The sequence below is a fragment of the Pseudomonas sp. IPO3747 genome (genome assembly GCF_013385245.1).
GTDB lineage: Bacteria > Pseudomonadota > Gammaproteobacteria > Pseudomonadales > Pseudomonadaceae > Aquipseudomonas > Aquipseudomonas edaphica.
Map to the genome: position 1 here is coordinate 30,331 of NZ_JACAQL010000008.1, position 57,671 is coordinate 88,001.

General features: G+C 56.3%; 54 protein-coding genes and 1 tRNA gene (1 of these 55 running past the window's edge). 39 read left to right on the forward strand and 16 right to left on the reverse strand.

Features of this window, described 5'->3' with window-relative positions:
* Nucleotides 1-48: 48 nt before the first annotated feature.
* The 3 genes from HX790_RS11750 to HX790_RS11760 are packed head-to-tail and all read right to left on the reverse strand — an operon-like array spanning nucleotide 49 to nucleotide 2,514.
* A complete protein-coding gene (locus tag HX790_RS11750; RefSeq protein WP_176991565.1) occupies nucleotides 49-816 on the reverse strand; it encodes a TerB family tellurite resistance protein in 768 nt (255 codons plus the stop codon).
* A gap of 1 nt (nucleotide 817) precedes the next feature.
* Complete coding sequence (murU, locus tag HX790_RS11755; protein WP_017138067.1) at nucleotides 818-1,492, reverse strand: N-acetylmuramate alpha-1-phosphate uridylyltransferase MurU; 675 nt, start codon at nucleotides 1,490-1,492, stop codon at nucleotides 818-820.
* Nucleotides 1,489-2,514, reverse strand: a complete 1,026-nt coding sequence (locus tag HX790_RS11760) for an aminoglycoside phosphotransferase family protein (protein ID WP_176991566.1) — start codon at nucleotides 2,512-2,514, stop codon at nucleotides 1,489-1,491. Before HX790_RS11760 ends, murU begins: the two co-directional genes overlap by 4 nt.
* A gap of 130 nt (nucleotides 2,515-2,644) precedes the next feature.
* Here HX790_RS11760 and HX790_RS11765 point away from each other — a divergent pair, with 130 nt between their 5' ends.
* The 11 genes from HX790_RS11765 (at nucleotide 2,645) to HX790_RS11815 (ending at nucleotide 16,839) form a co-directional block, all read left to right on the forward strand.
* Nucleotides 2,645-5,482: an LPS-assembly protein LptD gene (locus tag HX790_RS11765; protein WP_017138065.1), complete on the forward strand. Its 2,838-nt coding sequence runs from the start codon at nucleotides 2,645-2,647 to the stop codon at nucleotides 5,480-5,482.
* Nucleotides 5,457-6,797 carry a peptidylprolyl isomerase gene (locus tag HX790_RS11770; protein WP_017138064.1) on the forward strand — a complete coding sequence of 447 codons (1,341 nt, stop codon included), beginning with the start codon at nucleotides 5,457-5,459 and terminating at the stop codon, nucleotides 6,795-6,797. Before HX790_RS11765 ends, HX790_RS11770 begins: the two co-directional genes overlap by 26 nt.
* Nucleotides 6,794-7,783: a 4-hydroxythreonine-4-phosphate dehydrogenase PdxA gene (pdxA, locus tag HX790_RS11775; protein WP_017138063.1), complete on the forward strand. Its 990-nt coding sequence runs from the start codon at nucleotides 6,794-6,796 to the stop codon at nucleotides 7,781-7,783. The genes HX790_RS11770 and pdxA overlap by 4 nt, the downstream gene beginning before the upstream one ends.
* The gene (rsmA, locus tag HX790_RS11780) at nucleotides 7,780-8,592 is read left to right on the forward strand and encodes a 16S rRNA (adenine(1518)-N(6)/adenine(1519)-N(6))-dimethyltransferase RsmA (RefSeq protein ID WP_056857851.1); all 813 of its coding nucleotides are present in this window, start codon (nucleotides 7,780-7,782) and stop codon (nucleotides 8,590-8,592) included. Before pdxA ends, rsmA begins: the two co-directional genes overlap by 4 nt.
* A 231-nt stretch (nucleotides 8,593-8,823) precedes the next feature.
* Nucleotides 8,824-9,204: a Co2+/Mg2+ efflux protein ApaG gene (gene apaG, locus HX790_RS11785; protein ID WP_017138061.1), complete on the forward strand. Its 381-nt coding sequence runs from the start codon at nucleotides 8,824-8,826 to the stop codon at nucleotides 9,202-9,204.
* Nucleotides 9,204-10,052 (forward strand): symmetrical bis(5'-nucleosyl)-tetraphosphatase, encoded by an 849-nt coding sequence (locus tag HX790_RS11790; protein ID WP_099550419.1) that lies wholly within the window; start codon nucleotides 9,204-9,206, stop codon nucleotides 10,050-10,052. The genes apaG and HX790_RS11790 overlap by 1 nt, the downstream gene beginning before the upstream one ends.
* 9 nt (nucleotides 10,053-10,061) lie before the next feature.
* The gene (gene glpE, locus HX790_RS11795; RefSeq protein ID WP_017138059.1) at nucleotides 10,062-10,391 is read left to right on the forward strand and encodes a thiosulfate sulfurtransferase GlpE; all 330 of its coding nucleotides are present in this window, start codon (nucleotides 10,062-10,064) and stop codon (nucleotides 10,389-10,391) included.
* A 285-nt stretch (nucleotides 10,392-10,676) separates the two neighbouring features.
* Complete coding sequence (locus HX790_RS11800) at nucleotides 10,677-12,599, forward strand: PrkA family serine protein kinase (protein WP_026013778.1); 1,923 nt, start codon at nucleotides 10,677-10,679, stop codon at nucleotides 12,597-12,599.
* Nucleotides 12,600-12,712: 113 nt separating this feature from the next.
* Complete coding sequence (locus HX790_RS11805) at nucleotides 12,713-13,984, forward strand: YeaH/YhbH family protein (protein ID WP_017138057.1); 1,272 nt, start codon at nucleotides 12,713-12,715, stop codon at nucleotides 13,982-13,984.
* Nucleotides 13,981-15,546 (forward strand): SpoVR family protein, encoded by a 1,566-nt coding sequence (locus tag HX790_RS11810; protein ID WP_017138056.1) that lies wholly within the window; start codon nucleotides 13,981-13,983, stop codon nucleotides 15,544-15,546. Before HX790_RS11805 ends, HX790_RS11810 begins: the two co-directional genes overlap by 4 nt.
* 63 nt (nucleotides 15,547-15,609) lie before the next feature.
* Nucleotides 15,610-16,839, forward strand: coding sequence for a multifunctional CCA addition/repair protein (locus tag HX790_RS11815; protein ID WP_017138055.1), 1,230 nt, complete (start codon nucleotides 15,610-15,612; stop codon nucleotides 16,837-16,839).
* A gap of 180 nt (nucleotides 16,840-17,019) precedes the next feature.
* Here the strand turns inward: HX790_RS11815 and folK are convergent, their stop codons facing one another.
* Nucleotides 17,020-17,538 carry a 2-amino-4-hydroxy-6-hydroxymethyldihydropteridine diphosphokinase gene (gene folK / locus HX790_RS11820; RefSeq protein ID WP_138449758.1) on the reverse strand — a complete coding sequence of 173 codons (519 nt, stop codon included), beginning with the start codon at nucleotides 17,536-17,538 and terminating at the stop codon, nucleotides 17,020-17,022.
* On the reverse strand, nucleotides 17,529-17,882 hold the full coding sequence (folB, locus tag HX790_RS11825) for a dihydroneopterin aldolase (protein WP_017138053.1): 354 nt from the start codon (nucleotides 17,880-17,882) through the stop codon (nucleotides 17,529-17,531). Before folB ends, folK begins: the two co-directional genes overlap by 10 nt.
* A 73-nt stretch (nucleotides 17,883-17,955) precedes the next feature.
* Here folB and plsY point away from each other — a divergent pair, with 73 nt between their 5' ends.
* A complete protein-coding gene (plsY, locus tag HX790_RS11830) occupies nucleotides 17,956-18,525 on the forward strand; it encodes a glycerol-3-phosphate 1-O-acyltransferase PlsY (protein WP_176991567.1) in 570 nt (189 codons plus the stop codon).
* 34 nt (nucleotides 18,526-18,559) lie between these two features.
* Here plsY and tsaD read toward each other — a convergent pair whose 3' ends face one another.
* On the reverse strand, nucleotides 18,560-19,585 hold the full coding sequence (gene tsaD, locus HX790_RS11835) for a tRNA (adenosine(37)-N6)-threonylcarbamoyltransferase complex transferase subunit TsaD (RefSeq protein WP_017138051.1): 1,026 nt from the start codon (nucleotides 19,583-19,585) through the stop codon (nucleotides 18,560-18,562).
* Between the two features lie 203 nt (nucleotides 19,586-19,788).
* Between tsaD and rpsU the strand changes: the two genes are divergently transcribed.
* From rpsU to HX790_RS11910, 15 genes are all read left to right on the forward strand, one after another.
* The gene (gene rpsU, locus HX790_RS11840) at nucleotides 19,789-20,004 is read left to right on the forward strand and encodes a 30S ribosomal protein S21 (RefSeq protein WP_002551877.1); all 216 of its coding nucleotides are present in this window, start codon (nucleotides 19,789-19,791) and stop codon (nucleotides 20,002-20,004) included.
* A 452-nt stretch (nucleotides 20,005-20,456) separates the two neighbouring features.
* On the forward strand, nucleotides 20,457-22,427 hold the full coding sequence (gene dnaG / locus HX790_RS11845) for a DNA primase (protein ID WP_017138050.1): 1,971 nt from the start codon (nucleotides 20,457-20,459) through the stop codon (nucleotides 22,425-22,427).
* A 67-nt stretch (nucleotides 22,428-22,494) separates the two neighbouring features.
* Nucleotides 22,495-24,345 carry an RNA polymerase sigma factor RpoD gene (gene rpoD, locus HX790_RS11850; protein WP_017138049.1) on the forward strand — a complete coding sequence of 617 codons (1,851 nt, stop codon included), beginning with the start codon at nucleotides 22,495-22,497 and terminating at the stop codon, nucleotides 24,343-24,345.
* 137 nt (nucleotides 24,346-24,482) lie between these two features.
* A complete protein-coding gene (locus HX790_RS11855; RefSeq protein ID WP_176991568.1) occupies nucleotides 24,483-28,226 on the forward strand; it encodes an EAL domain-containing protein in 3,744 nt (1,247 codons plus the stop codon).
* 15 nt (nucleotides 28,227-28,241) lie between these two features.
* Nucleotides 28,242-28,318: transfer RNA gene (locus HX790_RS11860), tRNA-Ile, on the forward strand.
* Nucleotides 28,319-28,444: 126 nt separating this feature from the next.
* Nucleotides 28,445-29,500 carry a site-specific integrase gene (locus HX790_RS11865; protein WP_176991569.1) on the forward strand — a complete coding sequence of 352 codons (1,056 nt, stop codon included), beginning with the start codon at nucleotides 28,445-28,447 and terminating at the stop codon, nucleotides 29,498-29,500.
* A gap of 502 nt (nucleotides 29,501-30,002) precedes the next feature.
* Nucleotides 30,003-30,716 carry a hypothetical protein gene (locus HX790_RS11870; RefSeq protein WP_176991570.1) on the forward strand — a complete coding sequence of 238 codons (714 nt, stop codon included), beginning with the start codon at nucleotides 30,003-30,005 and terminating at the stop codon, nucleotides 30,714-30,716.
* Between the two features lie 37 nt (nucleotides 30,717-30,753).
* Nucleotides 30,754-31,008 carry a hypothetical protein gene (locus tag HX790_RS11875; protein WP_176991571.1) on the forward strand — a complete coding sequence of 85 codons (255 nt, stop codon included), beginning with the start codon at nucleotides 30,754-30,756 and terminating at the stop codon, nucleotides 31,006-31,008.
* Between the two features lie 422 nt (nucleotides 31,009-31,430).
* Complete coding sequence (locus HX790_RS11880; RefSeq protein ID WP_256349234.1) at nucleotides 31,431-31,814, forward strand: hypothetical protein; 384 nt, start codon at nucleotides 31,431-31,433, stop codon at nucleotides 31,812-31,814.
* Nucleotides 31,811-32,074 (forward strand): EexN family lipoprotein, encoded by a 264-nt coding sequence (locus HX790_RS11885; protein WP_176991573.1) that lies wholly within the window; start codon nucleotides 31,811-31,813, stop codon nucleotides 32,072-32,074. Before HX790_RS11880 ends, HX790_RS11885 begins: the two co-directional genes overlap by 4 nt.
* A 1-nt stretch (nucleotide 32,075) precedes the next feature.
* Nucleotides 32,076-33,152 (forward strand): type IV secretion system protein, encoded by a 1,077-nt coding sequence (locus HX790_RS11890; protein ID WP_176991574.1) that lies wholly within the window; start codon nucleotides 32,076-32,078, stop codon nucleotides 33,150-33,152.
* Between the two features lie 811 nt (nucleotides 33,153-33,963).
* Complete coding sequence (locus HX790_RS11895; RefSeq protein ID WP_176991575.1) at nucleotides 33,964-34,236, forward strand: antitoxin VbhA family protein; 273 nt, start codon at nucleotides 33,964-33,966, stop codon at nucleotides 34,234-34,236.
* A 191-nt stretch (nucleotides 34,237-34,427) separates the two neighbouring features.
* Nucleotides 34,428-34,988: a hypothetical protein gene (locus HX790_RS11900; RefSeq protein WP_176991576.1), complete on the forward strand. Its 561-nt coding sequence runs from the start codon at nucleotides 34,428-34,430 to the stop codon at nucleotides 34,986-34,988.
* A gap of 408 nt (nucleotides 34,989-35,396) precedes the next feature.
* Nucleotides 35,397-35,921, forward strand: a complete 525-nt coding sequence (locus tag HX790_RS11905) for a plasmid mobilization relaxosome protein MobC (RefSeq protein ID WP_102370308.1) — start codon at nucleotides 35,397-35,399, stop codon at nucleotides 35,919-35,921.
* 314 nt (nucleotides 35,922-36,235) lie between these two features.
* A complete protein-coding gene (locus HX790_RS11910) occupies nucleotides 36,236-37,090 on the forward strand; it encodes a hypothetical protein (protein ID WP_176991577.1) in 855 nt (284 codons plus the stop codon).
* Nucleotides 37,091-37,464: 374 nt separating this feature from the next.
* Here HX790_RS11910 and HX790_RS11915 read toward each other — a convergent pair whose 3' ends face one another.
* The 3 genes from HX790_RS11915 to HX790_RS11925 are packed head-to-tail and all read right to left on the reverse strand — an operon-like array spanning nucleotide 37,465 to nucleotide 40,338.
* Nucleotides 37,465-38,493, reverse strand: a complete 1,029-nt coding sequence (locus HX790_RS11915; protein WP_176991578.1) for an RES family NAD+ phosphorylase — start codon at nucleotides 38,491-38,493, stop codon at nucleotides 37,465-37,467.
* Nucleotides 38,490-39,431, reverse strand: a complete 942-nt coding sequence (locus HX790_RS11920) for a sce7725 family protein (protein ID WP_176991579.1) — start codon at nucleotides 39,429-39,431, stop codon at nucleotides 38,490-38,492. The genes HX790_RS11915 and HX790_RS11920 overlap by 4 nt, the downstream gene beginning before the upstream one ends.
* Before the next feature lie 7 nt (nucleotides 39,432-39,438).
* On the reverse strand, nucleotides 39,439-40,338 hold the full coding sequence (locus tag HX790_RS11925; protein WP_176991580.1) for a sce7726 family protein: 900 nt from the start codon (nucleotides 40,336-40,338) through the stop codon (nucleotides 39,439-39,441).
* Between the two features lie 389 nt (nucleotides 40,339-40,727).
* Here HX790_RS11925 and HX790_RS11930 point away from each other — a divergent pair, with 389 nt between their 5' ends.
* The 3 genes from HX790_RS11930 to HX790_RS11940 all read left to right on the forward strand — a co-directional run bounded on the left by HX790_RS11930 (nucleotide 40,728) and on the right by HX790_RS11940 (nucleotide 43,637).
* A complete protein-coding gene (locus tag HX790_RS11930) occupies nucleotides 40,728-41,351 on the forward strand; it encodes a hypothetical protein (RefSeq protein WP_176991581.1) in 624 nt (207 codons plus the stop codon).
* A gap of 62 nt (nucleotides 41,352-41,413) precedes the next feature.
* Nucleotides 41,414-42,553 carry a hypothetical protein gene (locus tag HX790_RS11935; protein WP_176991582.1) on the forward strand — a complete coding sequence of 380 codons (1,140 nt, stop codon included), beginning with the start codon at nucleotides 41,414-41,416 and terminating at the stop codon, nucleotides 42,551-42,553.
* Nucleotides 42,554-42,749: 196 nt separating this feature from the next.
* Nucleotides 42,750-43,637: a TIR domain-containing protein gene (locus tag HX790_RS11940; RefSeq protein WP_176991583.1), complete on the forward strand. Its 888-nt coding sequence runs from the start codon at nucleotides 42,750-42,752 to the stop codon at nucleotides 43,635-43,637.
* A 120-nt stretch (nucleotides 43,638-43,757) separates the two neighbouring features.
* Here the strand turns inward: HX790_RS11940 and HX790_RS11945 are convergent, their stop codons facing one another.
* From HX790_RS11945 to HX790_RS11955, 3 genes are read right to left on the reverse strand one after another with little or no spacing between them, the layout of a single operon-like run.
* Nucleotides 43,758-44,201 (reverse strand): TIR domain-containing protein, encoded by a 444-nt coding sequence (locus HX790_RS11945; protein ID WP_176991584.1) that lies wholly within the window; start codon nucleotides 44,199-44,201, stop codon nucleotides 43,758-43,760.
* A gap of 12 nt (nucleotides 44,202-44,213) precedes the next feature.
* Nucleotides 44,214-45,644, reverse strand: a complete 1,431-nt coding sequence (locus HX790_RS11950) for an SIR2 family protein (RefSeq protein WP_176991585.1) — start codon at nucleotides 45,642-45,644, stop codon at nucleotides 44,214-44,216.
* Between the two features lie 31 nt (nucleotides 45,645-45,675).
* Nucleotides 45,676-46,170, reverse strand: a complete 495-nt coding sequence (locus HX790_RS11955) for a toll/interleukin-1 receptor domain-containing protein (protein WP_176991586.1) — start codon at nucleotides 46,168-46,170, stop codon at nucleotides 45,676-45,678.
* Between the two features lie 588 nt (nucleotides 46,171-46,758).
* Here HX790_RS11955 and HX790_RS11960 point away from each other — a divergent pair.
* The 9 genes from HX790_RS11960 (at nucleotide 46,759) to pqqE (ending at nucleotide 55,641) form a co-directional block, all read left to right on the forward strand.
* A complete protein-coding gene (locus HX790_RS11960) occupies nucleotides 46,759-47,205 on the forward strand; it encodes an Lrp/AsnC family transcriptional regulator (protein ID WP_017138047.1) in 447 nt (148 codons plus the stop codon).
* 167 nt (nucleotides 47,206-47,372) lie between these two features.
* Entirely contained in the window at nucleotides 47,373-49,055 is a 1,683-nt protein-coding gene (locus HX790_RS11965; RefSeq protein ID WP_065929487.1) for an NAD(P)/FAD-dependent oxidoreductase, read from the forward strand.
* A gap of 10 nt (nucleotides 49,056-49,065) precedes the next feature.
* Nucleotides 49,066-49,860 (forward strand): carbon-nitrogen hydrolase family protein, encoded by a 795-nt coding sequence (locus tag HX790_RS11970; protein WP_017138045.1) that lies wholly within the window; start codon nucleotides 49,066-49,068, stop codon nucleotides 49,858-49,860.
* Nucleotides 49,861-49,908: 48 nt separating this feature from the next.
* Nucleotides 49,909-52,266, forward strand: a complete 2,358-nt coding sequence (pqqF, locus tag HX790_RS11975) for a pyrroloquinoline quinone biosynthesis protein PqqF (protein ID WP_176991587.1) — start codon at nucleotides 49,909-49,911, stop codon at nucleotides 52,264-52,266.
* A 158-nt stretch (nucleotides 52,267-52,424) separates the two neighbouring features.
* The gene (gene pqqA, locus HX790_RS11980; protein WP_003194766.1) at nucleotides 52,425-52,499 is read left to right on the forward strand and encodes a pyrroloquinoline quinone precursor peptide PqqA; all 75 of its coding nucleotides are present in this window, start codon (nucleotides 52,425-52,427) and stop codon (nucleotides 52,497-52,499) included.
* 71 nt (nucleotides 52,500-52,570) lie between these two features.
* Nucleotides 52,571-53,482 carry a pyrroloquinoline quinone biosynthesis protein PqqB gene (gene pqqB / locus HX790_RS11985; RefSeq protein WP_176991588.1) on the forward strand — a complete coding sequence of 304 codons (912 nt, stop codon included), beginning with the start codon at nucleotides 52,571-52,573 and terminating at the stop codon, nucleotides 53,480-53,482.
* 11 nt (nucleotides 53,483-53,493) lie between these two features.
* Nucleotides 53,494-54,246, forward strand: a complete 753-nt coding sequence (gene pqqC, locus HX790_RS11990) for a pyrroloquinoline-quinone synthase PqqC (protein ID WP_176991589.1) — start codon at nucleotides 53,494-53,496, stop codon at nucleotides 54,244-54,246.
* The gene (gene pqqD / locus HX790_RS11995; protein ID WP_138453885.1) at nucleotides 54,243-54,518 is read left to right on the forward strand and encodes a pyrroloquinoline quinone biosynthesis peptide chaperone PqqD; all 276 of its coding nucleotides are present in this window, start codon (nucleotides 54,243-54,245) and stop codon (nucleotides 54,516-54,518) included. Before pqqC ends, pqqD begins: the two co-directional genes overlap by 4 nt.
* Nucleotides 54,511-55,641 (forward strand): pyrroloquinoline quinone biosynthesis protein PqqE, encoded by a 1,131-nt coding sequence (gene pqqE, locus HX790_RS12000; protein ID WP_370589395.1) that lies wholly within the window; start codon nucleotides 54,511-54,513, stop codon nucleotides 55,639-55,641. Before pqqD ends, pqqE begins: the two co-directional genes overlap by 8 nt.
* Before the next feature lie 5 nt (nucleotides 55,642-55,646).
* On the opposite strand, the gene HX790_RS12005 is transcribed toward pqqE, so the two are convergent.
* From HX790_RS12005 to HX790_RS12020, 4 genes are all read right to left on the reverse strand, one after another.
* Nucleotides 55,647-55,805, reverse strand: a complete 159-nt coding sequence (locus tag HX790_RS12005) for a YqaE/Pmp3 family membrane protein (RefSeq protein WP_003194776.1) — start codon at nucleotides 55,803-55,805, stop codon at nucleotides 55,647-55,649.
* Between the two features lie 94 nt (nucleotides 55,806-55,899).
* Nucleotides 55,900-56,220 carry a DNA-binding transcriptional regulator gene (locus tag HX790_RS12010; protein ID WP_017138039.1) on the reverse strand — a complete coding sequence of 107 codons (321 nt, stop codon included), beginning with the start codon at nucleotides 56,218-56,220 and terminating at the stop codon, nucleotides 55,900-55,902.
* On the reverse strand, nucleotides 56,204-56,359 hold the full coding sequence (locus HX790_RS12015; protein ID WP_157786506.1) for a hypothetical protein: 156 nt from the start codon (nucleotides 56,357-56,359) through the stop codon (nucleotides 56,204-56,206). The genes HX790_RS12010 and HX790_RS12015 overlap by 17 nt, the downstream gene beginning before the upstream one ends.
* Nucleotides 56,360-56,464: 105 nt before the next feature.
* Nucleotides 56,465-57,671, reverse strand: the 3' portion of a protein-coding gene (locus tag HX790_RS12020) for an aminotransferase class III-fold pyridoxal phosphate-dependent enzyme (RefSeq protein ID WP_176991591.1). Its footprint extends 53 nt past the window's final position; 1,207 of the gene's 1,260 nt are visible here — the last part of the coding sequence; its start codon lies beyond the right edge, outside the window — the gene reads right to left on this strand; its stop codon occupies nucleotides 56,465-56,467.

Genomic DNA, 57,671 nt, shown 5'->3' on the forward strand with positions numbered 1-57,671 from the left:
CAAGCCAGCTCCCACACTGATTGGGTTGTCACTTCCAAATGGTGGTGGCTACCTGAAATCCCGCCGCTCACGAATCAACGCATAGGCATTGTGCAACTCGCGGGTACGCTCGGTGGCCTCACGCACTTGCGCCAGGCTCGCGCCACTGCCGGCGATCTTGTCCGGGTGATGGCGGCTGAGCAGGCGGCGATAGGCACGTTTGATCGCCGCCGGTTCGCTGGTGGACGTCACCCCCAGAATCCGCAACGCCTCCTGATACGCCCCGCCACGACTGGCCAATGGCTTGCGTTCGGGGGCGTAATCAGACGCCAGCGCCTGCAGCTGTTGCGGCGTCCACCCCAGCCACTTGCCCCATAGGTCAATCAGGTCGCGCTCGGCGTCATCGGCCCTGCCGTCCGCCCAGGCCATGCGCCAGCATGCACGCAATACACCTTCTGCCGCATGGGGTTGGGCTTTGAGTACGCGCAGGTAATTGCGCACTCGGTCGGATCCCGACTTGCCACGATTGAACGCGGTAATCGCCCGGCGCTGGGCCGGCTCGCTCATGTCCAGCGAGCGCATCTCCTGGCGCGCCTGCTGAATATGCCCAGCCACCACCCGGCCATTACTCTTGGCCAGGCGCCCCAACAACACAAACAGCAATTCGTCATTGCGCAACGCCGGGCGCCCGCCCAGGCGCTCGCGCAGTTGTGCCCAACTTTGCAACTGAAGGCGGCGATCCAGCGCCTGCCCCAGCAATGCGCCCAACAAGCCCCCCGGAATACTGGCAATGGCAAAGCCAGCCCCGGCACCGATCAGTGTCCCTGGCCACAACATCTTATTGCCCCGCAGTCAGCAAGGTTTCAACCTGCGCCAGACGCTCCAGCGTGCCGACATCAATCCAGCGTCCTGTCATGTGCTCTCCCGTTACCAGACCTTTGGCCATGGCCTCCCGCAACAGCGGCGCCAGTTTGAAGGCACCGGCGCTGCAACCCGCGAACAACTTCGGGTCGAGAACTGAAATGCCACTGAAGGTCAGGTTATCGGCACCGGGCGCGGCATCATGAAGCAGACCTTCGTCCAGGTAGAAATCGCCGCCAGAAGGGTGATGCGCCGGGTTATCGACCATCACCAGGTGAGCCAGGCCCTTGAGCGGTTGCTTGAGGAGATTGAAGTCGTAGTCGGTCCAGATATCACCATTGACCACCAGAAAAGGCTCCTCGCCCAACAACGGCAGCGCCTGGAAAATTCCGCCACCGGTTTCCAGCGGCTCGCCCTCGGGCGAGTACTGAATGCGCAAGCCAAACTGCGCACCATCACCCAGATAGCTTTCAATCTGCTGGCCGAGCCAGGCATGGTTGATCACGATATCGGTGAAGCCGGCCTTGGCCAGCGCTTCAAGGTGATACTCGATCAAACGCTTGCCGCCCGCCTGCACCAGTGGTTTGGGCGTGTGCAACGTGAGCGGGCGCATCCGCTCACCTTTGCCTGCTGCCAGGATCATCGCCTTCATACGCGCGCCTCGGTTGGTTCACGCAGGCTGGCGAGCAGCTCGCCCAACTCGTCCAGCTCCGGCCGGTCGGCCAGTACCGCTTCTATATAAGCAAAGAAACGCGGCACATCGGCCAGGTAGCGTGGCTTGCCATCGCGATGGCAGATGCGTGCAAAAATGCCGATGACCTTGAGGTGACGCTGCACGCCCATCAGGTCACTGGCCCGCAGGAACTCGTTGAAATCCGCCTGCACCGGGATGCCCAAAGCGCCAGCACGTTCCCAGTAGCGGCGTTGCCACGCCCGCACACGCGCCTTGGGCCAGCTGAGAAACGCATCCTTGAACAGGCAGGTGATGTCATAGGTGACCGGGCCGTAGACCGCGTCCTGGAAGTCCAGCACGCCGGGGTTCGGCGCGCTGATCATCAGGTTGCGCGGCATATAGTCGCGATGCACCAGCACTTTGGGCTGGGCCAGGGCGCTGTCGATCAGGTGATCGCTGACGCGTTGCCATAAGGCCTGCTGCCGGGTGTCGAATTCGATACCCAAATGCCGGCGCACGTACCACTCCGGAAACAATTCCAGCTCACGGCGCAACAAGGCCACGTCATAGCTGGGCAGCGGCGCGTCCATCGGCAATTGCTGAAAAGCCAGCAACGCGTCGATGGCATCGGCAAACAATTGATCGGCGTTTTGCGCGTCAATCACGTCCAGATAGGTTTTTCTGCCCAGGTCATTGAGCAAAAGAAACCCGCGCGGCAAATCTTCTGCATAAATTTTTGGCACATTTATTCCCGATTTCGCGAGTAAATCAGCGATATCGACGAAAGGTTTGCAGTTTTCCTGGGGCGGTGGAGCGTCCATGACGACGAACGTGCGACCGCCGCCCTCCCACCGGAAATAACGCCTGAAACTCGCGTCGCTGCTGGCCGCGGTCAATGTGGCCGGAGGTACGACACCCCAGTCCTGAGCGTTGAAAAGGATCGGCAACTGCTCATCCAGCCAAACTTTCAGCTGTTGTAAACGTAGATCTTGCTCGGGCATTACAAGGGTCTCCGACGGCGCTAGCCGTCAAGCGGGTCATGCTTTATTATCACGCATCTTTTTCAGACCATCGAGAGGCGTGCGGCCCAAACCGCGGGCAGATGGCACGCAGGAAGCCCGGACTAATAAGATGGCATTGAAATCCCCCGCGTTTCGTAGAAAATTTCCGTTGCTGGTAACCGGCAGTCTGCTGGCCATGCAACCTTTCGCCACCTCATTCGTGGTCGCCGCGGAACAGTATGACTGCTCAGTCTCTGCTTCGGGTGCCTGGGATTGCGCGCCAAAAACCGCCGCAGCCCCGTTACCACCGCGCCCGGTGCACGACGGTGCAGCCGTCAGCGCCGCTGGCAGCACGGCGCAAGCCGATGCTGGCGGCACCGCTGCGGCCGAGCCGAAGACCACCCTGGTCACCGAGTCCAAGGGCCGTGGCCTGCGTTCGCGCAGTGCCGACTACAGCCACCTGGACTGGGTGCCTCGCGACAAGCTGACCGCAGCCCAACTGGCTGAGACCGGCCCGTATTGCTCCGGCGCGTACATCGAGCCGACCCGTCCTGGCATGAACGACAAGACGGACAAAAGCGATTCGCCGACCTTCATCGGTGCCAAGGTGTCTCGTTACGAGCAGGAACAGCAGGTTGCGACCCTGGCCGGTGACGTCGTCATGCGCCAGGGCAGCATGCAGATGGAGGCTCAGGAAGCCAGCCTGTACCAGGCCGAGAACCGTGGCGAGCTGAACGGCGATGTGCGTCTGCGCGACAACGGCGCCCTGATCGTCGGCGACCACGCCGAGGTCCAGCTCGATACCGGCGCGGCCCAGATCGACAATGCCGAATACGTGCTGCACAAGTCGCGCATTCGCGGTAACGCCCTGTACGCCAAGCGTGCCGAAAACGCGATCATCCGTCTCAAGGACGGTACGTACACCACCTGCGAGCCGGACAGCAACGCCTGGCAGCTCAAGGGCAACAACATCACGTTGAACCCGGCCACCGGTTTCGGTACGGCCACCAACGCGACGTTGCGGATCAAGAACATCCCGATCCTCTACACCCCGTACATCTACTTCCCGATCGACGACCGTCGTCAATCCGGCTTCCTGCCGCCAAGCTTCAGCACCGGCAGCGAAACCGGCTTCACACTGGTCACGCCGTACTACTTCAACCTGGCGCCAAACTACGACGCCACGTTGTACCCGCAATACATGACCAAGCGCGGTTTGTTGATGGAAGGCGAATTCCGCTACCTCACCAAATCCAGCGAGGGCCAGTTCGGTGGCGCGTACTTGAATGACGACAGCGACGAGCGGAAAAAGCAGACCGATTACGAAAAAACTCGGTATATGCTCAATTGGCAGCATAAGGGCGGGCTGGACTCACGCCTGTCGACCCAGGTTGACTACACCAAGATCAGCGATCCGTTCTACTACCAAGACCTGAAATCCTATCAGGAAGGTATCCAGACTCAGGACTACGTTAACCAGCAAGGCTCCGTAACCTATCGCGGTGACAGCTATCAGGCTCGCCTGAACCTGCAGGCCTACCAGTTGGCAACGATTTCACAAATCACCCCGTATAACCGGCTGCCGCAGATCACCTTCAACGGCACGCTGCCGTTCCATCCAGGCGGTGTGAACTTTACTTATGAGACTGAGGCTGTTCGGTTTGACCGGGATCTCCGGAGCGGCAACGTTCTTGATGAGAATGGCGGCCCAATTAATGCAGACGGCACTTTAGGTGAGAAACGCCTTGACGAATACGTAACCGGCTTAACCCGCGCCAACGGCACTCGCCTGAACGTCGCTCCGGCCGTCGAATACCCGATGAACTGGACCTACGGCTTCATTACACCGAAGCTCAAGTACGTATACACCAAGTACGATCTTGATCTTGATGCCAAGGGCAAGAACGACATCGTCGCGCAACAGGCGGCAGCGGCAGCAGCGGGCACTCAATACGCCGGTGGCAATTTCAAAAGTTCCCAGGACCGCGCGATTCCAATCGCCAGCATCGACAGCGGCCTGTACTTCGACCGCAATACCAACTGGTTCGGCAAAGACTATCGCCAAACCCTGGAACCGCGCGCCTATTACCTTTATGTCCCGAATAAGGACCAGAGCGATATTCCGGTATTCGACACCAGCGAATACTCGTTCAGCTATGCCTCTCTATTCCGCGACAACCGCTTCAGCGGCACCGACAGGATCGGCGACGAGAACAAACTGTCCCTGGGCTTGACCAGTCGCTGGATCGAGGAGAATGGCTTCGAACGTCAGCGCGCGTCCATCGGCCAGGCGGTGTACTTCAAGGATCGTGAAGTTCAGTTGCCGGGCATCCTGGCTGCCGACCGTGCCGACGCACAGTCTGACGTGTCGCCTGTTGCCTTGGAATACGAGTTCCGCTTCAACCGCGACTGGCGAGCCACCGCTGACTACAACTGGGACACCGAGGAGCACACCCCTCGCTCCGGCAGCGCGATGCTCCACTACCAGCCGGAAGACAACCCAAACAAAATCATCAACGTTGGCTATCGCTATCGTAACGACCAGGTGGTCTACAACCAACTGACTGGCAAATGGCAGTTTGGTGGTGACTACGGTACCGAAGGCCAACCTAACTTCATCAAGGATTACTACAAAATCCAGCAACACGACTTCTCGATGATGTGGCCGATCATTCCGCAGTGGAACCTGATCACCCGCTGGCAGTATGACTATGCCCGCAACCGTACCCTGGAAGCCTTCGGTGGTTTCGAGTACGACAACTGCTGCTGGAAACTGCGCGTCATCAACCGTTACTGGGTTTCCAACGACGAATACAGCCAGATCGCCCCGCTTAACGAAAAGGGTGACCACGGGCTCTTCTTCCAGATCGTCCTCAAAGGACTCGGCGGCCTGACCGGCGCCAAGGTAGAGAGCTTCCTCGACAAAGGCATTGAAGGTTATCGTGAACGTGAAGACCAAGCTTTCTGATTGCTTGCGCCCGCTAGTGCTGGGCGCGCTGTTCCTGGGGGCCGCATCGGCACACGCTGCGGTTCAACAGCTGGACAAGGTAGTGGCCATCGTCGATAACGACGTGATCATGCAGAGCCAACTCGACCAACGGGTCAAGGAAGTTCAGCAAACCATCGCCAAGCGTGGCGGCGGCGTACCGCCTACCAGCGTGCTGGACCCACAGGTACTTGAGCGCCTGATCGTCGAAAACCTGCAACTGCAGATCGGCGAGCGCTCCGGCATCCGTATTTCGGACGAAGAACTGAACCAGGCCGTCGGCACCATCGCTCAGCGCAATAACATGAGCATTGACCAGTTCAAGGCTGCCCTGGCCCACGATGGTTTGTCTTATGAAGACGCCCGTGACCAGATCAAGCGTGAAATGATCATCAGCCGTGTGCGTCAGCGCCGTGTAGCGGAGCGCGTTCAGGTGTCTGAGCAGGAAGTGAAGAACTTCCTGGCCTCGGACCTCGGCAAGATGCAGCTCTCCGAAGAACTGCACCTGGCCAATATCCTGGTTCCAACCCCAGACAGCGCCAGCTCCGAGCAGCTCAATGCCGCTGCGGCGAAAACCCAGGCTATCTATGATCGCCTGAAAGCCGGTGCTGACTTTGCCCAAACGGCCATTGCCATGTCCGGCAGCGACAACGCCCTGGACGGCGGTGACATGGGCTGGCGTAAAGCCGCGCAACTGCCACCTCCGTTCGACCGTGAGCTGAGCGCCATGAATGTGGGTGAAATCACCCAGCCAGCGCGTACGCCAGGCGGCTTCATCATCCTCAAGTTGCTCGGCAAACGCGGCGGCGAGACCTCGCTGAAAGACGAAGTGCATGTTCGTCACATCCTGGTCAAACCAAGCGAAATCCGCACCGAGGCGCAAACCAAGGAGCTGGCCCAGAAGATCTATGACCGCATCGAAGGCGGTGAAGACTTCGCCACCCTGGCCAAGAGCTTCTCGGAAGACCCGGGTTCCGCCCTCAACGGTGGCGACCTGAACTGGATCGATCCGAAAGCGCTGGTGCCGGAGTTCCAGGACGTCATGGCCAAGACCCCGCAAGGCGTTCTGTCCAAGCCGTTCAAGACCCAATATGGCTGGCACGTCCTGGAAGTCCTTGGCCGCCGCGCCACCGACAACACCACCCAGGCCCGCGAGCAACAAGCCCTGACCGTGCTGCGTAACCGCAAGTACGACGAAGAGCTGCAAACCTGGTTGCGTCAGATCCGTGACGAAGCCTACGTAGAGAACAAGCTGCCAGGCGCCGAGCAAACAGGCACCGACCAGGCAGCACAGTGAAACCCCAGCGTTTCGCGGTAACACCCGGCGAGCCGGCCGGCATTGGTCCAGACCTGTGCCTGCTGCTCGCCTCGCACCCTCAGCCACACCCCCTGATTGCCATTACCAGTCGCGACCTGCTCCTTGAGCGGGCCGCGCAGCTGGGTGTGGCTGTCACCTTGCTGGACGTGGCGCCGGGCAACTGGCCCGACCTGCCCGCCCCGGCCGGTAGCCTGTATGTGTGGGACACCCCGCTGGCAGCCAAGGTGGTTGCCGGGCGACTGAACAAGGCCAATGCCGCGTTTGTGCTGGAAACCCTGACACGCGCAGGCCAAGGCTGCATCGACGGCGACTTCGCCGGTATGATCACCGCCCCGGTGCACAAGGGCGTGATCAACGAGTCCGGCATTGCCTTTTCAGGCCATACCGAATTCCTCGCCGAACTGACCCATACCGGACAAGTGGTGATGATGCTGGCCACTCGCGGCCTTCGGGTAGCGCTGGTGACCACGCACTTGCCGTTGCGCGATATCGCCGACGCCATCACTGCCGAGCGCGTGGAGCGCGTTACACGCATCCTGCACGCCGACCTGCAACAGAAATTCGGCATTGCCCAACCACGCATCCTGGTTTGTGGGCTCAACCCGCATGCCGGTGAAGGCGGTCATTTGGGCCATGAAGAAATCGACATCATTGAACCGACATTAGAGCGTCTGCGCCAAGAAGGCATGGACCTGCGCGGCCCATTGCCTGCAGACACTCTGTTTACCCCCAAATATCTGGAGCACTGCGACGCAGTGCTGGCGATGTACCACGACCAAGGGCTGCCCGTGCTGAAGTACAAAGGCTTCGGCGCCGCAGTCAACGTGACACTGGGCCTGCCGATCATCCGCACCTCCGTCGACCATGGCACTGCCCTGGACCTGGCGGGCAGCGGCAAGATCGATACCGGCAGCCTGCACGTGGCCCTGGAAACCGCCTATCAGATGGCCGAGACCCGTATATGACTGAGCATTACCAACACCGGGCGCGCAAGCGCTTCGGGCAAAACTTCCTGCACGACGCTGGCGTGATCGACCGTATTCTGCGTTCCATCCATGCCAAGCCAGAAGACCGCTTGCTGGAAATCGGCCCGGGCCAGGGCGCATTGACCCAAGGCCTGCTCAACAGTGGCGGCCAGTTGGACGTGGTGGAGTTGGACAAGGACCTGATCCCGATCCTCAACCAGCAGTTCGCCGGTATGCCCAACTTCAACCTGCACCAGGGCGATGCGCTGAAGTTTGACTTCAACAGCCTCAACGCCGCGCCCAACAGCCTGCGGGTGGTCGGCAACCTGCCGTACAACATCTCTACGCCGCTGATTTTTCACCTGCTGAACAATGCCGGGATCATCCGCGACATGCACTTCATGCTGCAAAAAGAAGTGGTTGAGCGTTTGGCCGCAGGCCCAGGCGGTGGTGATTGGGGCCGTCTGTCGATCATGGTTCAGTACCATTGCCGCGTAGAGCACCTGTTCAACGTCGGCCCTGGCGCCTTCAACCCGCCGCCGAAGGTCGACTCGGCCATCGTGCGCCTGGTGCCGCACGCGGTGCTGCCGCATCCGGCCAAGGACCACAAGTTGCTGGAGCGCGTGGTACGCGAAGCGTTCAACCAACGCCGCAAGACCCTGCGCAACACGCTCAAGGCGCTGCTGAGCAACGCCGAGATCGAAGCCGCCGGTGTCGACGGTGGCCTGCGCCCCGAGCAACTGGACCTGGCCGCGTTTGTGCGTCTGGCTGATCAGCTTGCGATCCAGCCTGCGCCGACCGTGGAATAAGCTGTAACTCGATACAACTGTGGGAGCGGGCTTGCCCGCGAATGCAGTGCATCAGTGACACATTCAGTGGCTGACACACTGCATTCGCGAGTAAGCCCGCCCCCACAGTTGCTCCGCGTTATACCGATAGCGCTTGCCGCCTGCCCGACACATGTCTGGCCTAGTGCCCCGCTCATGGCCTAGACTGATCCGCATCTGCTGTCCTCCGCTTTTGCTCTTAAGGCCTCTTGCATGTCCGATCCTCGCTACCAGATCGACGTCAGCGTCGTCACCCGCTTCCTCGCGGACCAATCGCAACCTGAACACGACCGTTATGCCTTCGCCTACACCATCACGGTGAAGAACAACGGGCAGGTGCCGGCCAAACTGCTGTCGCGCCACTGGGTAATTACCGATGGCGACGGCCAGGTCGAGGAAGTGCGTGGTGCCGGCGTGGTTGGTCAGCAGCCGTTGATCGACATCGGCGCCAGCCATACTTACAGCAGCGGCACGGTGATGACCTCCAAAGTCGGCACCATGCAGGGCTCGTATCAGATGAAAGCCACCGACGGAAAACTGTTCGACGCCATCATCGCGCCGTTTCGCCTCGCGGTGCCCGGAGCCCTGCACTGATGACGACGTACGCAGTCGGTGACCTGCAAGGCTGCCTGGAACCCCTCAAATGCCTGCTGGAGCGCGTAGCCTTCAACCCGGCGAGCGACCGCTTGTGGCTGGTCGGCGACCTGGTCAATCGCGGCCCCGAGTCCCTGGAGACACTGCGCTTTCTTTATAAGATGCGCGATTCATTGGTGTGCGTGCTGGGCAACCATGACCTGCACCTGCTGGCGGCCGGCAATAACATCGAACGCCTGAAAAAAGGCGACACCCTGCGCGAGATCCTGGAAGCTCCGGACAGGACTGAATTACTGGACTGGCTGCGCCGCCAAAAGCTCATGCATTACGACGAAGGCCGCAACATGGCCTTGGTGCATGCCGGCATCCCGCCCCAATGGACGCTGAAGAAAGCCCTCAAGGGCGCCGCCGAAGTCGAAAGCGCCCTGGCCGATGACAACCTGTACACCGCCTACCTCGACGGCATGTACGGCAACGAGCCGGTCAAGTGGGACAATGACCTCACCGGCGTGGCCCGCCTGCGCGTGATCACCAACTACTTCACACGCATGCGCTTCTGCACCGCCGAAGGCAAGCTGGACCTCAAGAGCAAGGAAGGCGCCGACACTGCGCTGCCCGGTTATAAGCCATGGTTTGCCCACAAGGAACGCAAGACCCGTGACATGAAGATCATCTTCGGTCACTGGGCGGCCCTGGAAGGCAAATGCGAAGAACCTGGCGTGTTCGCCCTCGACACCGGTTGCGTGTGGGGCGGCGCCATGACCCTGATGAACATCGACACCGGCGAGCGCCTGAGCTGCCAGTGTGAACCTCCCCCTTCTGTAACACTGCCGGGCGCCAAGCCCTAGGAGCCCGCCATGAGCGAATTCAAACGTATCCCTCCCGAACAAGCCCAGGCCCTGCGCGAGCAAGGCGCCGTGGTGGTCGACATCCGCGACCAGCCGACCTATGCAGCAGGCCACATCAGCGGCGCGCAGCATCTGGACAACCACAACATCCAAGACTTCATCCGTGCCGCCGACCTCGATGCACCGGTGATCGTGGCCTGCTACCACGGCAATTCCAGCCAGAGCGCAGCGGCCTATCTGATCAGCCAGGGCTTCTCCGACGTCTATAGCCTGGACGGTGGCTTCGAGCTGTGGCGTACGACCTATCCTGCAGAAATTGCCTCCGACAATTCGCAATAATTTTTTTCACACCCCGCCACCCCGCGTGACGCTTGGGCTTGCGCCGTTTCTGACGAACGGCGCAGCCAAACTAATTGCGCATCGCGCCTTGACCTCCCGGATTCCGAACTATCCTTAAGCGCAGGCCATCCGAATCAGGGGAGAGCCGGTACACCGGCGTGCGGGTCATCGGTAGCGTTTCAGGGTGTTCTGGGGGGAAAACAGCCAGTGGCGATCGCCAATGGCTGCCAGCATCGACTGATTGATCCGGCGTCGGCTCCACGTATCGAGCGAGGTGACGACGTCATGAGTATCTTTAGCCACTTCCAACAACGCTTCGAGTCCACCCAGCAGGAAGAACTCACCCTGCAGGAGTATCTCGAGCTGTGCAAAAAGGACCGCAGCACCTACGCATCTGCCGCCGAACGCCTGCTGCTGGCGATTGGTGAGCCGGAGCTGGTAGACACCTCGAACAATTCGCGCCTGTCGCGAATATTCTCCAACAAGGTGATCCGGCGCTACCCGGCCTTTGAAGACTTCCACGGCATGGAAGAATGCATCGACCAGATCGTCTCCTACTTCCGCCACGCCGCCCAAGGCCTGGAAGAGAAGAAACAGATCCTCTACCTGCTCGGCCCGGTCGGCGGCGGTAAGTCGTCCCTGGCGGAAAAGCTCAAACAACTGATCGAGAAGGTGCCCTTCTACGCCATCAAGGGCTCGCCGGTGTTCGAGTCGCCTTTGGGGTTGTTCAACGCCACGGAAGATGGCGCGATCCTCGAAGAAGACTTCGGCATCCCACGCCGCTACCTCAATACCATCATGTCGCCGTGGGCCACCAAACGGCTGTCGGAGTTTGGCGGCGACATCAGCCAGTTCCGCGTGGTGAAACTCTACCCGTCGATCCTCAACCAGATCGGCGTGGCCAAGACCGAGCCAGGTGACGAGAACAACCAGGACATCTCGGCGCTGGTGGGCAAGGTCGATATCCGCAAACTCGAGGAATTCCCACAGAACGACGCCGACGCCTACAGCTACTCGGGCGCACTGTGCCGGGCCAACCAGGGCCTGATGGAGTTCGTGGAAATGTTCAAAGCGCCGATCAAGGTGCTGCACCCACTGCTTACCGCCACCCAGGAAGGCAACTACAACAGTACCGAAGGCCTGGGCGCGATTCCGTTCACCGGGATCCTGCTGGCTCACTCCAACGAATCGGAATGGCATACCTTCCGCAACAACAAGAACAACGAAGCCTTCATCGACCGGATCTACATCGTCAAGGTGCCGTACTGCCTGCGGGTCAGTGATGAAATCAAGATTTACGACAAGCTGCTGTTCAACAGCTCCCTGGCCAAGGCGCATTGCGCGCCTGACACCCTGAAGATGCTTGCGCAATTCACCGTGCTCTCGCGCCTCAAGGAGCCGGAAAACTCGAACATCTACTCGAAAATGCGCGTGTACGACGGCGAAAACCTCAAGGACACCGACCCCAAAGCCAAGTCGATCCAGGAATATCGCGACACGGCGGGCGTGGATGAGGGCATGAACGGCCTTTCCACCCGTTTCGCGTTCAAGATCCTCTCCAAGGTCTTTAACTTCGACCCGCACGAGATCGCCGCCAACCCGGTGCATCTGCTCTATGTGCTGGAACAGCAGATCGAACAGGAGCAATTCCAGGCCGAAACCCGCGAACGCTACCTGCGCTTCCTCAAGGAATACCTGGCGCCGCGCTACATCGAGTTCATCGGCAAGGAAATCCAGACTGCATACCTGGAGTCCTACAGCGAGTACGGCCAGAACATCTTTGACCGCTACGTGCTGTACGCCGACTTCTGGATTCAGGACCAGGAATACCGCGACCCGGAAACCGGCGAGATCCTCAACCGCGTGGCCCTCAACGAGGAACTGGAGAAGATCGAAAAACCGGCCGGCATCAGCAATCCGAAGGATTTCCGCAACGAAATCGTCAACTTCGTGCTGCGCGCCCGTGCCAACAACAACGGCAAGAACCCTACCTGGCTCAGCTACGAGAAGCTGCGGGTGGTCATCGAGAAAAAAATGTTCTCCAACACCGAGGACCTGCTGCCGGTTATCAGCTTCAACGCCAAGGCCAGCAAGGAGGACCAGCAAAAACACAACGACTTTGTTACGCGCATGGTCGAACGCGGCTACACCGACAAACAGGTACGCCTGCTTTCCGAGTGGTACCTGCGGGTGCGTAAATCACAGTAAGGCAGCGACAGGCGCGTGCTGCCGGGCTTCTGGCCCGGCAGCCGACCGCTTGTCTCTAAGCTTCCAGCTCGCGGCTTGAAGCTTGTAACGTGAAGCTGCCCGGAGGGCTCCCCATGAGCTATGTGATCGACCGACGCCTCAATGGCAAGAACAAGAGCACGGTAAACCGTCAGCGTTTCCTGCGGCGTTACCGTGACCACATCAAAAAGGCCGTTGAAGAGGCCGTCAGCCGCCGCTCCATTACTGACATGGAGCATGGCGAGCAAATCAGCATTCCCGGACGCGACATCGACGAACCGGTGCTGCACCACGGCCGGGGCGGCAAACAGACCGTCGTGCACCCCGGCAACAAGGAATTCACCACCGGCGAGCATATCCAGCGCCCCCAAGGCGGTGGTGGCGGTAAAGGCCCCGGCAAAGCCGGCAATTCCGGCGAGGGCATGGACGAGTTCGTGTTCCAGATCACCCAGGAAGAATTCCTGGAATTCATGTTTGAAGACCTGGAATTGCCCAACCTGGTCAAACGCAACCTGACCGGCACCGACACCTTCAAGACCGTGCGCGCAGGGATCAGTAACGAGGGCAACCCGTCCCGCATCAATATCATTCGCACTCTGCGCTCGGCCCATGCACGCCGTATCGCACTGTCCGGTAGCAGCCGCGCCAAACTGAAGGAAGCCAAGGAAGAACTGGCGCGCTTAAAGCGCGAAGAGCCGGATAACTTCGGCGATATCCAGCAAATCGAGGCGGAAATCGAGAAACTCAGCGCGCGCATTCACCGCGTGCCGTTCCTCGACACCTTCGACCTCAAATACAACTTGCTGGTGAAACAACCCAACCCCAGCTCCAAGGCGGTGATGTTCTGCCTGATGGACGTGTCCGGCTCCATGACCCAGGCCACCAAGGACATTGCCAAACGCTTTTTCATCCTGCTGTACCTGTTCCTGAAGCGTAACTACGACAAGATCGACGTGGTGTTCATCCGCCATCACACCAGCGCCCGGGAAGTGGACGAAGAAGAGTTCTTCTACTCGCGGGAAACCGGCGGCACCATCGTGTCCAGCGCCTTGAAGCTGATGCAGGAGATCATGGCCGAGCGCTACCCTGCCAATGAGTGGAACATCTACGCCGCGCAAGCCTCCGACGGCGATAACTGGAACGATGACTCGCCGATCTGCCGCGATATCCTGATCAACCAGATCATGCCGTTCGTGCAGTACTACACCTACGTTGAAATTACCCCTCGTGAGCACCAGGCACTGTGGTTCGAATACGAGCGCATCGGCGAAGCCTTTGCCGATACGTTCGCCCAGCAGCAACTGGTCTCGGCCGGCGATATCTACCCGGTCTTCCGTGAACTCTTCCAGCGCAGGTTAGTGACATGACCGCCAAAAAAGAGCATAAGCGCCAACCCATTTCCACCGGCTCCGAGTGGACCTTTGAACTGATCCAGGCCTATGACCGGGAAATCAGCCGCATCGCGGCGGGTTATGCCCTGGACACTTACCCCAACCAGATCGAAGTGATCACCGCCGAGCAGATGATGGATGCCTACGCCTCGGTCGGCATGCCCTTGGGCTACCACCATTGGTCCTATGGCAAACACTTCCTCAGCACCGAGAAGTCCTACACCCGTGGGCAGATGGGCCTGGCCTACGAGATCGTGATCAACTCCGACCCGTGCATCGCCTACCTGATGGAAGAAAACACCATCTGCATGCAGGCGCTGGTGGTGGCCCACGCGTGCTACGGGCATAACAGTTTTTTCAAGGGCAACTACCTGTTCCGCACCTGGACCGATGCCAGCTCGATCATCGATTACCTGGTGTTCGCCAAGCAGTACATCATGCAATGCGAGGAACGCCATGGCATCGATGCGGTAGAGGACTTGCTCGACTCTTGCCACGCGCTGATGAACTACGGCGTCGACCGTTACAAACGCCCGTATCCGATTTCCGCCGAGGAAGAACGCCTGCGCCAGAAGGAGCGTGAGGAGCACCTGCAAAAGCAGATCAACGACCTGTGGCGCACGATTCCTAAAAAGGCCGGCAAAAACAGCGACAAGGACAATGCACGCTTCCCCGCCGAACCTCAGGAAAACATCTTGTACTTCCTGGAAAAACACGCGCCGTTGCTGGAGCCGTGGCAGCGAGAAATCGTGCGCATTGTGCGCAAGATCGCCCAGTATTTTTATCCACAGCGCCAAACCCAGGTGATGAACGAAGGCTGGGCAACGTTCTGGCACTACACCTTGATGAATGACCTGTACGACGAAGGCCTGGTCACCGACGGTTTCATGATGGAGTTCCTCACCTCCCATACCAGCGTGGTGTTCCAGCCCGGTTTTGACAGCCCGTATTACAGCGGCATCAACCCCTACGCGCTGGGCTTTGCCATGTACCGCGACATCCGGCGCATGTGTGAACACCCCACCGAAGAAGACCGCCGCTGGTTCCCGGAAATCGCCGGCAGCGACTGGTTGTCGACCATCAAGTTCGCCATGAGCAGCTTCAAGGATGAGAGTTTCATCCTGCAGTACCTGTCACCCCAGGTGATTCGCGACCTCAAGCTGTTCAGCATTCTCGATGACGACCTCAAGGATGATCTGGTGGTGCCTGCCATCCACGATGAGCCCGGCTACCGCACCATCCGTGAAACCCTGGCAGCGCAGTACAACCTGGGCAACCGTGAGCCAAACGTGCAGATCTACAGCATTGATGTGCGCGGCGACCGTTCGTTGACCTTGCGTCACCAGCAGCACGACCGCAAACCTTTGGGCGAGTCCACCGAGGAAGTGCTCAAACACCTGCACCGGCTGTGGGGCTTCGACATTCATCTGGAAACCCTGCAGGGCGATCAGGTGATGAAAACCCACCACGTGCCGCCACGCACCGACCACAACGATAACGACTACGGCCGCCTGGACCTGGCCGTCGTACATCTCTGAAACAGCAAAGCCTCCATTGGTCCGGCTCAGGCGGTATCCTGTGCCGCTAATGGAGGCTTTTTCATGAAAATCTACACAGTCGGCGGTGCGGTGCGTGATCGCCTGCTCGGCCTCACGGTCACCGATATCGACCGCGTCGTGGTCGGTGCGACCACTGAAGAAATGCTCGCTAAAGGCTACAAGCCAGTCGGTGCTGACTTCCCGGTATTCCTGGACCCAAAGAACGGCGACGAATACGCCCTCGCCCGCACCGAACGCAAGAGTGGCCGGGGTTATGGCGGCTTTGTGTTTCACGCAAGCCCCGAGGTCACGCTGGAAGAAGACCTGATTCGCCGTGACCTGACCATCAACGCCATGGCCGAGGATGATGACGGCAACCTGACCGATCCCTATGGCGGCCAGAGCGACCTAGAAGCACGGATTCTGCGTCACGTTTCTCCCGCGTTCGCCGAAGATCCCCTGCGAGTGCTGCGTGTTGCACGCTTTGCTGCGCGTTACGCTCACTTGAGTTTTACCGTCGCCCCGCAAACCCTGGAACTGATGCGCCAACTCAGCGAGTCCGGCGAACTGCAAGCCTTGACCCCGGAGCGCAGCTGGAAAGAAATTTCCAGGGCGCTGATGGAGGATCAGCCGCAGGTGTTTATTCAGGTACTGCGCGACTGCAACGCGCTGAAAACCCTGATGCCCGAAGTGAATGCACTGTTTGGCGTGCCACAACCCGAGGCCCATCACCCGGAAATCGACACCGGCATCCATACCCTTAGCGTGCTCGAGCAAGCCGCCTTGCATCAGCAGCCGCTGACCGTGCGCTGGGCCTGCCTGCTGCACGACCTGGGCAAAGGCCTGACGCCTGTGGATAAGTTGCCGCAGCATATTGCCCACGAACACACGGGCTTGAAGCTGATCAAGGCGGTCAATGAACGCTTCAAGGTGCCGAAGGATTGCCAGGAACTGGCCCTGCTGGTCGGCCAATACCACACCCACGGCCACCGTGCGCTGGAGCTGAAAGCCTCGACGCTGCTGGAGTTGCTGCAAAGTTTTGACGTGTATCGCCGGCCGCAGCGCTTTGAAGAGTTTGTAGTGAGTTGCGAAATGGACGCCCGGGGCCGCAAGGGCCTGGAGCAGAGAAGTTATCCACAGGCGGATTATTTACGCGGCGCAGTCAAGGCCGCTCGCGAAGTACCGGTGGCGCCCTTGCTGGAGAAAGGTTTCAAAGGCCCGAAGCTGGGCGAGGCGCTCAAGCGTGAGCGACTCAAGGTGCTCAAAGCCTACAAAGAGCAATACAACCTGTAGTCGTTACTCTTTGTGGCAGACGGGTTTGCATCAATGCCGTTCAGTTAAGCGCAAAACGTGTGGGAGCGGGCTTGCCCGCGAAGACGTCGGCACAGTAAACAATGATGCTGACTGAACCACCGCTTTCGCGGGCAAGCCCGCTCCCACAGTTGAATCCGGTCAAGCCAGGCGCATCGGCGGCTACAGTAGATCCGCCGGGGTCAACTGCTGGCCCCGCCATTCAAACGCAACTGGCGCCAGCACCTGGTCGATCTGGGCATCGCGCCATAACTCGGCCATGGTCTTATCGACTTCAGGGTGCACGCGATCCGGCGCCATCAACGACAACGGCCACAGCACAAAAGCATTCTTCAGGATCTCTGCGCGGGGCAGGATCAAACCATCGAAATTCCCCACCAGGTCACCGTACAGCAGCACGTCGATATCCAACGGCAGCCCTTTGCGGTCCGGGGCATAACGACCATTGTCAGCCTCGATGAATTTCAACCGACGATCCAGCTCCATCAACGGCAGGTCGGTATACGCCGACACAACAAGGTTGAAGAATGGCCCGCTCTTGATGCCCACCGGCTGGCTTTCAAACACCGCGGAGCAGCGTACATCGGTCAAGAAACTCGCCAACGCGTCCAAGCCGGCACACAGGTGCGGCTCGCGCTCGATATTGCTGCCAAGGCCAAGGTAAACCTGAGTTAGCGACATCCGCGCTCGATCTCCACGCCCACGCCTTTGGCAGCCGGTACGGCGCCGGGCTTGGTCAATTTGAGGTGCAGCCAGGGAATCTGGAATTCGTTCATCAGCACTTCGGCCAACCGCTCGGCAAAGGTTTCCACCAACTGGTATTGGGATTGCTCGGCAAAGGCCTGGATACGCGTGGACACACTGGCGTAATCCAGCGCCAGGGTCAGGTCGTCACCGGCAGCCGCCGGGCGATTGTCCCAGGCGAAGCTAAGGTCCAGGCGCAGGCATTGCTTGATGCCGCGCTCCCAGTCGTAGGCCCCGATTACGGTGTCGACTTCCAGGCCTTCGATAAACACTCTGTCCAAGCTCTTCTCCGCAGCACGACAAGGGCGCATTGCCCCGGTTAGAATCAGGGCGTCCTCGCCCGGAATAGTTAGCATGTTTTGGTTACTGGCGATTCTCGCCTACCTGCTCGGCTCGCTGTCCTTCGCCATTTTGCTCAGCCGCCTGACGGGAAATCCCGACCCGCGAATGAGTGGCTCAGGCAATGCCGGCGCCACCAATATGTTGCGCCTGGCCGGCAAGAAACTCGCCGTACTGACGCTGCTGGGCGACCTCTGCAAGGGCTTGTTGCCCGTACTGATCGCCAGCTTCGCCGGTCTTACCTTGCAACAGCAGGTCTGGGTGGGCGTGTGCGCCGTCCTGGGCCATCTGTTTCCGCTGTACTTCCGTTTTCGCGGCGGCAAAGGCGTCGCGACCGCGGCCGGCATGCTGCTGGGGGTTTACCCTCCGGCAGCGCTGCTGGCCGTGCTGGCCTGGCTGCTGACGTTCTACCTGACCCGCACCAGCTCGCTGGCCGCACTGATCGCCACGCCACTCACCCTGCCGCTGCTCGCCTGGCAGGCACCGGCGGCGTTGCTGCCGATGAGCGTACTGACACTGCTGATCGTGTGGCGCCACCGCGGCAATTTACGCGACCTGTTTGCCGGGCGCGAACGGCATTTTTAAATACCGTTGATGAGCCCCGCGCAAGCCAAGCCACTTAAAGCGGTGAAAGCTGCTCCATCGGCCAGCGTGCCTGCACGCTGATCGCCAGGCTTTCGTGCTGCCCGGCCTGCAAGCGCTGGCAACCGGCGTAGGCAATCATTGCGCCGTTGTCGGTGCAAAACTCAGGGCGCGCATAGAACACGTCACCCTTCATGTCGCCGAGCATTTTTTCCAGCGAGGTACGCAGCGCCTTGTTGGCGCTGACGCCGCCTGCGATCACCAGACGCTGCATGCCTGCCTGTTTCAGGGCGCGCTTGCACTTGATGGTCAAAGTCTCCACCACGGCCTGCTGGAACGCCAGCGCGATGTCGCAACGGGCTTGTTCACTGTCGTCCCCGGCGCTGACGCTTTGCTGCCAGGTGTTCAGTGCGGAGGTTTTCAAGCCGCTGAAACTGAACATCAGGCCTGGGCGGTCGCACATCGGGCGCGGGAAGGTGTAGCGGCCCGGCACACCTTTTTCGGCCAGCCGCGCGATTTCCGGGCCACCGGGATAATTGAGGCCCATCATCTTCGCAGTTTTGTCGAAAGCTTCGCCGGCGGCGTCGTCCAGCGACTCACCCAAAAGCGTGTATTGGCCGATTCCATCCACCTGAACCAACTGCGTGTGACCACCGGAAACCAACAAAGCGACGAACGGGAACTGCGGCGGTGTTTTTTCCAGCATCGGTGCCAGTAAATGGCCTTCCATATGGTGCACGCCGAGGGCTGGAATACCCCAGGCAAATGCCAGCGCCTGGGCGCAAGAGGCCCCAACCAGAAGGGCCCCAACCAATCCGGGGCCTGCGGTATAGGCGATCGCGTCGATCTCGGTCGGCACGCAGCCGGCCTCGTCCAATACCTGGCGAATCAAGGGCAGCATGCGCTTGACGTGATCTCGGCTGGCCAGCTCCGGCACCACCCCGCCATAGGCGCGGTGCAGGTCGATCTGACTGAACAGTGCATCGGCCAAAAGCCCGCGTTCACTGTCGTAAAGTGCGACACCGGTTTCGTCGCAGGAGGTTTCAAGTCCCAGTACTAGCATGGGTTTGCGCCTTGTAGAGGCTGAATTCGAAGGCGCGCATAATAGTCGCCACTCCCCCTCCCGACTAGCGGTTTTCGATCAGAGGCTTTGCATTCCGGTCAATGAGGGGTTAACATCCGCAACCCTTAAAAACCGACGACCTCAGCCGCGAATTTTTTGCGACGAGAACGTTGATTCCCGGTAATGAAAGAAGGTAGCTCTGGATGCCAGCCGTCAAAGTAAAAGAGAACGAACCCTTCGACGTAGCTCTGCGTCGTTTCAAGCGCTCCTGCGAAAAAGCCGGTGTTCTGGCTGAAGTTCGTAGCCGCGAATTTTATGAGAAGCCAACTTCTGAGCGTAAGCGTAAAGCAGCAGCCGCTGTTAAGCGTCACGCCAAGAAAGTTCAGCGCGAACAGCGCCGCGCCGTTCGTCTGTACTAATACACAGACTTACGTAGCAAGCTTCTGCCAAGCCCGGCCCTCAGCCGGGCTGTTGGCATTTGCGGATATCGCTTGATGCTTCACCGTCGACGCCGCACACGCGACCGAGACACTGCTTCACACGTCAGGACTGGCTCTTCTGCCAGCGGTGCGCGTCTCTTCTGACGAGCCTAACAAGGCTACTGACGAGCACACCCCTTTTTCTTGCAACACAGATTCTACAAACAGACGATCAACTGTGTCGGCTGTGCCCATCAAGGCTTTTCCGAGGCTGCTATTGGCCAACACCGGACGCCAGGGCAACATTTCCAAGCCGAAGACTGATACAAACTAACGTCAGTGAATGCTCGGCAGATACACTCCCCATGCAAACGATAGATGTTCGAGCACTCGATACGTGCGCTTGATCACTTCACGGGCCCTCATTTACACGCAGTGATGACGAGAACGCCATGGCCGGGCTGATTCCCCAGAGTTTTATTGACGACCTTCTTAACCGCACCGACATCGTCGATGTTGTCAGCTCGCGCGTGCAAATGAAGAAGGCCGGCAAGAACTACACCGCCTGCTGCCCGTTCCACAAAGAAAAAACCCCGTCATTCAGCGTCAGCCCCGACAAGCAGTTCTACTACTGCTTCGGTTGCGGCGCGGGCGGCAATGCCCTCGGCTTTATCATGGACCACGACAACCTGGACTTCCCCCAGGCTGTCGAGGAACTGGCCAAAGCCGCCGGCATGGAAATCCCCCGCGAAGAAAGTGGCCGCTCGCACAAACCGCGTCAACCCACTGATTCGCCGCTGTACCCGCTGCTGACGGCCGCTGCCGACTTCTACCGTCAGGCGCTTAAAAGCCATCCGCAGCGCAAGGCCGCCGTCGAGTACCTCAAGGGTCGCGGCCTCACCGGTGAGATCGCCCGGGATTTTGGCCTGGGCTTCGCCCCGCCGGGCTGGGACAACCTGTACAAGCATCTGAGCAGCGATACGCTGCAGCAGAAGGCCATGATCGATGCCGGTCTACTCGTGGAAAACGCCGAGACCGGCAAGCGCTATGACCGCTTCCGCGACCGCGTGATGTTTCCGATCCGCGACAGCCGTGGCCGCATCATCGCTTTTGGTGGCCGGGTGCTCGGGGACGACAAGCCTAAATACCTGAACTCCCCGGAAACGCCGGTATTTCACAAGGGCCAGGAACTCTACGGGCTGTTTGAAGCGCGCAAAAACAATCGCAACCTCGATGAAATCATCGTGGTGGAAGGCTACATGGACGTCATTGCCCTGGCGCAGCAAGGCCTGCGCAATGCCGTCGCTACCCTGGGCACCGCCACCAGCGAAGAGCACATGAAGCGCCTCTTTCGCGTGGTGCCCAGCGTGCTGTTCTGTTTTGACGGCGACCAGGCCGGCCGTAACGCCGCCTGGCGTGCGCTCGAAGCCACGCTGTCGAGCCTGCAGGACGGGCGCCGCGCGCGCTTTCTGTTCCTGCCCGAAGGCGAAGACCCGGACACCCTGGTGCGCTCCGAAGGCACCGACGCCTTCCGCGCCCGCATCAATCAACACGCACAGCCGCTGGCGGACTATTTCTTCCAGCAGTTAACCGAAGAAGCCGACCCGCGCTCCCTCGAAGGCAAGGCCCACATGGCCACCCTCGCAGCGCCGCTGATCGACAAAGTGCCAGGCGCCAACCTGAAGTCACTGATGCGCATGCGCCTGCTGGAAATCACCGGCCTGAGTGGCGAGGCCGTCAGCCAGCTGGTGCATAGCGCACCGCAGGAAGCCCCACCGGCCTACGACCCAGGCATGGATTACGACGCCATGCCGGACTATTCCGACTTCCACCAACCGCAGGAGGCCTATGCGCCCCAGCAGGAGTGGACACCGAAGAAACCCGGCGCCGGCGGTAAAAAATGGGACAAGAAACCCTGGAACAAGAACGGCAAACGCGGTGACCGCGACGAGGCATACGCGCCGCGAACTCCTGTCGCCGTCGAAGCTCCAACGCTCATTGCGCTGCGAACACTTATTCACCACCCGCAATTGGCAAAAAAAGTTGAGAGCGCCGATCACTTTGCCAACGAGAGCAACACGTATGCTCAGGTACTGATCGCCTTGATTGAGGCGGTACAGAAAAATCCTAAGCTAAACTCAATTCAATTGATGGCTCGTTGGCACGGCACCGAACAAGGACGCTTGCTTAAAGCACTGGCGGAAAAGGAGTGGCTAATTGACGGCGACAACCTTGAACAACAGTTTTTAGACACCATTACTAGGTTATCCGCAGGTCAGCACACGCAGACCCTGGATGAGCTGATCAAGCGTGCAAGGCAGCCGGGATTGTCGGCTGAAGAGCAAATTCAGATAGCAAAACAGATGCGCGACCTCTTAAAACAGAATGTTTGTACATCTAACCCGACCTCAGCTGGCGTGTGAGGTCATAGCTCGGGTATAATCCTCGGCTTGTTTTTTGCCCGCCAAGACCTTCAGTGGATAGGGTGTTATGTCCGGAAAAGCGCAACAACAGTCTCGTATTAAAGAGTTGATCACCCTTGGTCGTGAGCAGAAATATCTGACTTACGCAGAGGTCAACGATCACCTGCCTGAGGATATTTCAGATCCTGAGCAGGTGGAAGACATCATCCGCATGATTAATGACATGGGGATCCCCGTACACGAGAGTGCTCCGGATGCGGACGCCCTTATGTTGGCCGACTCCGATACCGACGAGGCAGCTGCTGAAGAAGCGGCTGCTGCGCTGGCAGCGGTGGAGACCGACATCGGTCGTACGACTGACCCTGTGCGCATGTATATGCGTGAAATGGGTACCGTCGAGCTGCTGACACGTGAAGGCGAAATCGAAATCGCCAAACGTATTGAAGAGGGTATCCGTGAAGTGATGGGCGCAATCGCGCACTTCCCTGGCACGGTTGACCACATTCTCTCCGAGTACACTCGCGTCACCACCGAAGGTGGCCGCCTGTCTGACGTTCTGAGCGGCTACATCGACCCGGACGACGGCATTGCGCCGCCTGCCGCCGAAGTACCGCCGCCCGTCGATGCGAAAGCCGCGAAGGCTGACGACGACACCGAAGACGACGATGCTGAAGCCAGCAGCGACGACGAAGATGAAGTTGAAAGCGGCCCGGACCCGATCATCGCAGCCCAGCGTTTCGGTGCGGTTTCCGATCAAATGGAAATCACCCGCAAGGCCCTGAAAAAGCACGGTCGCTCCAACAAGCTGGCGATTGCCGAGCTGGTGGCCCTGGCTGAGCTGTTCATGCCGATCAAGCTGGTACCGAAGCAATTCGAAGGCTTGGTTGAGCGTGTTCGCAGTGCCCTTGAACGTCTGCGTGCGCAAGAACGCGCAATCATGCAGCTGTGTGTACGTGATGCACGTATGCCGCGGGCTGACTTCCTGCGCCAGTTCCCGGGCAACGAAGTAGACGAAAGCTGGACCGACGCACTGGCCAAAGGCAAGGCGAAATACGCCGAAGCCATTGGTCGCCTGCAGCCGGACATCATCCGTTGCCAGCAGAAGCTGACCGCGCTTGAGACCGAAACCGGTCTGACGATTGCTGAAATCAAAGACATCAACCGTCGCATGTCGATCGGTGAGGCCAAGGCCCGCCGCGCGAAGAAAGAGATGGTTGAAGCGAACTTGCGTCTGGTGATCTCGATCGCCAAGAAGTACACCAACCGTGGTCTGCAATTCCTCGATCTGATCCAGGAAGGCAACATCGGCTTGATGAAAGCGGTGGACAAGTTCGAATACCGTCGCGGCTACAAGTTCTCGACTTATGCCACCTGGTGGATCCGTCAGGCGATCACTCGCTCGATCGCCGACCAGGCTCGCACCATCCGTATTCCGGTGCACATGATCGAGACGATCAACAAGCTCAACCGTATTTCCCGGCAGATGTTGCAGGAAATGGGTCGCGAACCGACCCCGGAAGAGCTGGGCGAACGCATGGAAATGCCTGAGGATAAAATCCGCAAGGTATTGAAGATCGCTAAAGAGCCGATCTCCATGGAAACGCCGATTGGTGATGACGAAGACTCCCACCTGGGTGACTTCATCGAAGACTCGACCATGCAGTCGCCAATCGATGTCGCCACTGTTGAGAGCCTTAAAGAAGCGACTCGCGACGTACTGTCCGGCCTCACTGCCCGTGAAGCCAAGGTACTGCGCATGCGTTTCGGCATCGACATGAATACCGACCACACCCTTGAGGAAGTCGGTAAGCAGTTTGACGTGACCCGCGAGCGGATCCGTCAGATCGAAGCCAAGGCGCTGCGCAAGTTGCGCCACCCGACGCGAAGCGAGCATCTGCGCTCCTTCCTCGACGAGTGATACCAGAACCCCCGGCCCAGGCCGGGGGTTTTGTTTTCCATAGATTACTTTCTATGGATTAACTTCCCCCGCAACACCCCCTCCCCCGCAATGCCCGTCTACACTCGAAACATTCCCCGTGCCATAACGAGACCGTTATGCCCAGACTGCCGACCGTGATACTGCTGTCGCTGCTCGCCTGGACCGCAACGGCTGGCGCGTTGACTCTTACTGATGATGAGCGTGGCTGGCTGGCGGACCATCAGGAGCTGCGCCTGGGGGTGGACGCTTCTTGGCCGCCCTTCGAATACCGTGATGAAAATGGCCGTTATCAAGGCCTCGCAGCCGACTATGTACGCCTGATCCAGGACCGCCTGGGCGTGCGGATCAAGCTGATCGAGCCGGAAAACTGGACCGCCGTGCTCGAACAGGCGAAAAACAACCAGCTCGACCTGTTGCCCGGCATCATGTCGACGCCCGAACGCCAGAATTACCTGGCCTTTACACGTCCGTACCTGGATTTCCCGATCGTCATCCTCGCCCATGAAGGCGGCGCGAAACCGCGCAACCTTAAAGACCTGTACGGCCTGAAGATCGCCGTGGTGGAAAACTACGCGCCGCACGAATTACTGCGCACCCACCATCCCGACCTAAACCTGGTGGCCATGCCGAACGTCAGCTCGACGCTGCAAGCCCTGGCCACCGATGAAGTGGATGCGGTTGTCGGCGACCTCGCCTCCAGCGTCTGGAGCCTGCGCCAGCTCAAGCTGGATGGTTTATACGTCAGCGGCGAAACGCCCTATCGATACCAGTTGGCGATGGGCGTACCGCGCGACCAGAAAACACTGGTGGGCATCCTGGACAAAGTCCTCGCTGACCTCAGCTCCGACGAAACCGACGCGATCCAGCAACACTGGGTCGGCAGCTTCACCGATCACCGCACCTTCTGGGCCGACTTGCTGATGTACGGCCTGCCGGCGGTGCTGCTGCTGAGCACCGTGTTGGCCATCGTGATTCGCATCAACCGCCGGCTCAGCTCGGAAATTGCCCGGCGAGTCGCCCTTGAGCAAGAGTTGCGCAGCAGCGAATACCACTATCGCGGCCTGGTCGAGAGCCTGTCCGCGATTGCCTGGGAAGCCAGCATCACCGACTTCACCTACAGCTACGTTTCGCCCCACGCCGAAGACCTGCTGGGCTATCCCCGCGCCCATTGGCTGATTCCAGGCTTCTGGCGCAACATCATCCACCCTGCCGACCTGACCCGAGCGGAGGCATTCTGCTTCCAGGAAACCCGCGCCAACCGCGATCACAGCCTCGATTATCGAGTGATTACCGCCGACGGCCGTTGCTTGTGGGTGCGCGATATCGTCAGCCTGATCGAGCACGGCCATGAGCCGGTGTTGCGCGGTTTGATGATCGATATCAGCGAAGCCAAGCGCACAGAGGAGGCTTTGCAGCTTTCCGAAGAGAAGTTTGCCTCGGTGTTTCAGCAATGCCCGGACATCCTGGTCATCGCCCGCCTCTCTGATGGCTGCCTGCTGGAGGTGAACAAGGCATTCGAGGACCAGATTGGGCTAAGCGCCGAACAAGTCGTGGGCAAAACCGCCACCGAGCTGAACATCTGGGGCATTCAAGGCGTCGGCCCCGACCTGCTGCAACGTGTGCAGACCACCAGCATCCGCAACCTGGAAATGCCATTTCTGCGCAGCAATGGCCAGGCGTTTACCGGGCTGATCTCCGCCGAACCGTTCCAACTCGACACCACAGAAGCCTTGGTGGTGGTGGTGCGTGACATCACCCAACTCAAGGAAACCCAGCAACTGCTGCAAACCTCCGAAGAGAAATTCGCCAAGGCCTTCCACGCCTCACCCGACGGTTTGCTGCTCAGCCGCCAACGCGATGGGCTTTTGATTGAAGTGAACGAAGGCTTCACCCGCCTGACGGGCTTTAGCAGTGCGAACTCGCTCGACCAGTCGACCCTGGACCTGGGCATCTGGGTCGACCTCAACGAACGCAAGCACATGCTGGAACTGATGCAACGCGACGGTTTTGTGCGTGACTTCGTCTGCCATATCCGCCGCGCCGACGGCTTGATTCGCCTGTGCGAAGTCTCCAGCCGGCCGCTGCCCATCGGCGAGGATGACTGCATGCTGACCATCGCCCGTGACATCACCGAGCGCCAAGTGATGCAGGAAAAACTGCAACAGGCCGCCACGGTGTTCGAGAGCACGGCCGAAGGGGTATTGATCACCGACACCCGGCAGAACATCAGCGCCGTCAACCGCGCTTTCAGCGAAATCACCGGCTACAGCGAAGCCGAAGCCCTTGGCAGCACGCCGCGCCTGCTCGCTTCCGGCCTGCATGACAGCGCGTTCTATGCGGCGATGTGGCATCAATTGACCGCCCACGGCCACTGGCAGGGCGAGATTTCCAACCGCCGCAAAAACGGCGAGCTATACCCCAGCTGGCTGACCATCAGCGCCGTGCGCAACCGCGACCAGTTGATCACACACTTTGTTGCCGTGTTTGCCGACATCTCCAGTCTCAAGCACGCCCAGGCTCGCCTCGATTATCAGGCACACCACGACCCACTGACCGGCCTGCCCAACCGCACCCTGTTTGAAAGCCGACTGCAAGCCGCCCTCACCAGCCAGGAAGAAACCGGTCACCAAGGCGCCGTGCTGTTCCTCGACCTGGACCGGTTCAAGCATATCAACGACAGCCTCGGCCACCCCGTCGGCGACCTGCTGCTCAAGGACATCGCCGTGCGCCTCAAGGAGCAACTGCGCGACATCGACACCGTGGCACGCCTGGGCGGCGACGAATTCATCATCCTGCTGCCCGGCCTGCAACAAGCCAGCGATGCCGAACACCTGGCCAATAAACTGCTCGCCTGCTTCACCCCGCCGTTCCAGGCCGGCGAGCATGAGTTCTTTATCAGCGCCAGCATCGGCACCAGCCTCTATCCACAGGACGGTACCGACGTCGCTACCCTGGTCAAAAACGCCGATGCCGCGATGTACCGCTCCAAGGCCAAAGGCCGCAACCGTGTCGAGAGCTACACTCGCGACCTCACCGCCCAGGCCAACGAACGCGTGGCCCTCGAGCACGAACTGCGCCGTGCCATCGAGCGTGAAGAGCTGTTTCTGTACTACCAACCGAAGCTCAGCCTGGTCACCCAGGAACTGATCGGCGCCGAAGCATTGATTCGCTGGCACCACCCGACCTTTGGCGACGTGCCGCCGGAACACTTCATCGCCCTGGCCGAGGAGAACGGCACGATCCTGCAGATTGGCGACTGGGTACTGGAACAGGCCTGCCGTCAGATGCACACCTGGAAACGCGCCTTCAACGATTTCGGCCCGCTGTCAGTCAACCTCGCCGGCGCACAACTGCGTCACCCCAACCTGCTCGCGCGCATCGAACAACTGTTGCACGACTACCACTTGGAGCCCGGTTGCCTGCAACTGGAGATCACCGAAAACTTCATCATGAGCCAGGCCGAAGAAGCCCTCGAAGTGCTGCACCAACTCAAGCACCTGGGCGTGCAACTGGCCATCGATGACTTTGGCACTGGCTATTCTTCACTCAGTTACCTCAAGCGCCTGCCACTGGATTTCCTCAAAATCGACCAGTCCTTCGTGCGCGGCCTGCCCGACGACCCCCACGACGCCGCCATCGTGCGCGCCATCATCGCCCTGGGCCACAGCATGCAATTCACCATCATTGCCGAAGGCGTGGAAAACCCCGCACAACAAGCCTTCCTGGCCGCCGAAGGCTGCGAACAGATGCAAGGCTACATCGTCAGCCTGCCGCTGCCGCCGGAGCTTTTTGCCGAGACTTTTCTTCATATGCGGGTTTCAGACTTTTCGGATGGCACAGCACGGAAACCGTCGCTATAATCCGCGTCCTACTGAGGGCCTATAGCTCAGTTGGTTAGAGCAGAGGACTCATAATCCTTTGGTCCACGGTTCAAGTCCGTGTGGGCCCACCAACTCCAAAGCCGCGCATTGCGCGGCTTTCGCGTTTCTGGCGGAAACCATCGCGGATACAGTCCTATGGTCCAAGGGTACAATTTAGGTACAGTGCTGGTTCGCCAGCCGCCTAGGAGCACCCTCTCATGGCTACTCTCGTCAAAACCCCTTCCGGCACTTGGAAGGCGCTCATTCGTAAAAATGGCTGGCCCACTGTCGCCAAAACCTTCCGCACAAAGCGTGATGCGGAGGACTGGTCGAGGCGTACCGAAGAAGAAATGGTGCGTGGCGTGTACATCCGGCGTAGCGGCTCGGAGAAAATGACGCTAGAGGCTGCACTCAAGCGCTACCTGAGCGACATAACCCCCACCAAGAAGCCCACCACTCAGCGTGGCGAAACCTCGAAAGCCAAGAAACTCATCGAGCACCTGGGCAAGTACTCACTGGCTGCCCTCTCCGCTGAAATCATCGCCGGTTATCGTGACAAGCGCCTAAACGAACCCAGCCGTGGCGGGACAATCAGCAATAACACCGTGCGCCTCGAACTGGCCCTATTGAGCCACCTGTACACGGTAGCGATTCAGGAGTGGGGTTTAGGTCTGACGTTCAACCCAGTGCTGAACATCCGTAAGCCAAGCCCTGGGGATGGTCGTGACCGAAGATTGTCGCCGGAAGAAGAACGCGTTCTGCTCGCGGCCGTGAATCGACATAGCAATCCTATGTTGGGCTGGATTGTTTGCATCGCTCTGGAAACTGGTATGCGCTCGTCAGAGATCTCATCCCTACGGCGACTTCAAGTGGATTTGGCAAAGCGCGTCATTCGTCTCTCAGACACAAAGAACGACGGCTCGCGTACCGTTCCACTGAGCAAGCGCGCCACTGAAATATTCAAAGCTGCGATGGATAACCCGGTGCGTCCAATCGACTGCAATCTGGTGTTTTTCGGTGAGCCTGGAAAGGACGGGAAGCGTCGGCCGTATACCTTCACCAAGATTTGGGGACAGCTCAAGAAGAAGCTCGATCTACCTGACTTCAGGTTTCACGACCTGCGCCACGAAGCAGTAAGTCGGCTTGTCGAAGGTGGGTTATCGGATCAAGAGGTTTCGGCTATCAGTGGTCACAAGTCGATGCAGATGCTCAAGCGATATACCCACCTTCGGGCTGAGGACCTAGTTGAGAAGTTGGATAAAATCTCAAGATAACCGTAAACCTTGAAGCTAAATCATCCGAAAAAACACAAAAAATTGGATTTATTTCAAAAATAACTTTGACATCAATACGGCCCCTTGAATTACAAGGGCTTAGCCAACCTCAAGAAAACCAAGATATATAATCCTGGTAGCAATATGGCGACAGCACAACTACCAAAGTAATACTTCCTGGCCAATACGCGTCACCACTTAGTTTGACACCAGCAAATCACTGCGTAAAACTTCGCTCAACTTCTCCCACCATGGCGAAATTACCAATGACCACTGAGCAGTACTTACTTGATCGATTCGGCCCGCTAATGAGTTTGCCCGACATAGCCAAACTACTAGACCGATCCGTTGACGGCATACGGGTATCTCTATATTCAGACAGTGAGACCTCACGAATGCTAAAGCCCACAATGGTTCGCGTAGGTCGCAGAATATACTTCCGCACAGCCCAAGTTAATGATGTATTAAAGCTAGAAACGCCGTCTGCAACAGAGTAAGGGCCATGAAAGAACATGTAACTATCAAGCACAAATACGTCAGAGACTTTACCGTCCTACCGAACAACTTGCTCCGAGACAATACCCTTTCATGGGGAGCAACAGGGCTACTAGCTTACTTAATGTATCTGCCAGATAATTTCCAGCTTTACTTATCTTATCTATCAAAACAAAAGCGGGACGGGCGTGATGCCACGCGCGCGCGCATCAAAGAACTGGAGGTCGTCGGTTACCTGAAAATCCATCGGGAACGTGATGGGCGAGGCCAGTTCTCAAACACAAGCTGGGAGATCAATCCCACCCCGCAAACGCACGAAGCGGAGGCCCTACCACCAGGATCGGAAAACCCGAATCTGGATAGGCCAAAGACGGCGGTCCCAACCGAGGCAAAGCCGACGCTACTAAATACGAAACAAAAACAAGAACTAAAAGAAAAAAATACTACTACAACAAAGCCCTCTGTGGATAAGTCGCACAAAGATCTCTTCTACCCACCGGGCTTGGTGTCGAATGAGCCTAAAGCCTTATACAAGGCGCTGCTCGACGTTCCATTAGAGGACGCCCAAATGTTGCTTGATGAAATTTCAGGAGTCATGGAGACACCAGGCGCGTTACGAACCACCCCTGTACGGCTGCTTCACGGACTGCTAAAAAAACACAAAACTGGTTTATTCATCCCTAGTACAGGCCTAAAAATCTCTCGACGCAGAGAGCAGTAAACTCAAACTAGAAAATATATTTATTAGGAGCTATAGCATGCAACTGCATTTTAATGAGCTTGAAAATTACTGTGACAGCTTAGAGCACCCAGGAGATATTCAAGTAATATTACACGCAAATTATTCAAAAGGATTTGCACTCACAGTCTCTGATGGGGTTAGCGAACACTCGGTCATTGATGAAGACAACCGACCTTACTGCTTTAGAACAGTAGAGATGGCACTCGACGAACTGGCGAATATTTCCTACATATCGACAAAAATCATGATAGACCGAAAGGCTTGGTCCTAGCCCCACCTACATGAGAAGCCAACGGCAACTAAAAAAGAAATTCTGAACGCAGTTATCCAAATACCCCAAGAACGCTTCGGTGTGCAGGGTGCTGGGACCGAAAAGAAAGTCCCTGACAGGTGGGAACAGTAGCTCGATAGAAAGAGCCACCGGACAAGCAGCGGAAAGACGCGCCGTATAGACCACATCCCAAGAGCGCCACAAACGCGCACTGGATACGGGCCTTAAACAAGCCCTGACTGGCGAGAAAAGTAGCTCGATAAAAAGAGTCGCCGGACGGCTGGAAAGACAGCACTGCGTTCGCCCCTACCCCAAGGAGCAACACGATGATCTCGTACCTTTACCTACCGATTCTCACCTTCTGCACGTTTGTTCTCATATCCATCCGCCGATACTGGGTATGCGTAGACCGGCTCGGATACATGAAAGAAGTTTCTAAACGGGCACCGACGTTACTGCACCGAGACCTCATAGCCGCAGTGCTTGCGATGGTGCCATTCGCAATGGCGGCCATTGATTGGTTTGGAATAACGCTTCCCCGGCAGTCAGCACCTATCCCTTCAGGTTTCGCTGCATTGCTCTCAGTCTGCTGTGTATGCGCCTGCATAGGCACTCTCAATAATACCTTTGAACGCCTCGCTGGCAGTTGGGCAGGAACGCGGGAAAGCGCTCTGCGCACAGTCGCTGCCCTACGGATCATTGATCAAGCAGAGCTGGCAGCAGCGATGAATATATCCAGTAATCGCGACGCGAAAGCGACAAGCGTGGAACCAACCAACAGCATTGGCGATGAGGTGAAAAAATGAAAAGGATTCCTGCTCTCTTGCTCATCACAGCTTCAATTCTCGCGGGCTGCGAACAACAAGAACCGGTTCAAACCGTCGACTGGTACAAGGCTAATACATCTGACCGCCTGAAGACGCTAGATAGGTGCAAATCCAACCCTGGAAAGCTATCGATCTCTGCGAACTGCATCAACGCATCATCGGCCGCGAATGCAATAGTCCTGGAACAGCGTGGCTACAAACACCGCGAGCCGGTCAATTATTCTTCTCAGGGAAAATAGAATGACAACCACGACCGGAATATTTGAATGGATCGCGGGGAGCATGGACCAAACGCTCCAGACTTTCATACGCATCACTTCCAGCCAAGTGATCAATGATTTTTCACTGACGGTAACGCTTTGCGGAACGCTCTATCTGACCATGATCGGCTTCATGATGATCACCGGCACAATCGAGCAACCCGCTTCCCACTTCGTTAAGACCTGTGGAAAATTTCTGCTTATTAGCGGACTGGCAATGAACGCAGACACGTATATGTCGTGGATAGTGGAAGCACTTCACGGCCTAGAAACGGGGGTTGCCTCTGCCTTCTCAGCAACTGGCGATTCAACCGCTTCAACCTCTGTGTTTCAGGTAGTGGACAAAGCCATGTCCGACGGCTGGGCGATAGGTGCCGATATCCTGGCGAGGATGGGAACCCGCGCCTGGCACGAAGTGGGAATGATATTTTTTGATTTGTTGACCGCCATAATCGTCTACGCGGCAACACTCATTATCGCGGTACCTGCTGGAGCAATGATCATCGTTGCAAAGGGAATGCTGTCGATCATGCTGGGGATCGGGCCAATTTTTATCATGATGCTGTTGTTCGGTCAGTTCACATCCAAATGGTTCGATAGCTGGTTCGCCCAAGTCATCACATACATCCTGCAAATCGCGCTGGTTGTCACGGTACTCAGCTTCGGGATCAAGTTTTTCTCTTCGCTAACGAGCGACATACTCGCAACACCCGGTGACTACCCGATATCCACCTTCCTGGAGCTATTGGTGGTGACAGTCGTTGTGCTGTACATGCTGCAGCAAGCTAATGCCGTCGCTGGCAGCCTTGCAGGGGGAATATCAAGCGCAGGACTCACGCTACGCGGAATCGCAAGCGGTGCCACCTCACCGATCACCAAGGGACTTAACCGACAGTCCACGCGCCGCGACATGCAGTCGGGGCAAATGGTCACCGCTGGACGCTTGAACCACCTTGCGGCAGGTAACACAGCCTGGAACCCAGCCTACCGACAGCACGTCATGCAGAACATGGGCAAAAACTGGGGAAATGCTACCGGGGGCAAAGTAAATCAGTAGCCCCTGACGTATGGCTCATCAGACCTCGCTTCGGCGGGGTCTTTTTCTGAGTACCTTCAGCAAGCGGATGGCGGGTCAAGGGGTTGGTGCGGCCCGCAGGAGCGAAGCAACGAGGACTCGGCCCCTTGACGCGGCAGGAGCGACCAACGCTCACGGCATGGGTGTAGGGGATCAAGGCCGTAGGCCTCCCCTGCACCCTTGACGACAGAGGGCGACTCGCTCCCTTCCCGCTTGCGGGAAGGGCGGGGAGATGGGCAACTTTAAAATCGTTAACTCATTGAATTTTAGCGACTAATTGCAAAAAACAAGACAATTTCAGCGCTTGCCTTACTTGACTAACCAAGGGCTGAAAACCGTTAAACAGAAGTCATCGCAGAGAAGCTCAACGCAATTTAAACGAGTGAAATACAGTCTCTGATAACTCCGCGCTCCGCTTGGGCAACCCCTTCGGTTGCATCCCGTGTCCGAACTTGCCGGACGGGCTGCGGGGCAGGCACGGCGGGCGGAGCCCTTGACCTACCCCTAGCGATAGGCTGAGCGCTTCCTGTGGTGTCAAGGGTGCGGCTACGCCCGTCATCCTCACCCGTTCGGTGCTCGCCTTCGGCTCTGCTCCGCATGCGGCCTCCGGTGCCGCCCTTGACACCACATCCAGCAAAAACCTTGTACTTTGATCAATGCACGCTTTCACATGTGCCATGTACCTCCATCACACTCGCGGTTTACAAGGCGTGCTTGCGCGCGACCAGGAATGCTTCAAATGTGAATTCCTTGCACATGAACAAGACTTCTCAAAACTCGTCAGGAAAACAGCATGACTTCAGAGAATCATAAAACCACTCAACAGCAAGACAACGTTGCCTCCTCAGCCGGAACTGACCAGCTCAAGGAACACCAGATATCGGAAGCCGAGCAGAGCAAACGAAAGGAAACCATGGACTTTGCCAACGCCTCAGTAAACCTGTCTGGATTTGAAGTCACTGAGGGTATGAAACGCCTCGGCGAGCGCTACATCAGCGGCGAAATTGATCTGGACGAGTTTATGTCGATCTCGCAGCAAGAGAGCGCTTCTTCTCTACCGAAGTGATCGTAAGTTCACCGCAGCTTGAACATTCTGAGCCACATGCCCGACATTTTTCGGACTAACAAGGCAACAACTGCACGCTGACTGACAACGCAGCAGTGAAAACGCAAGAAGCATATGCCTGAGAAAGGCCCCCCTATGCATTACCCCACAACAGAGTTCACCGGCCCACTGAGAGAAGGGGGATGGCAAGCATGCAGCGCCCACGCCTAAAGCCTCCAGCGTCAATCTGGAAACGAATCGATAGCTCCCCGGAGCGCCTGATCTCTCTCGCCGCACTTGCCGTTGCGTTTGGCGCGCTATGCGTGTCGTTATGGCAGCTTGATATGGCTAAGCAGCACAATGTGCTTTCCGTAAGACCTTACCTAATGGTCACGCCTCACCTCGCAGGTGCCAACGGAAAGAACGGGCTGTATCTCACCAATGAAGGTATCGGTCTCGGGATACTTACTTCCCTGAGCGTTTCCGTATCGGGGAAAGTCTATGCAGGCTTAGGCAAGAATCAGTGGCCGAAAATCTTGCGCGATATGGGCTTGGAACCGCTTTGCTTTTCTATTGGCTGGCCAACCAAGGTTGCCGCCTTAAGGCCCGGAATGGAAATCGAAATTCTGGGCAAGTCGAAACTGTTCAACTCTGGTTGCGAGCTTGCGCTGGCTACTTTCCTAACAACGAAAGACGTCTCGATTGAGCTACGTTACACCTCGCTTTACGAAGAAGAACACACATTTTCAGGTGATACGTTCTTGAATCTATAGCGCCAGGCTCCGTAGCTGAATCCGTCCGGGCTTTGTTCATGAACAAGAACTTAGCCAATTGGAGATCTAGTGCAGGATAGGCTTCCGCCGGGAATGTGACACCCACTACGCCTGCCTTCGCTCTACCCCAGCTATCCGACACACTGCATCAAGGAAAGCTTGTTCATGAACAAATGTTTGGGGGATATGAGACCTAGTGCAGGATAGGCTTTCACCGGAAAGCTGTATTACACAACGCCACCTCCACTACGATTTTTCCTTGTTCATGAACAAATTTGAAAGACGGTGGAGCACTAGTGCAGGATAGGCTAACCGCCGTTTAAATGTGCGCACACATTTAGCACGGCATGGCTTTGCAAGTTTCGTTACCGTTGATGGGGAGTATTTATGGAGAGCTCAAGCCGAGCCTTGAACATTCACCTGGGCGCAGACCTAAAAGCCCGCTGGGCGGATTACTGCCTTGCTTTGGGTAAATCTCCTGGAGCAGCAATCAAAGCTGCGATTGAGCAACAACTGGCGCAATCAGCGGCGAACCCGGCCCCAAAGACTTACCAGCAAGTCGCAGAGACGACGACAAGCGATCCCAAGCAACGCTTTGAAATCCTGCTGACTGCTTCGGAAAAAGCAGCTATCAACGAGCGCGCTCAGATAGAGCGGTGTTCCATGCGGCGTTGGATCGTCGACGCCATCCGCATCGGCTTGACCCACGAGCCACAGTTCGGCATGGATGAAATCGACGCATTAGGTGAATCGAACTATCAGCTTTTGGCTCTAGGACGAAATCTCAACCAGATCGCCCGCAGCCTGAATGATGGTAAGTATGAACCGGTCACTGTCGAGATGATTACAGCATTAAGCGGGTTGATTCAGAAACACACTGAAGTGGTCAGTAAAGCCATTCGCGCTAGCCTTGAGCGTTGGGACATCGAATGACGTGTCACTTCCTCTGAAATCACTTTAAGACGGCATGTGCAACAGAATGGAGCAGAGGGTCGAACAGAACTCGTAATCGGCACATCAGCCGTTGTGCCTGCATCGAGGTTGGAAACGGTATCGGAGCAGCGCTGTCGTCCGGTTGCAGAGATTTTAACTAGCCGCTACCATCAGCACCGGTAGTGACAGCTGCCCCGTGCTCGCCATGCTAAGCCACAGCCCCGTGGCCCTGTTGCAACACTCCTCATTATCTCTGGGTTCTTCATGCTCAGAAACGATTGCGAGCTTCGTTTCCCCTGAGTTTGGAGTTGTCCATGATCGCAACACTCCGTAAGCCTAACTCCATCGCTGGCATCAAGAAAGTTGCCAAAGAATTGAAGAAAGGCTCAAAAATCACTCATTTCCAAGCATTAAATCTGGCAGCTCAGTTGTCAGGTTTTCATAACTTCAACCACGCCCATAGCTCGCTGAATTCACCTGCATCTGGGATGCCGCACGATCACAAGTACCAGGTGACGATATCTGCTAGGTGGAGAGACTGGGAAGGCAACAAAGGTAGCGTCTCTGCAACAGTGTCTATCCCCAATCTGTTGCATGAATTGGTCACTCCGCAAAATTTTTTTGGGCTGCTTTCCGATTTGGAAATCAACGGTTCTGAAGAACTATCGTTTGCCAAAGTCCTACCGGGAGAGGGACACGCAGAAATGAGGGTGTTCTCTGCAGCACGAGCGATCCGATTCATCTCTGTGACGGGCTTAGTCCCCGCGCTGACTCCGCGGAACCCACTACCGTTTTTTGAGGACATCCACGGATTTCAGTGCAAGATACCTAACGGTGATCACACTCGCTTTTGGAAAGATCCTATCAGTGGACATCACGTCATCACAGATGAACCCTATTTCGGCGAAGCTACTCCTCCATTAGTGAAGGCCAAACGGACTGAGTGGGCGAACAAGCATCAGCTCAGTGTTGGATTTCCGGAATGGCCTGGAATGCACAACCCAGGTTACGGAACACGTTTAACGCTTTTTTCGCAAAATCTAGACGTAGCGCCCTTTGTGAAAACTTTGGACAAGATTCCCGTTCCAGGTGAAGGTTACGATGCAGATCTGTTAGAACCAGACTATCGAAAAAGTACCTCACCCATTGGCAAACGAGCTTATAGCTGAAACTAGCTAAAGTTTTAGGTGATGATCCGTTTTCGTAAGTGGTATTTCGAAAACGGATCGCCCCGCACTCCGACATCGCCAAACGAGTACATCCAATAGATAGCGCCTGAAGTGTTTGACTCATTTCAAGAAAAATTCAACCCGCTCGCCATAAACATTTACCCGACATAAGCATGACGGAGACCAAATTTTATCTTGAACAGGAAGGCCCGAATACTTTCATATCGCGGGCCTTCGAAGGTAGGCAAGAGAGCAACCGCTCATGCATTTGTGAACGGCTGTTGGAGTGCCGACGCCGACTAAACTTACAACGCTACCTCCTTAGACTAGAAAATCTAACCTCCTGTATATTACCAAACACACTCATTCAATTTTTATTCAGCAAAATTTACTGTTACTCGTCCGACCCGCTGAGTTACAGTCGCTCCTATTTCTGCTACGTCGGGGTCAAATAATGCTAAATTAACGCCATCCCCTACCGAACTCCGATACATAACACCATCAAACCCACAAACTTTCACATACTCGCATAGATATTGGCTGGGTACGTAATCGAACGCAGCAGATCTTGGCAAAACGGGACGAGTAAGTTCTTCTCCTAGCTTCTCAAGAAACTCCACATCACTTCTAAGCATAGATATTTCGCTCTCATCAGAAAGCATAAAAGGGGAAACACTTCTTTTAGGATGCCTGAGATCAATAACTTTTAATCCGTCAGGAATACGTACACTGGCAACGCACGCATCCTCTCCCGTATGAGGGCGTATCTCAGAAACAGCTGTTATAGGTGTGGACGCCAAGTATAGATATGGAATACCTGCTGGATTGGCTCTACCATGTGAGGCAAGGTGTTTTGGAGGCGATTTCATTTCTACAGGAGGGTATGTCGTAGCACCGGTTTGTATCCGCGCACGGAACCAGTTTGTAGCCACCTCCGCCGCAGGAAGCAACAAATAATCAAAAAGCCTTTTGAGGCGGGAAAGATTTATTTCAGTTTCAGGAAAATACCTATTTTTATGTATGAGTTCCTGACGTAAATCATCCCATCTCTGTAGTGCGTTATCTGAAACAGCAGTCTCAGATGGCCTGTATCGTTGCCTTACCAATTCACCGTCATCGAGAACATCGCTAAGAAGCTCTTTAGCATGGGCTATGTCCATTCTCTCATGACTGAACATTCCCCAATCACTTTTCAGCAACTCGACAAGTCCAATTCCCTGGGGATCTCTGACATAGATCCCTGTCAACAACTCAAATTGCTCTCTAAGTTCTCGCGGGGATAAAAGTGGTTGATCGGGGGATAGACAATAACTACAAATCCCTATTTCCTGAGAGAACTGAACAAAAAAACTTCTTCGAAGATGTATATCACCGAAACAGCTTGGGCAGCAGTACAATTTCATTCCCGTCCATGAAAATAATCGGCCATCACTTCAATGTGATGCTGCATAGAGAGTTTTTTAACATACCCCAATCCGGGAAAGTGGCCGCGCTCATGCAACTCAATAAACTCATCAACCGCGCGAGTTCGGAAAATTTTCGTATCGGGCCTCAGGGCTTCATCAACTAACTTACGCAAAGCCTCAGCAAACTTACCTGCTGGGTCAGTCGGCGTTTCGAAGCGATCAGACTTAAAGTGATGGATATACATTCCATCATCCTGTTCATCGTCGATGAATGTTAAATGAATGGCAACTGCGTAAGCAGGCCCTCCACCTTCAGAGTACTCGTCTCCGACAATTAGGAAATCTCCAAAGCCTTCAGCCCCATCATCTTCGAAGGTAACGTGCAAGTCCGAGAAAAATTCTACAGCGGGGTGAAGCCTATTCGCACGTTTCTCAAATCCATTCTTAACGACAATCTTTTCAAAATCGGTAAAATTTCTTTGATATAAACGTCCATTGTAACCATCTAAAAAAACATGAGCAGAATCATCGTCCCCTGGGAGAATACTTAACAGCCCTCGAGCATCGGTAAAACCAGCATGGATGAATAGCTTTTTGCGCTGACCTACAGACTCTAAAATATTTTCAATCTGATGAACATCAGTCTCATCAGTGAGCAATACTCCTGCATACACATTTGCAGCGTGCTCATAATTACTATCCAGAAGCTCGATCAATCTAGACGGGTCGGCGGATAGATCTCCATACCGAGGATTTACTATAAGCGAAATACTACCGCCAGCATCGCTCACAGCATCAATTGCCCGTATCAAACCGTTCACTGCTTCTTTGACTGGTTCGATGATTGGGACAAATCCCCGCTCAGACATAATATCCGCACACTCGCGAATAGTAATTAGATCATACTGCTTACCGCGAAAATAAGGGTAGTACATGCTCCATTCATCCCCACTTCAATGCTTCCATTAGTGGAGTATCTATTGCATCCAATAGATTCCCCTTAGTCCGTTCTGTTAGAGGAACGGTTAACGCAAAAAATCTTATCGAAGCTGGTAAGCTTCTGACCGACTCAGACAGCCCCGATAGATTTCTAGTACTTTTTAAAACTCGTACCATTTCATCATGCACAATGGCAGAGGGGATTTTCACGAACTCTCTATCCAGAGCACTGTGCATTTGTGTGTTTGGTAAGCTAGGGACACGTACATCTAAATTCTTCAGGACCTCAACGGCCTCTCTTTGAGTAATGGCCTTGAATATAGAGCTTGAGATAGTACGACTAGGATCACAGAGGCTTTTACGAAATGTTGAGATCTGATATCTATCGGTGAGCACAGAAACGCCTACAAAGTCAGGAACAATAGAAACAACTGCTTCTAGATGTCTTTCTGCACACAGCACCGTAACACTTGCAAAAACCTCACTATACGACACGACTTGTGAGTAGAGCCTATCCAACTTATCCCGATCAGACTTGATTTCATATGCCGTGGACGTACCATTCAACATAACTATATCTGCTTTATTCTTACCAACTCTAAACTCATCGACAAGCGACGCGGTCCTCAAAGAGTGCGAACCAAGCAATACTTTTTGAGCGACGGCAGTTTTATAGGCATACTCATTTCTAAAGCTCTTCCGCTTCAGTAAATCGAAGAGTTCATCCAGTATCCGCCCTACGCTCCAAGTGTACTTATCAACCTCAACTGCAAGCTCTTTCACCAATCGTGCAAAGATCGGAGACTGGCCTTTTTTGACCATCTCGTGAAAAACGGCTGCCGTGAAAATCCGTGCGATAGCCGCTTGCTCTCGGACCTCTGTCCCCTTCCCCGATCTCAACATAAGCCTTCTTGAAGCCCTCGCCTTTCAGTCAATCTGGTTCTAGCCATCCTGGCTGCCACTCTCGCTTAACCCAAGAATAGGGTTACTCCCACCATCCTGCTGGCCCCAGTATACCCCTTCCCCCAGCAGCTAGCTTCAGTACAATGCCAGCACATTAGCAGGCTTGTTCAGATTTCACTTGGCTTCGCTTGAGCTTGGAGCAAAAGTGGGTGCATTCATTCGTGGAGAGCACGCGGGGTCGTAAAATTAAGCTGGAACCTATATGAAAATTTCGATGATTTAAAACCAAAGAACATTGATAGCTTTGCCCGTCACAGAACCCAAACTATGCTGGGCAAGCTGTACGTCACTTTGCGTAATCAAGAAACGACCATGGAGGTAGTTTTGCAATGAGCAGTTATCCGAAGCGCGTCTGGGACAACATCCTGCCACTGTCCGTTGGAGAGACTTTACCAGAAGCTTTCGAGGAGTGGTCTTTCACAGAGGTCGTAAGGGATCATGAGCAGCCGACCGAGACCTGCGAGCTGTGTGATCAGGAGTCGCTTCGATATCAGTTCGAAATTCGCAATACGATGACTAAACATACGCTATGGGTTGGATCGCAGTGCATCCTTAGGTTTGGCCTTTCGGTGTTCGAGGCAGGTCGTAGACTTTCACCGACTGATGCCAAGAAAAAACTTGAGCGCTTAACACAACAGATGCGACTAAATTCATGTGTTAGTGCTCTAGAGAAACTGGCGGTCGCGGAAAACAACTCGATGCTGTCAAACGCGCTGAAATATTACCGAACCAACAAGTACCTTTCTCCAAAATTTGCTTTCGTCGTTCTCTGGCGCTTAAAAGCAAACAAAATTGATCACAGTCCTTCTTTTTTCAAGATCAACCTTAAACGCAGCAAATATCAAGAAGACCTTAGGCATATGAAGCCAGGAAATGTAGAGATGATCTGGCCTGCACTGTCGCCTAGTCAAAGGCAAATGGCATTAGTAATGGGACATAAAGCACCAGCGTAAAATACTCTAGAAACACAAATTAGAAAATCACTTGTAAATTTTACGAATATCAAGGAGCAAAAGTGAATAAAAACTATTATTGGGAAATTGAAAAGTCACCCTACCCATCACCATTCCTATCAGAAACAAAAACATTTGGCGAAACCAACCCAATATTTCTTGTAGATCAACTAAATGGTAAACGACCCGCCGTCTTCAATGAAAATTTTCTAGCATCTGGAGAAATAAATTTTCCTATCTACCCGAGTGCACTACTCGACTCCAACATAATGGATGCAATTGACAACAGAGTACAAAAAAACACAAGGCTTGACGGGCTAGAAAATTTTCTTCACTTCGTAACACTAAACAAATGGGACTTCAGCCCACTTTTTTATTATATGGAGCATTACTCAAAATCCTCAAATGAAGACTTTATAAAAAACGCGAAAAGACGGACCGAATCGTATCTGAAAGTTTTCTCTATGAACCAAGAGCACTTTCTATCTACGCAAGAAATAATTCCAGATCCAGCCGCGATCGAATTCTACTTAGAGCCTACCCCCCATAAAACCTTAACTGAATTAGCAGAAGGAAGAACGATAGCTTTTACAGAGAAATTTGACAAACGATTCTTAAGCAATGCAATTGAGTCAATACAAATAGCATTAATCAAGATGATACTCATAGAAAAAGTTGAGTTCAAAGGTGCTACCCCCCTACAAAAACATGGGGAGCTGGTCAGTTTCCTAAAAGATGGACTCGGAATAATGCTCGGCCGCGAAGCACATATGGCACTACACTACTTCTCAGGTATTGCTGGTCGCTTATTGGGAGTTCAAGCAAGCACGCCATATACTACCGCACTCAAAAATATTCGATCGACTGCTTGGGACATGTTCTTGCTCAGAGTCCCAGAGGGATTGTATACCGAAGCGCCCGACGAATTATGTATAAGCTATATAGCCACTCAAGAAAAGCAACTTCACACCCTTGCAAAACTCTTCACCCTGGAAAGAATATTTAGCACTGAGAAAAACGGATTCACTCCTATAATCAGTTACAATATGAAAATGCTTCCGCCTGAGACTTCGTCCGGTGCAGCCACAAACGATGAACAGTTATTTTTTAGCCATATTGAGCGCAGCACGCACACGAGATTAGAGCCACCTACAGGACTTCTCAACGCCCTGGAAAACGAACTAAGAAAATATTGCAGCTAACGATTAGCATAAATATTAAAAGTTATGCGCACGCCTCTACCTAACTTATTAAGCACTTGCAGTTAGCACTAAACACATGAGATCAAAACGATCACACATAGAGTCTAAAAGGATTTATACATCGATCTCATGACCACCTAGAAAAACCGGGCAGCACACCCATCACAGCACCCTACGAGAAAAAGAGGCAAAGCAAATGGCAGAACTTGAAGTTCCCCCGAAGGTATTTATCTCATATTCTTGGGAGAGCGACGCCCACAAGCTATGGGTAAGAGTTCTCGCTGAGAGGTTAACAAAAAACGGAGTGAACGTCCGACTAGACCAGTGGCATATCGCGCCCGGACAAAGCCTCACTCAGTTCATGGAAGTTGAAGCTCAAGGTTGTGACTTCGCCCTGATCATTTGCACGAAGGACTACAGCAGAAAGTCATTGGCTCGTGCCGGCGGAGTTGGCTACGAACAACAAATAATAACTGGACGCATTGCTGCCGGTTTGGACCGGGAGCGCTTCATCCCTATTATTCGAGATGGCGAATTTACTCCTGGCGTGGACTGCTCCATACCCGCGCAGTTCTTGGGAGTCTATGCACTTGATATGCGGGACGAAGGAAAACTAGATCAGCGAATTGAGGATTTGCTAAGAGCAATATTTAGGGAACCCGCTCTGACACAACCTTCAATAGGACCGAGACCCGCCTTTGGTACAGTCCCTGAACCTGAAATCGCTGCGAGGCCTAACCAGAGATTAGCCGTATTAGACATTGACGGATGGCATCTTCTTAGTGGGGTAGCAAGCAACGAGCGCTGGCCACAGTCCTTCCGAATTCCCGAAGAATCAGAGCGATATAGCCTTAATGTGAGCGATAGCGTTAAACTTCAGTTCGAGTTCTCTCTAGATGGTGAAAATGGGGACTCCGAACTTTTTGGTGAAAGGATGTGGGTCGGAGTGATAGGTAGATCTGGCCCCTACCTCGTGGGCGAATTACAAAACACCCCAGCATGCTCAGATGAACAAGGTAACCTAGAAGCTGGCGATACCGTAGTATTTCTCCCAGAACACGTTATAGATATATGGGAAGACTAACTTCCAGCGACGGCCCATACCGAAGGGATAATTGGCTCCCTTTTATCCGTCATATCAAAACATACTCCATACCAACAAACCTGACAGATGGGCCGCCGTGATTTGGCGGCCCGTCATGATTCAGACCTTGCCGGCGGCCTTAGCTGCATCTTCGACCCACTTACCAAGGTTCTCCCGTCCACTATCCTTATTCCATAGATAGTGTTTGTATCCGGTAACGGTAAGGCCACAGCACGAGCTAGTTTGTTGCCTCAGGTTGCTGATCTGACTGATGTCGATGGTCAACAAGCCATTACCGCGTGCGATACTTTGGTCTATCTCGTACTTAACCCATTTGCTCTTGTTGGTATTCGCACCTACCAGTACGACTGTCACCGTGGTGCCAACGAGCTGGCCGTCGATCCAGGATTTTATCGCGGCCTCGCCCTTACGCTGCACCTCTTCGAATTCTGCTTTGTCGATAAAGCCGTACTTCGCGTCAGCTTGAATTACATTACTATTTCGCACATTCATGGCACGATCAACGTCATCGTACTTGAAGCTGAAGAAAACCTTTCTTGCCATGGGTTGTAGTCCTTAAATGAGAGGGATGAGGGTCAAGATAACTTCTTGGGCTCGCTTCAGCGTCGTGGCTTCGGCGCCCAATTCATGCAGCAACGGTGTAATCTTTTTTCCATGCGCGTGCTGTGCTTCGTCGTAGTTTTGGATGACGTCGTTCCACAGATCTCTGGAGATGAAACCTGTAATTCCCACTGGGATCACAAAGACGCCGTTGGTCACAGCAATATCGAACTCTTCCCGCATACCCTTTGAAAGCACCACGTCGCCGCCCTCAAGTTTATTGCCAAACAGGAAGATGGCGATGCCCGTGTGAGCAAGCATGTTGCGACGATATTCCGACCAGACCTCTTTCAAAGGACGTTGACCGACCTGGTTTTGCGGGAACGGCCTTAAGATCAATTGATCGCTGTCTAGGCGTCCACCATTCATGATGGTCTGCTCCAGCACACCGGTGATGACGGCACTACCGATCCCCAGCCCGAACCCAGAAATCACCCGATATTGAGCTTTGCTGATGGCCTTACTCAGTTCGTAAACGAAATTTTCCGACTCCTTTTCCGTCCATGGGCTGTAGTCATGCGCGGCGCCGGAAATGAAGATGGTTTTCTTTTTGTGGCGATGCTCGACAGCCTTCAAGATCTCAGTGATATCAGCGAACTGATCGACGTAAATCACTTTGATCCCTACGCGCAACAATTCGCCTTTAAAAAGCTCCTCCTTGCGCTGGCGATACTCGAAGTCCGCTAACTCTTCATCAGCGGCTTGAGCGGCTTTCCTCAATAGGCAGTAGTGCTGGCGCTGATCCTTGGCAAACTGAATCCTTACTCGACTGAGGATGTACTCAAGGTTTGGGTCGGTGAAGCTAAAGCCCAGAAAAAGAAAAGTTTTGGCAATGAGGTCCCCGCTGAGCGCGGTGATGAACGGCTGCATTTTGACGTGATAACGCTCGTAATCGTCTCGAATCAACACTGCGTCGGACGCATGTTCAACATCGCCGTGCATTTTGTAGACTATCGCGTCGCGCTTGGGCTTTGTCGTTGCCAATTGCTTGGTTGTGTACTTCGTATCCGCGATTTTCTCGTTGTTTTCTAACGCGGTCTCGATCAGACGATCATAGTTAGTCGTCCAATAGGTCTGGATCGGAAGCCTTGCAAGGATGACGTGGTTTTCAGTAGGGGCAACCTTCGCAGAAAACTCCGTCACCAAGAGTTGATTAAGCTTCGCTCGATTGGTCGAATTTACGTTTGCATGGTATTGAGCCAACGTAACTAAATCCCACTCCTTCTCGACGTCCAGATCCAGGTCGTCCGCGATTGGCTTAAGCAGCGTCTTCCAATCAACGAACCCAGCCGCGCGCGAAAAGCCCGCCCCCGCAAAAATAGCAAGATTTCCTTCTGCCAACTCTTTTGACAGGTCGTCAATGAGTCGCAACTGTTCCCTAGTCATGTAGTAATCGCTGTGTTGGAGGTTGAGAAACTCAGAGGGTGCGTACCCAGCGGCCATTTCCTTGAGGGTCGTACAGCGCCAAGCCGCCGGACGGCGGGGTATCAATGCGGTTGTAGAGCTTTAAATATTCGTTGCCGTGATAGCGCCCATGGGTGTCGGTAGTAGGGATGATCGCTATGCGGCCCAACTGCTTTTTGCCGTCCGCGTATCCAATCTCCCATGGGCACCAACGTGATGACATGGAATGTTCGGTTGCTAGAAACAAGAACCATTCTGCGCTGATGATTGCATTTTTAATTCGCGCGGCAGTCTCTGCGTCAGGCTGCTCGGGCATCGCCTGGTCTTGCCAGTCAATGTAGATGTCCCACCCTTGTTGCTTCAGCATTTCCTGAAGGCCCAGCGCAAGCGCTGCATCCTTGTGACTGTGACTAAGGAAAGCGGTAGGTTGACCTGGGCGTTTGGAGGTGTAGCCACTTTGCGAGCGATTAAAATACGTGTTGCTCAGGTCAGATTGGAGAATCGTCATTGCGTAATGCCTCCATGGCTTTGAAAGCAAAGTGCCATCTTTTAGGGGGGGCCTCAACAGTTTTTTTCAGCACACATGAAGCGTTATTGATTAATCCATTCAGCTCTGATGCCGAGCATCACTGTTAGTCAATATGATTGGATTGGGCGGTAGTCGACACACAACGCACATGCGACGCCGACCGGCCAACTAGTGCAGGTGCAGATTGTCCGCTTTCGGGGTCGACTCCACTTTTAGAAAGCGTCTACATCACTCCAAAGCAACGCGTTCTGAAGTAGGTCTTATACAAGCTTGAGTTCCAACGAGAAATGCAAAATCAGTACAACCACGGTACAGTACTCAGCTTGAGTAACCTTCTCAGAATTACGCTCAACACCAGTAACGACGGGGCCTCTAGCTATGCCAACCTACGTTCACTTACGAACGCTTTCTCTAGGCATATCAGCTCGCCCAGCAACTCATAATCCTTTGGTCGTAGGTTCGAGTCCTACTGGGCCCACCAAACAAGAAAGCCGCGCACTGCGCGGCTTTTTCGTGTCTGGAAGTCTGTAACATACCGCCTCATTGCCCTCGCACCGGAGCCCACCCTTGCCCGTCCTCGATGAAATCGATCGCCAACTGATCGCCGCCTTGCAGATCAACGCCCGCGAAAGCGTGGCCATGCTTGCCCGGCAGTTGGGCATTGCGCGCACCACGGTGACCTCGCGCCTGGCGCGCCTGGAGAAAACCCAGGTGATCACCGGTTATGGCGTGCGCCTCGGGCAGCGTGTGGTCGACGGGGGTTTGCAGGCGTATGTCGGCATCACCGTTCAAGCGCGCTCGGGCAAGGAAGTGCTGCGCCGGTTGAGCGCCATGGCGCAGGTGCAGCAATTGTGTGCGGTGAGTGGCGAGTTTGATTACGTGGCCTGGCTGCGCACTGATTCGCCGGAACAGCTGGACCAGTTGCTGGACCAGATCGGCAGCGTCGAGGGCGTGGAAAAAACCACCACGTCGATCATCCTCAGTAACAAATTGGACCGTGGTCAGCCAGTTTGACCAGCCACTTCGTCATTCTGACTAAAAACAATTCAATCCGACGACACATTGCGTCTTAATAACGAACGCTACGCTCCCTAAACTGGCTGCCATCTTTTCCTATACTCAACGGGCCGAATCCCGCCGAGTCGTCAGTAAGGTCAGCCATGAGCATTCCGTCCAGCACCATCAGCAAGACCAATCGCCATCCCGCCGACGGTAAAAAACCTATCACCATCTTTGGCCCGGATTTTCCGTTTGCCTTTGATGACTGGATCGAACACCCGGCTGGCCTGGGCAGTATTCCCGCGGCCAACCATGGCGCGGAAGTGGCGATTGTGGGAGCCGGGATCGCAGGGCTGGTGGCGGCTTACGAGCTGATGAAGCTGGGCCTCAAGCCGGTGGTATACGAGGCCTCGAAGATGGGCGGGCGTTTGCGCTCCCAGGCCTTTGAAGGCGCCGAAGGCATCATCGCCGAGCTGGGCGGCATGCGTTTTCCGGTGTCGTCCACCGCGTTCTACCACTATGTGGACAAGCTGGGCCTGGAGACCAAACCCTTTCCCAACCCGCTGACACCGGCTTCCGGCAGCACCGTGGTCGACCTCGAAGGCCAGACCCACTACGCGCAGAAACTCTCGGACCTGCCGGTGCTATTCCAGGAAGTTGCCGATGCCTGGGCGGATGCGCTGGAGGCCGGCTCGCAGTTCGGTGATATCCAGCAAGCTATTCGCGACCGTGACGTGCCGCGCCTCAAGGCGCTGTGGAACAAGCTGGTACCGCTGTGGGACGACCGCACCTTCTATGACTTCGTCGCCACTTCCAAGGCGTTCGCCAAACTGTCGTTCGCGCACCGTGAAGTGTTTGGCCAGGTGGGTTTCGGCACGGGCGGTTGGGACTCGGATTTCCCCAACTCGATGCTGGAAATCTTCCGCGTGGTGATGACCAACTGCGACGATCACCAACACCTGGTGGTTGGCGGCGTAGCGCAAGTGCCCATGGGCATATGGCGCCATGTGCCGGAGCGTTGCGCCCATTGGCCCGCCGGCACCAGCCTCAGCTCGCTGCATCGCGGCGCGCCACGGGCAGGGGTAAAACGCATTGCCCACGCTGCCGATGGCCGCTTTGCGGTCACCGACAACTACGGTGACACCCGCGAATACGCCGCCGTGCTGACTACCTGTCAAAGCTGGCTGCTGACCACCCAGATCGAATGCGACGAAACCCTGTTCTCGCAAAAAATGTGGATGGCTCTGGACCGCACACGCTACATGCAATCGTCGAAAACCTTCGTGATGGTCGACCGCCCGTTCTGGAAAGACAAGGACCCGGAGACCGGCCGCGACCTGATGAGCATGACCCTCACCGATCGCCTCACCCGTGGCACCTATCTGTTCGACAACGGTGACGACAAGCCAGGCGTGATTTGCCTGTCGTATTCGTGGATGAGCGACGCGCTGAAAATGCTCCCGCAGCCCATCGACAAGCGCGTGAAACTGGCCCTCGACGCGCTGAAAAAGATCTACCCGAAAGTCGATATCAAGGCGCGCATCATCGGCGACCCGATCACCGTGTCCTGGGAAGCCGACCCGCATTTCCTCGGTGCCTTCAAAGGTGCATTGCCCGGCCACTATCGCTACAACCAGCGCATGTATGCGCACTTTATGCAGAAGGACATGCCCGCCGAACAGCGTGGGATTTTTATCGCCGGTGACGACGTATCCTGGACGCCTGCGTGGGTCGAGGGCGCGGTGCAAACCTCGCTGAATGCGGTGTGGGGCATCATGACCCACTTCGGCGGCAGCACTCACCCCGAAAACCCGGGCCCAGGTGATGTCTTTGACGAAATCGGCCCGATCGCCCTGGCCGATTAAGGAGTTGAGCATGCGTGTCGCCCTGTACCAATGCCCACCGCTGCCGCTGGATGTGGCCGGCAACCTCAAGCGCCTGCATCAATTGGCGCATGAGGCGACCGGTGCCGACGTGCTGGTGCTGCCGGAGATGTTCCTCAGCGGCTACAACATTGGCGCGGAAGCGGTGGGCGCACTCGCCGAAGCCCAGGATGGGCCGTCGGCTCAGGCGATTGCCGAGTTGGCCAAAAGCGCCGGCCTGGCCATTCTCTACGGTTACCCGGAGCGGGCTGAGGACGGGCAGATCTACAACGCCGTGCAGTTGATCGATGCCCACGGCCAGCGCCTGTGCAACTACCGCAAGACTCATCTGTTTGGCGACCTGGACCACTCGATGTTCAGCGCCGGGGAAGATGATTTCCCGCTGGTGGAGCTTAACGGCTGGAAGCTCGGGTTTTTGATCTGCTACGACCTGGAGTTCCCGGAAAACACCCGACGCCTGGCCCTGGCCGGCGCCGAGGTAATCCTGGTGCCGACGGCCAATATGGTGCCGTTCGACTTTGTTGCCGACGTGACCGTGCGGGCGCGGGCCTTTGAAAACCAGTGCTATGTGGCCTACGCCAACTACTGCGGGCACGAAGGCGAGATTCAGTACTGCGGGCAAAGCAGTATTGCTGCGCCCAATGGCCAGCGAATCGCCCAGGCGGGGCTGGATGAATCGTTGATCGTCGGTACGCTGGATCGCCAGTCGATCCTGGATGCCCGCGCTGCCAATCACTACCTGCAAGACCGTCGCCCAGAGCTGTACGGCGCGCTGCACAAGCCCTGAGCCAGACGGTTTGTTAGCATAGGCACATCCTACGTTTCGGAAGTGCCCATGCCTGCGCCGGCCCACCCTCATCACCTTGACTTGACCCTGGCCAACGGCCTGCGGGTTTCCTTGCGCCATGCGCCACGCTTGAAGCGTTGCGCCGCGATGTTGCGCGTGGCCGCCGGCAGCCATGACGTGCCACTCGCGTGGCCGGGCTTGGCGCATTTTCTTGAGCATTTGCTGTTTCTCGGCACTGCGCGTTTTCCCACAAGCGAAGGCTTGATGGCCTACGTGCAGCGCCAGGGTGGGCAGGTCAACGCCAGCACCCGCGAGCGCACCACGGACTTTTTCTTTGAATTGCCGGTGCCAACCTTTGCCGATGGGCTGGAGCGGCTGGCGGATATGCTCACCCATCCGCGCCTGACGATTGAAGACCAACTGCGTGAGCGCGAAGTGCTGCAAGCGGAGTTTGTGGCCTGGTCCCAGGATGCCAAGGCGCAGCAGCAGGTTGCGCTGCTGGAAGGCTTGGCGGCGGACCATCCGTTGCGCGGTTTTCATGCCGGTAATCGGGATAGCCTGCCGGTTGAGCGTGAGGCGTTTCAGCAGGCATTGAAGGAATTCCATACCAGGTTCTATCAGAGCGGGCAGATGACGTTACACCTTGCCGGCCCGCAACCATTGGAAGAACTGCAAGCGTTGGCCCAGCGTTTCAGCGACGAATTGGCCACTGGCCCTCAGCACCCACAGGCTGCGCCGCCTGCGCTGATGCTCGGCCACGCCCAAGGCTTTCAACACATCGCCGATAACCACCTGCATCACGTCATCACCTGTGACGCGCCTCGCCAAGCGCTGGCATTTCTCTGCACCTGGCTCAATGCTACGGCGCCGGGTGGTTTACTGGCTGAGCTGAAAGCGCGAAAACTGGCCAACGCCATGCAGGCGACCGTGCTTTATGCGTTTGCCGGGCAAGCCGTATTGGATATCGACTTTACCCTCGATACTCAAGACGATTCGGCTACGCAAATCGAAGCGTTGCTGCACGACTGGCTGAGCTTTTTCGCACACAGCGATTGGACACCTTTACGCGAAGAGTTCGCCTTGCTGAACGCTCGCCAGCAACAGACCCAAAGTGCCTTGGCATGGGTGCGAAACGAAAGTGAAGACCTGTCGGAACAGGGCGTCGTCGCACTCAAAAAACTGCTGGATTCACTGCACCTCAAACCAGCCCGACAGGCTTGGCAGTTGCCGCCGAACAACCCATTCCTGCGCCCGCCCACCAAAGAACAACGCGCCGGGCTGATCCGCGGCCAGACCAGCGCCCATCGTGGTTTGCGCACCTTCGCCCAAGACCGCTCCCGGGGCCGTCGGGAGGTGTCGGCGCTGACATTCAGCCAGGCATTGGCGGATGATACCGATGAAGGCGCGCTGTATCTGCAATGGCAGTTTGATAACGCCGCGCCCGGGGGGTTGGAAAATACATTACAGCCATTGCGCGAGAATGCCCGGCAGGCCGGAGTTGAGTTGTCTTTCGAAACGATCGGCAATGATTTCCTGGTGAAAATGGTCGGTCTTCATCAGCCCATGCCGGCTGTTCTGGACGTATTGGCGCAAAGCTTAAGCCTGCCACAAGACGCCGCACCCGCCGCGACACCGATGATCGCCATCCGAGAGTTGCTCAAGGCGCTGCCCGTTTGCTGCACCGACACTCACTCCGGGCCAGCTTCATGGGCGACGGCTCGATGGCATGGGCTCGGCTTTGGATTGCCGGCCGCTTGTGAAGCCGCGATCAAAATCGCCGCAGCGCGGCTGCCTGGGCAGGCGGCAAGCATTGAACACACGCCGCCAACCCTCGACGGCCGGAAGCTCTGGCACACGATAAAAACAGACTCCAATGAAGCCGCTTTACTGCTGTTTTGCCCAGCACCGACGTCAGCCTTGGCCGACGAAGCCGCCTGGCGACTGCTTGGGCATCTGCTGCACGGGCCGTTTTACCAGCGCCTGCGGGTTGATCTGCAAATCGGCTACGCGGTCTTCAGCGGCATCCGACAGGTCAACGGGCAAACCGGGCTGCTGTTTGGTGTGCAGTCCCCCAGCGTTTCACTGAGCGGGATCGTCGATCACCTGCAGACCTTTCTGAAGCAATTACCGTCGTTAATCGACAGCAGCCCAGACCTGGGCAACCAGACCCTGGCGCAGCAATTCAGTGCCCAGCAACTGCCGCTCAACCAAGCCGCCGAACTGCTGTGGCAGGCTTACTTGGCGGGCCATCCGTCGGGTTACCTGGACCTGCTACAACAGTTGATACAAAACCGCACACGCGAGGATCTGCAGCGCGCCGCCCAGCAACTCAACGATGCCTCAGGCGGCTGGCGCTGTGTGGCCAACGGCCCGCGCATCAACGACTCCTGGCAACCGGCAGGCTGATCATTGCCAACCCTGCAACAGGCTTTTTCCGTCAAGACAGCGCTAACTTGAAAAGAATTGCGTAATATTCATACGCAATATCTGAACATCTCCAATAGGAGGTGGACTATATGTATTACTTGGTAGTGAACGTCCCATCCCTTGGTAGGAGTATGAATATGACCTGGTCCAAACCCGCTTACACTGATCTGCGTATCGGTTTCGAAGTCACCATGTACTTCGCCAGCCGTTGATTGGCTGAGTAATACAACGCCTCGGTTCGCCCGGGGCGTTTTTGTTTTGAGCTTTGCGTGATGGAGCAATCATGTTTGTCCAGATTCTAGGTTCCGCCGCCGGCGGTGGCTTCCCGCAGTGGAACTGCAACTGCGCGAACTGCGCAGGCTTTCGCGACGGCAGCCTGCGCGCCCAGGCGCGTACCCAGTCGTCCATCGCGATCTCCGACGATGGCGTGAACTGGGTGCTGTGCAATGCTTCGCCGGATATCCGTGCGCAACTGCAAGGCTTTGCGCCAATGCAACCCGGCCGCGCGCTGCGCGACACCGGCATCAGCGCGATCATCCTGATGGACAGCCAGATCGATCACACCACCGGCCTGTTGAGCTTGCGCGAAGGTTGCCCGCATCAGGTGTGGTGCACCGACATGGTCCATGAAGACCTCAGCACCGGTTTCCCGCTGTTCACCATGTTGACCCACTGGAACGGCGGCCTGGCTTGGAACCGTATCGAGTTGGACGCCAGCTTCACGATCCCGGCCTGCCCGAATCTGCGCTTCACCCCGCTGCCCTTGCGCAGCGCCGCGCCGCCCTACTCGCCGCACCGCTTCGACCCGCACCCAGGCGATAACATCGGCCTGATCGTCGAGGACCTGCGCACTGGCGGTAAATTGTTCTACGCCCCAGGCCTGGGCAAAGTCGACGCGCCGCTGCTGGAAATCATGGCGGGCAGCGACTGCCTGCTGGTGGACGGCACGATGTGGGACGACGATGAAATGCAGCGCCGCGGCGTCGGTACGCGCACCGGCCGCGAGATGGGCCACCTGGCGCAGAACGGCCCTGGCGGCATGCTCGAAGTACTGGAGCAGCTACCCAAGCAGCGCAAGGTGCTTATCCACATCAACAACACCAACCCGATCCTCGACGAAGACTCCCCCGAGCGCGCCGAGCTGGTGCGGCGCAATGTCGAAGTGGCTTACGACGGCATGAGCATTGAATTGTAGGAGCAGACGAAGTGACTGACACACCGTTGACCACCGCCGAGTTCGAAGCCGCCCTGCGGGCCAAGGGCGCGTTCTACCATATCCATCACCCGTACCACGTGGCGATGTATGAAGGCCGCGCCACCCGCGAGCAGATTCAGGGCTGGGTCGCCAACCGTTTCTACTATCAGGTGAACATCCCGCTCAAAGACGCTGCGATCCTGGCCAACTGCCCCGACCGTAAGATCCGCCGTGAGTGGATCCAGCGTCTGCTCGACCACGACGGCGCGCCCGGTGAAGACGGCGGTATTGAAGCCTGGCTGCGCCTGGGCCAGGCCGTCGGCCTCGACCCCGACCAGTTGCGCTCCCAGGAGCTGGTACTGCCCGGCGTACGGTTTGCGGTGGATGCCTACGTCAACTTTGCCCGCCGCGCCAGCTGGCAGGAAGCTGCCAGCAGCTCGCTGACCGAACTGTTTGCGCCGCAGATCCACCAGTCGCGCCTCGACAGCTGGCCGCAGCACTACCCGTGGATCGACCCGGCCGGTTATGAGTATTTCCGCACCCGCCTCGGCCAGGCCCGTCGCGACGTAGAGCATGGTTTGGCGATCACGCTGCAGCACTACACCACTCGCGAAGGCCAGGAACGCATGCTGGAAATCCTGCAGTTCAAACTCGACATTCTGTGGAGCATGCTGGATGCCATGAGCATGGCCTACGAACTCAAACGCCCGCCGTATCACAGCGTGACCGAGCAGCGGGTCTGGCATAAAGGGATCACCCTATGAGCTTTGATCGCAGCAAAACACCAACCTGGCGCCAGGGCTATCGTTTCCAGTACGAGCCCGCGCAAAAAGGCCACGTGTTGCTCTACCCCGAAGGCATGATCAAGCTCAACGACAGCGCCGCCTTGATCGGCGGGCTGATCGACGGCGAGCGCGACGTGGCCGCCATCATCGCCGAGCTGGATAAACAATTCCCCGGCGTGCCTGAACTCGGTCAAGACATTGAGGATTTCATGGAGGTCGCCCGTGCTGAGCACTGGATCGAACTTGCCTGAAAAGCCACCGATCGGCCTGCCACTGTGGCTGCTCGCCGAGCTGACTTATCGCTGCCCGTTGCAGTGCCCGTATTGCTCCAACCCGCTGGATTTTGCCGAGCAGGGTAAAGAGCTGAGCACTGAGCAGTGGATCAAGGTGTTTCGCGAAGCGCGGGAAATGGGCGCCGCGCAACTGGGGTTTTCCGGCGGTGAACCGCTGGTGCGCCAGGACCTTGCCGAACTGATCGCCGAGGCGCGCAAGCTGGGTTTCTACACTAACCTGATCACCTCGGGCATCGGTCTCACCGAGCAGAAGATCAGCGACTTCAAGAAGGCGGGCCTGGACCACATCCAGATCAGCTTCCAGGCCAGCGATGAACAGGTGAACAACCTGCTCGCCGGCTCGAAAAAAGCCTTCGCGCAAAAGCTGGAAATGGCCCGCGCGGTGAAGGCCCACGGCTATCCGATGGTGCTGAATTTCGTTACCCATCGGCACAATATCGACAAGATCGACCGCATTATCGAGCTGTGCATCGCACTGGAGGCAGACTTCGTCGAACTCGCCACTTGCCAGTTCTACGGCTGGGCGCAGCTCAATCGTGTGGGCTTGCTGCCGACCCGGGAACAACTGGTACGCGCCGAACGCATCACCAACGAATACCGCGCCAAGCTCGAAGCCGAAGGCCACCCGTGCAAGCTGATATTCGTGACACCGGATTACTACGAGGAACGCCCGAAAGCCTGCATGAACGGCTGGGGTAGCATCTTTCTGACAGTGACGCCGGACGGCACCGCCCTGCCTTGCCACGGCGCCCGACAGATGCCGGTGCAATTTCCCAATGTGCGCGACCACAGCATGCAGCAAATCTGGTACGACTCGTTTGGCTTCAACCGCTTTCGCGGCTACGACTGGATGCCCGAGCCGTGCCGTTCATGCGATGAAAAGGAAAAGGACTTCGGCGGCTGCCGTTGCCAGGCGTTCATGCTCACGGGCGATGCGAGCAATGCCGACCCGGTGTGCAGCAAGTCCGAGCAGCACGGCATCATCCTCAAGGCGCGGGAAGAAGCCGAGCATGCCACCCAGACCATCGAGCAGTTGGCCTTTCGCAACGAGCGCAATTCACGGCTCATCGCAAAAGGCTGACGGCCTCAGCGCTTGGCGATGATGTACACCGCGTGGATGATACCGGGGAAGTAACCGCACAGGGTCAGCAGGATGTTCAGCCAGAACGCGCCGCCGAAACCCACTTGCAGGAACACACCCAATGGCGGCAGCAGGATAGCGATGATGATACGAATGATGTCCATGGGTAAGCTCCAAAAAATCGGCTCGTGTGAGCCGTGTAGCTAATCGACCTTGGGCGTTCGTGAGGGTTCAGTGGGATCTGGCATTGGGCCATCTTCAGGCCAGAATCTCCAGGCCGTGTTTCTGTACGATGCTCAGTAACTTGAGCGCCATGCCGCTGGGTTGTTTTTCGCCGGACTCCCACTTTTTCACGGTGGAGGCGCTGGTGTTGAGGTAGCGAGCGAAAACGGGCTGACTGACATGACTGCTTTCACGCAGCTGCTTGATCTGCTCGGCCGGAATTTGTTCAGGGACGGCCGATAAGCACGCTTCGTCATATTCTCGGAGGGTGGTTTTGCTGATTGCTCCAATTGAATGAAGTGCTACGGCAGATTTATGAATCGACTCCAGCGCTTCACTTTCATATTTTTTGATCATGATGAATCTCCACAAACTCCCTTAAATCCAGTAATTGCTGGACTTGTGTGTCGTTTAAGCTTTCATAAGTTTTTGCCATCGCCCGAAACCAAATCAAATCTTTTTGACTGATAAAGCCATTGTTTTCACGGATGCTCAATCAACGTTTTCAATCCAAAAATTTCACGAACAAAAAAACGCCCCCAGCCAAAAGAATCAGGCTGGAGGCGCCGCGTATGCCGCGAGACGGTTCAGGAATAAGAGGTTAAACGGCGATGCCCTTGCGACATTGCAGTTGGGCGGTACGCACGCGGGAGAACGCGCGCGCCAGGCGCAGGAGCATTTCGTCGATGTGGCTTTTGCTGACGTTCAAGGCTGGAGTAAAACGCAAACAGTCGGGTTGCGGGGCGATAAGGATCAGGTCTTCGTGCAATGCAGCCTTTACCACCGCATCCGCAGAATCATCTGACAGCGTCAGGCCCCACAGGAGTCCGTTGCCGCGTAGTTGCCCATGGCCGTATCGATAGGCCAGCCGGGCAAGGCCTTCTCCCAGGTACAGGCCGGATTCGCGTACCTGTTCAAGAAAACCGCTTTCCAACACGACGTCGAGTACGGCTGTACCGGCAGACGCCATCAAAGCATTGCCGTGATGCGTACCCTCCAGTTCCCCCGCTTCGAAACAACAAGCCTTGCCGCGCGCCAGCAACGCCGCCAACGGCACACCGCCGCCCAAGCCTTTGCCGAGGGTGATGATGTCGGCACGCACGCCGTACTGTTGTTCAGCCAGCAGGCTGCCGCAACGGCCAATGCCGGTTTGCACTTCATCGAGGATCAGCAGGATCCCCAGTTCGCGGCACAGGCGCTCGACGCCCTTCAAATAGTGCTCGGTAGCGGGAATGACGCCAGCTTCACCCTGGATCGGCTCCAACATGATGGCAACTGTTTGGGCATCGACGGCTGCATGCAGCGCCGGCAAATCGTTGAAGGGCACATGGCTGAAGCCCGATAGTTGCGGCTCAAAACGGTTGCCGCCAGCATTAGCCGAGGCTGCCAATGCCGCAAAGCTTCGACCATGACAACCGCTGCTGGCGCTGATGATGTGATAGGCACCACCGCGATGCAGCTGACCCCATTTACGCGCCAGTTTGATCGCGGCTTCACAGGCTTCCGAGCCGCTGTTGAGCAGGTAACCCTGGTCGCTGCCGGTGTGATCGCACAGCCGATCGACGAGGTTCAGTTGGGCGCGGTTGTGCAGGCCGTTGCCAGGGTTGATCAGCATATGAGTCTGATCGGCCAGGGCTTTGATCAATACCTGCGGGCTATGACCGAGGCTGTTGGCGGCGCTGCCCTGGCTGAAATCCAGATAGGCGCGCTCGTCGCTGTCCCAGAGCCAGGAGCCCTGGCCACGCACAAACACCTGCGCGGGCCTTGCCACAGTCGGCATCAGGGATTTACTGAAGCCGTCATGGCGC

Bases quoted from the DNA above. Each gene is read 5' to 3' on its own strand.
- HX790_RS11750 (WP_176991565.1), bottom strand. From the start codon at position 816: ATGTTGTGGCCAGGGACACTGATCGGTGCCGGGGCTGGCTTTGCCATT.
- murU (WP_017138067.1), bottom strand. From the start codon at position 1,492: ATGAAGGCGATGATCCTGGCAGCAGGCAAAGGTGAGCGGATGCGCCCG.
- HX790_RS11760 (WP_176991566.1), bottom strand. From the start codon at position 2,514: ATGCCCGAGCAAGATCTACGTTTACAACAGCTGAAAGTTTGGCTGGAT.
- HX790_RS11765 (WP_017138065.1), top strand. From the start codon at position 2,645: ATGGCATTGAAATCCCCCGCGTTTCGTAGAAAATTTCCGTTGCTGGTA.
- rsmA (WP_056857851.1), top strand. From the start codon at position 7,780: ATGACTGAGCATTACCAACACCGGGCGCGCAAGCGCTTCGGGCAAAAC.
- apaG (WP_017138061.1), top strand. From the start codon at position 8,824: ATGTCCGATCCTCGCTACCAGATCGACGTCAGCGTCGTCACCCGCTTC.
- HX790_RS11790 (WP_099550419.1), top strand. From the start codon at position 9,204: ATGACGACGTACGCAGTCGGTGACCTGCAAGGCTGCCTGGAACCCCTC.
- glpE (WP_017138059.1), top strand. From the start codon at position 10,062: ATGAGCGAATTCAAACGTATCCCTCCCGAACAAGCCCAGGCCCTGCGC.
- HX790_RS11800 (WP_026013778.1), top strand. From the start codon at position 10,677: ATGAGTATCTTTAGCCACTTCCAACAACGCTTCGAGTCCACCCAGCAG.
- HX790_RS11805 (WP_017138057.1), top strand. From the start codon at position 12,713: ATGAGCTATGTGATCGACCGACGCCTCAATGGCAAGAACAAGAGCACG.
- HX790_RS11810 (WP_017138056.1), top strand. From the start codon at position 13,981: ATGACCGCCAAAAAAGAGCATAAGCGCCAACCCATTTCCACCGGCTCC.
- HX790_RS11815 (WP_017138055.1), top strand. From the start codon at position 15,610: ATGAAAATCTACACAGTCGGCGGTGCGGTGCGTGATCGCCTGCTCGGC.
- folK (WP_138449758.1), bottom strand. From the start codon at position 17,538: ATGTCGCTAACTCAGGTTTACCTTGGCCTTGGCAGCAATATCGAGCGC.
- plsY (WP_176991567.1), top strand. From the start codon at position 17,956: ATGTTTTGGTTACTGGCGATTCTCGCCTACCTGCTCGGCTCGCTGTCC.
- tsaD (WP_017138051.1), bottom strand. From the start codon at position 19,585: ATGCTAGTACTGGGACTTGAAACCTCCTGCGACGAAACCGGTGTCGCA.
- rpsU (WP_002551877.1), top strand. From the start codon at position 19,789: ATGCCAGCCGTCAAAGTAAAAGAGAACGAACCCTTCGACGTAGCTCTG.
- dnaG (WP_017138050.1), top strand. From the start codon at position 20,457: ATGGCCGGGCTGATTCCCCAGAGTTTTATTGACGACCTTCTTAACCGC.
- rpoD (WP_017138049.1), top strand. From the start codon at position 22,495: ATGTCCGGAAAAGCGCAACAACAGTCTCGTATTAAAGAGTTGATCACC.
- HX790_RS11855 (WP_176991568.1), top strand. From the start codon at position 24,483: ATGCCCAGACTGCCGACCGTGATACTGCTGTCGCTGCTCGCCTGGACC.
- HX790_RS11865 (WP_176991569.1), top strand. From the start codon at position 28,445: ATGGCTACTCTCGTCAAAACCCCTTCCGGCACTTGGAAGGCGCTCATT.
- HX790_RS11870 (WP_176991570.1), top strand. From the start codon at position 30,003: ATGAAAGAACATGTAACTATCAAGCACAAATACGTCAGAGACTTTACC.
- HX790_RS11875 (WP_176991571.1), top strand. From the start codon at position 30,754: ATGCAACTGCATTTTAATGAGCTTGAAAATTACTGTGACAGCTTAGAG.
- HX790_RS11880 (WP_256349234.1), top strand. From the start codon at position 31,431: ATGAAAGAAGTTTCTAAACGGGCACCGACGTTACTGCACCGAGACCTC.
- HX790_RS11885 (WP_176991573.1), top strand. From the start codon at position 31,811: ATGAAAAGGATTCCTGCTCTCTTGCTCATCACAGCTTCAATTCTCGCG.
- HX790_RS11890 (WP_176991574.1), top strand. From the start codon at position 32,076: ATGACAACCACGACCGGAATATTTGAATGGATCGCGGGGAGCATGGAC.
- HX790_RS11895 (WP_176991575.1), top strand. From the start codon at position 33,964: ATGACTTCAGAGAATCATAAAACCACTCAACAGCAAGACAACGTTGCC.
- HX790_RS11900 (WP_176991576.1), top strand. From the start codon at position 34,428: ATGCAGCGCCCACGCCTAAAGCCTCCAGCGTCAATCTGGAAACGAATC.
- HX790_RS11910 (WP_176991577.1), top strand. From the start codon at position 36,236: ATGATCGCAACACTCCGTAAGCCTAACTCCATCGCTGGCATCAAGAAA.
- HX790_RS11915 (WP_176991578.1), bottom strand. From the start codon at position 38,493: ATGAAATTGTACTGCTGCCCAAGCTGTTTCGGTGATATACATCTTCGA.
- HX790_RS11920 (WP_176991579.1), bottom strand. From the start codon at position 39,431: ATGTACTACCCTTATTTTCGCGGTAAGCAGTATGATCTAATTACTATT.
- HX790_RS11925 (WP_176991580.1), bottom strand. From the start codon at position 40,338: ATGTTGAGATCGGGGAAGGGGACAGAGGTCCGAGAGCAAGCGGCTATC.
- HX790_RS11930 (WP_176991581.1), top strand. From the start codon at position 40,728: ATGAGCAGTTATCCGAAGCGCGTCTGGGACAACATCCTGCCACTGTCC.
- HX790_RS11940 (WP_176991583.1), top strand. From the start codon at position 42,750: ATGGCAGAACTTGAAGTTCCCCCGAAGGTATTTATCTCATATTCTTGG.
- HX790_RS11945 (WP_176991584.1), bottom strand. From the start codon at position 44,201: ATGGCAAGAAAGGTTTTCTTCAGCTTCAAGTACGATGACGTTGATCGT.
- HX790_RS11950 (WP_176991585.1), bottom strand. From the start codon at position 45,644: ATGACTAGGGAACAGTTGCGACTCATTGACGACCTGTCAAAAGAGTTG.
- HX790_RS11955 (WP_176991586.1), bottom strand. From the start codon at position 46,170: ATGACGATTCTCCAATCTGACCTGAGCAACACGTATTTTAATCGCTCG.
- HX790_RS11970 (WP_017138045.1), top strand. From the start codon at position 49,066: ATGCGTGTCGCCCTGTACCAATGCCCACCGCTGCCGCTGGATGTGGCC.
- pqqF (WP_176991587.1), top strand. From the start codon at position 49,909: ATGCCTGCGCCGGCCCACCCTCATCACCTTGACTTGACCCTGGCCAAC.
- pqqB (WP_176991588.1), top strand. From the start codon at position 52,571: ATGTTTGTCCAGATTCTAGGTTCCGCCGCCGGCGGTGGCTTCCCGCAG.
- pqqD (WP_138453885.1), top strand. From the start codon at position 54,243: ATGAGCTTTGATCGCAGCAAAACACCAACCTGGCGCCAGGGCTATCGT.
- HX790_RS12005 (WP_003194776.1), bottom strand. From the start codon at position 55,805: ATGGACATCATTCGTATCATCATCGCTATCCTGCTGCCGCCATTGGGT.
- HX790_RS12010 (WP_017138039.1), bottom strand. From the start codon at position 56,220: ATGATCAAAAAATATGAAAGTGAAGCGCTGGAGTCGATTCATAAATCT.